Annotated in this window: 38 protein-coding genes (1 of these 38 only partly in view); 18 read left to right on the top strand and 20 right to left on the bottom strand. The window is 75.2% G+C overall.

Going from position 1 to position 43,653, the window contains the following annotated elements:
• The first annotated feature begins 177 nt into the window (after nucleotides 1–177).
• On the top strand, nucleotides 178–798 hold the full coding sequence (locus ACI769_RS16150) for a dihydrofolate reductase family protein (protein WP_409141956.1): 621 nt from the start codon (nucleotides 178–180) through the stop codon (nucleotides 796–798).
• Here ACI769_RS16150 and ACI769_RS16145 read toward each other — a convergent pair.
• From ACI769_RS16145 to pgi, 7 genes are all read right to left on the bottom strand, one after another.
• Nucleotides 756–2,366 (bottom strand): SpoIIE family protein phosphatase, encoded by a 1,611-nt coding sequence (locus ACI769_RS16145; protein WP_409141955.1) that lies wholly within the window; start codon nucleotides 2,364–2,366, stop codon nucleotides 756–758. The two genes, ACI769_RS16150 and ACI769_RS16145, sit on opposite strands and share 43 nt — an antisense overlap.
• Nucleotides 2,363–4,099, bottom strand: coding sequence for an ATP-binding protein (locus ACI769_RS16140; protein ID WP_409141954.1), 1,737 nt, complete (start codon nucleotides 4,097–4,099; stop codon nucleotides 2,363–2,365). The genes ACI769_RS16145 and ACI769_RS16140 overlap by 4 nt, the downstream gene beginning before the upstream one ends.
• Nucleotides 4,096–5,136, bottom strand: a complete 1,041-nt coding sequence (locus tag ACI769_RS16135) for an ATP-binding SpoIIE family protein phosphatase (protein WP_409141953.1) — start codon at nucleotides 5,134–5,136, stop codon at nucleotides 4,096–4,098. The genes ACI769_RS16140 and ACI769_RS16135 overlap by 4 nt, the downstream gene beginning before the upstream one ends.
• The gene (locus ACI769_RS16130; protein ID WP_076404441.1) at nucleotides 5,133–5,555 is read right to left on the bottom strand and encodes an anti-sigma regulatory factor; all 423 of its coding nucleotides are present in this window, start codon (nucleotides 5,553–5,555) and stop codon (nucleotides 5,133–5,135) included. Before ACI769_RS16130 ends, ACI769_RS16135 begins: the two co-directional genes overlap by 4 nt.
• The gene (locus tag ACI769_RS16125; protein ID WP_021483159.1) at nucleotides 5,552–5,956 is read right to left on the bottom strand and encodes an STAS domain-containing protein; all 405 of its coding nucleotides are present in this window, start codon (nucleotides 5,954–5,956) and stop codon (nucleotides 5,552–5,554) included. The genes ACI769_RS16130 and ACI769_RS16125 overlap by 4 nt, the downstream gene beginning before the upstream one ends.
• A complete protein-coding gene (locus tag ACI769_RS16120) occupies nucleotides 5,953–6,792 on the bottom strand; it encodes an STAS domain-containing protein (RefSeq protein WP_043653447.1) in 840 nt (279 codons plus the stop codon). The genes ACI769_RS16125 and ACI769_RS16120 overlap by 4 nt, the downstream gene beginning before the upstream one ends.
• A 270-nt stretch (nucleotides 6,793–7,062) precedes the next feature.
• Nucleotides 7,063–8,790: a glucose-6-phosphate isomerase gene (gene pgi / locus ACI769_RS16115; RefSeq protein WP_171468428.1), complete on the bottom strand. Its 1,728-nt coding sequence runs from the start codon at nucleotides 8,788–8,790 to the stop codon at nucleotides 7,063–7,065.
• Nucleotides 8,791–9,000: 210 nt separating this feature from the next.
• Between pgi and ACI769_RS16110 the strand changes: the two genes are divergently transcribed.
• Nucleotides 9,001–9,579, top strand: coding sequence for a dienelactone hydrolase family protein (locus ACI769_RS16110; RefSeq protein WP_021483513.1), 579 nt, complete (start codon nucleotides 9,001–9,003; stop codon nucleotides 9,577–9,579).
• Between the two features lie 27 nt (nucleotides 9,580–9,606).
• Here ACI769_RS16110 and ACI769_RS16105 read toward each other — a convergent pair whose 3' ends face one another.
• The 3 genes from ACI769_RS16105 to ACI769_RS16095 form a co-directional block, all read right to left on the bottom strand.
• On the bottom strand, nucleotides 9,607–10,770 hold the full coding sequence (locus ACI769_RS16105) for a GNAT family N-acetyltransferase (RefSeq protein ID WP_409141952.1): 1,164 nt from the start codon (nucleotides 10,768–10,770) through the stop codon (nucleotides 9,607–9,609).
• Nucleotides 10,767–11,951: a GNAT family N-acetyltransferase gene (locus ACI769_RS16100; protein WP_171468426.1), complete on the bottom strand. Its 1,185-nt coding sequence runs from the start codon at nucleotides 11,949–11,951 to the stop codon at nucleotides 10,767–10,769. The genes ACI769_RS16105 and ACI769_RS16100 overlap by 4 nt, the downstream gene beginning before the upstream one ends.
• Before the next feature lie 126 nt (nucleotides 11,952–12,077).
• Nucleotides 12,078–12,344, bottom strand: a complete 267-nt coding sequence (locus ACI769_RS16095) for a GlsB/YeaQ/YmgE family stress response membrane protein (RefSeq protein ID WP_009865881.1) — start codon at nucleotides 12,342–12,344, stop codon at nucleotides 12,078–12,080.
• A gap of 172 nt (nucleotides 12,345–12,516) precedes the next feature.
• Between ACI769_RS16095 and ACI769_RS16090 the strand changes: the two genes are divergently transcribed.
• Entirely contained in the window at nucleotides 12,517–12,894 is a 378-nt protein-coding gene (locus tag ACI769_RS16090) for an RNA-binding S4 domain-containing protein (RefSeq protein ID WP_074804223.1), read from the top strand.
• A 130-nt stretch (nucleotides 12,895–13,024) separates the two neighbouring features.
• On the opposite strand, the gene ACI769_RS16085 is transcribed toward ACI769_RS16090, so the two are convergent.
• The 3 genes from ACI769_RS16085 to ACI769_RS16075 form a co-directional block, all read right to left on the bottom strand.
• Entirely contained in the window at nucleotides 13,025–13,762 is a 738-nt protein-coding gene (locus ACI769_RS16085) for a lytic polysaccharide monooxygenase (protein ID WP_171468425.1), read from the bottom strand.
• 241 nt (nucleotides 13,763–14,003) lie between these two features.
• Nucleotides 14,004–14,753, bottom strand: a complete 750-nt coding sequence (locus ACI769_RS16080; protein WP_171468424.1) for a lytic polysaccharide monooxygenase — start codon at nucleotides 14,751–14,753, stop codon at nucleotides 14,004–14,006.
• A gap of 378 nt (nucleotides 14,754–15,131) precedes the next feature.
• Nucleotides 15,132–15,713: a 1-acyl-sn-glycerol-3-phosphate acyltransferase gene (locus ACI769_RS16075; RefSeq protein WP_081895778.1), complete on the bottom strand. Its 582-nt coding sequence runs from the start codon at nucleotides 15,711–15,713 to the stop codon at nucleotides 15,132–15,134.
• 142 nt (nucleotides 15,714–15,855) lie between these two features.
• Here ACI769_RS16075 and ACI769_RS16070 point away from each other — a divergent pair, with 142 nt between their 5' ends.
• The 3 genes from ACI769_RS16070 to ACI769_RS16060 are packed head-to-tail and all read left to right on the top strand — an operon-like array spanning nucleotide 15,856 to nucleotide 19,444.
• Nucleotides 15,856–17,070 carry an ROK family transcriptional regulator gene (locus tag ACI769_RS16070; RefSeq protein WP_085387251.1) on the top strand — a complete coding sequence of 405 codons (1,215 nt, stop codon included), beginning with the start codon at nucleotides 15,856–15,858 and terminating at the stop codon, nucleotides 17,068–17,070.
• The gene (locus ACI769_RS16065; RefSeq protein WP_232322697.1) at nucleotides 17,067–18,005 is read left to right on the top strand and encodes a polysaccharide deacetylase family protein; all 939 of its coding nucleotides are present in this window, start codon (nucleotides 17,067–17,069) and stop codon (nucleotides 18,003–18,005) included. The genes ACI769_RS16070 and ACI769_RS16065 overlap by 4 nt, the downstream gene beginning before the upstream one ends.
• Nucleotides 18,002–19,444, top strand: a complete 1,443-nt coding sequence (locus ACI769_RS16060) for an MFS transporter (RefSeq protein WP_085387252.1) — start codon at nucleotides 18,002–18,004, stop codon at nucleotides 19,442–19,444. The genes ACI769_RS16065 and ACI769_RS16060 overlap by 4 nt, the downstream gene beginning before the upstream one ends.
• A 156-nt stretch (nucleotides 19,445–19,600) precedes the next feature.
• Here the strand turns inward: ACI769_RS16060 and ACI769_RS16055 are convergent, their stop codons facing one another.
• Complete coding sequence (locus tag ACI769_RS16055) at nucleotides 19,601–20,140, bottom strand: MarR family winged helix-turn-helix transcriptional regulator (protein WP_081895781.1); 540 nt, start codon at nucleotides 20,138–20,140, stop codon at nucleotides 19,601–19,603.
• A gap of 90 nt (nucleotides 20,141–20,230) precedes the next feature.
• Between ACI769_RS16055 and ACI769_RS16050 the strand changes: the two genes are divergently transcribed.
• The gene (locus tag ACI769_RS16050) at nucleotides 20,231–21,178 is read left to right on the top strand and encodes an LLM class flavin-dependent oxidoreductase (RefSeq protein WP_137280802.1); all 948 of its coding nucleotides are present in this window, start codon (nucleotides 20,231–20,233) and stop codon (nucleotides 21,176–21,178) included.
• Nucleotides 21,175–23,514 (top strand): LLM class flavin-dependent oxidoreductase, encoded by a 2,340-nt coding sequence (locus tag ACI769_RS16045; RefSeq protein WP_409141951.1) that lies wholly within the window; start codon nucleotides 21,175–21,177, stop codon nucleotides 23,512–23,514. Before ACI769_RS16050 ends, ACI769_RS16045 begins: the two co-directional genes overlap by 4 nt.
• A 127-nt stretch (nucleotides 23,515–23,641) precedes the next feature.
• Here ACI769_RS16045 and ACI769_RS16040 read toward each other — a convergent pair whose 3' ends face one another.
• Nucleotides 23,642–24,847, bottom strand: coding sequence for a benzoate/H(+) symporter BenE family transporter (locus tag ACI769_RS16040; protein ID WP_396050270.1), 1,206 nt, complete (start codon nucleotides 24,845–24,847; stop codon nucleotides 23,642–23,644).
• A gap of 83 nt (nucleotides 24,848–24,930) precedes the next feature.
• On the opposite strand from ACI769_RS16040, the gene ACI769_RS16035 reads away from it, so the two are divergent.
• A complete protein-coding gene (locus ACI769_RS16035; protein ID WP_396050272.1) occupies nucleotides 24,931–25,641 on the top strand; it encodes a helix-turn-helix domain-containing protein in 711 nt (236 codons plus the stop codon).
• Here the strand turns inward: ACI769_RS16035 and ACI769_RS16030 are convergent.
• The 3 genes from ACI769_RS16030 to ACI769_RS16020 all read right to left on the bottom strand — a co-directional run bounded on the left by ACI769_RS16030 (nucleotide 25,601) and on the right by ACI769_RS16020 (nucleotide 29,089).
• Complete coding sequence (locus ACI769_RS16030; RefSeq protein ID WP_409141950.1) at nucleotides 25,601–26,884, bottom strand: PrsW family intramembrane metalloprotease; 1,284 nt, start codon at nucleotides 26,882–26,884, stop codon at nucleotides 25,601–25,603. The two genes, ACI769_RS16035 and ACI769_RS16030, sit on opposite strands and share 41 nt — an antisense overlap.
• A 105-nt stretch (nucleotides 26,885–26,989) precedes the next feature.
• Entirely contained in the window at nucleotides 26,990–27,409 is a 420-nt protein-coding gene (locus ACI769_RS16025) for a hypothetical protein (RefSeq protein ID WP_034652356.1), read from the bottom strand.
• Between the two features lie 678 nt (nucleotides 27,410–28,087).
• Complete coding sequence (locus ACI769_RS16020; RefSeq protein ID WP_085387257.1) at nucleotides 28,088–29,089, bottom strand: LacI family DNA-binding transcriptional regulator; 1,002 nt, start codon at nucleotides 29,087–29,089, stop codon at nucleotides 28,088–28,090.
• A gap of 191 nt (nucleotides 29,090–29,280) precedes the next feature.
• On the opposite strand from ACI769_RS16020, the gene ACI769_RS16015 reads away from it, so the two are divergent.
• The 6 genes from ACI769_RS16015 to aspA all read left to right on the top strand — a co-directional run bounded on the left by ACI769_RS16015 (nucleotide 29,281) and on the right by aspA (nucleotide 38,275).
• Nucleotides 29,281–30,570, top strand: coding sequence for an ABC transporter substrate-binding protein (locus tag ACI769_RS16015; RefSeq protein WP_409141949.1), 1,290 nt, complete (start codon nucleotides 29,281–29,283; stop codon nucleotides 30,568–30,570).
• An 8-nt stretch (nucleotides 30,571–30,578) separates the two neighbouring features.
• Nucleotides 30,579–31,607 carry a carbohydrate ABC transporter permease gene (locus ACI769_RS16010; protein WP_108050371.1) on the top strand — a complete coding sequence of 343 codons (1,029 nt, stop codon included), beginning with the start codon at nucleotides 30,579–30,581 and terminating at the stop codon, nucleotides 31,605–31,607.
• The gene (locus tag ACI769_RS16005) at nucleotides 31,607–32,500 is read left to right on the top strand and encodes a carbohydrate ABC transporter permease (protein WP_043657187.1); all 894 of its coding nucleotides are present in this window, start codon (nucleotides 31,607–31,609) and stop codon (nucleotides 32,498–32,500) included. Before ACI769_RS16010 ends, ACI769_RS16005 begins: the two co-directional genes overlap by 1 nt.
• 169 nt (nucleotides 32,501–32,669) lie before the next feature.
• Nucleotides 32,670–35,120: a glycoside hydrolase family 3 N-terminal domain-containing protein gene (locus ACI769_RS16000; RefSeq protein WP_409141959.1), complete on the top strand. Its 2,451-nt coding sequence runs from the start codon at nucleotides 32,670–32,672 to the stop codon at nucleotides 35,118–35,120.
• Nucleotides 35,117–36,697: a glycoside hydrolase family 43 protein gene (locus ACI769_RS15995; protein WP_251176728.1), complete on the top strand. Its 1,581-nt coding sequence runs from the start codon at nucleotides 35,117–35,119 to the stop codon at nucleotides 36,695–36,697. The genes ACI769_RS16000 and ACI769_RS15995 overlap by 4 nt, the downstream gene beginning before the upstream one ends.
• Before the next feature lie 48 nt (nucleotides 36,698–36,745).
• On the top strand, nucleotides 36,746–38,275 hold the full coding sequence (gene aspA, locus ACI769_RS15990) for an aspartate ammonia-lyase (protein WP_409141948.1): 1,530 nt from the start codon (nucleotides 36,746–36,748) through the stop codon (nucleotides 38,273–38,275).
• 80 nt (nucleotides 38,276–38,355) lie between these two features.
• Here aspA and ACI769_RS15985 read toward each other — a convergent pair whose 3' ends face one another.
• Together ACI769_RS15985 and ACI769_RS15980 are read right to left on the bottom strand one after the other, a co-directional pair.
• Nucleotides 38,356–39,213 (bottom strand): META domain-containing protein, encoded by an 858-nt coding sequence (locus ACI769_RS15985; RefSeq protein WP_409141947.1) that lies wholly within the window; start codon nucleotides 39,211–39,213, stop codon nucleotides 38,356–38,358.
• Between the two features lie 60 nt (nucleotides 39,214–39,273).
• Nucleotides 39,274–40,452 carry an APC family permease gene (locus ACI769_RS15980; RefSeq protein WP_409141958.1) on the bottom strand — a complete coding sequence of 393 codons (1,179 nt, stop codon included), beginning with the start codon at nucleotides 40,450–40,452 and terminating at the stop codon, nucleotides 39,274–39,276.
• Between the two features lie 258 nt (nucleotides 40,453–40,710).
• Here ACI769_RS15980 and ACI769_RS15975 point away from each other — a divergent pair, with 258 nt between their 5' ends.
• The 3 genes from ACI769_RS15975 to ACI769_RS15965 all read left to right on the top strand — a co-directional run.
• Nucleotides 40,711–42,801 carry a hypothetical protein gene (locus ACI769_RS15975; RefSeq protein ID WP_409141946.1) on the top strand — a complete coding sequence of 697 codons (2,091 nt, stop codon included), beginning with the start codon at nucleotides 40,711–40,713 and terminating at the stop codon, nucleotides 42,799–42,801.
• A 98-nt stretch (nucleotides 42,802–42,899) separates the two neighbouring features.
• Nucleotides 42,900–43,154: a hypothetical protein gene (locus ACI769_RS15970; RefSeq protein ID WP_043657787.1), complete on the top strand. Its 255-nt coding sequence runs from the start codon at nucleotides 42,900–42,902 to the stop codon at nucleotides 43,152–43,154.
• 87 nt (nucleotides 43,155–43,241) lie between these two features.
• Nucleotides 43,242–43,653: the 5' end (the start) of a cold-shock protein gene (locus ACI769_RS15965; protein ID WP_409141945.1), read on the top strand. The gene runs 521 nt beyond the window's last position; 412 of the gene's 933 nt are visible here — the first part of the coding sequence; its start codon is at nucleotides 43,242–43,244; its stop codon lies beyond the right edge, outside the window.

Raw genomic sequence — 43,653 nt, 5'->3', positions numbered from 1 at the left:
CCCGCCCCCCGCCCCGCCCCACCCGTCGAACACGGGGTCGGCGACCGTTATCCGCCGGATCTGGTCGCTGACCCCGTGTTCGACGGGGGATTGGGGGCGTGTTCGGCCGGGGACGATGAGATTCCGCTGCGGCTACGGTCTGTTTCTCGTCGATCCCTCCCGACCGGAAGGCCCACCATGACCGCGACGCTCGTGTCCACCCTGTTCCTCTCGCTCGACGGCGTCGCCGAGATCGACCCGGCGTGGCACTTCCCCTACTTCGACGACCACATGGCCGCGGCGGTGGACGAGGACTACCGGGACGTCGACGCGCTCCTCCTCGGGCGCGTCACGTACGACAGCTTCGCCGGCGCGTGGCCCGAGCGGGAGACCGCCGGGGACGAGGACGCGGAGTTCGCCGCGCGCCTCGGGGACCTGCGCAAGATCGTCGCGACGCGCGGCGACCAGGACCTCGGGTGGCGGCACGTCGAGCGGGTCGACGGCGACCTCGTCGACGCGGTCCGCGCCCTCAAGGAGGAGCCGGGCGTCGGCAAGGTGCTCGTCGCCGGGTCGATCTCGGTGGTCCGCCAGCTCCTCGCGGCCGGGCTGCTCGACGAGCTGCGCCTGCTCGTCCACCCCGTCGCGGCGCGCACCGGCGAGCGGCTGTTCGACGAGGGCGAGCCCGTCTACCCGCTGACGCTCCTGCGCTCGGAGACGTTCCCCACGGGCGTCGTGCGGCTCGTCTACGCCCCGGGCGAGATCCCCGGGGACGTCGGCTACGACGACGTCAAGGACAAGGTGCCGTCCGGCGACGCGTGACGCGCGACGGCGACCACCGCGACGTCGTCCTCGCGGCCCGGGTCGTCGAACGCCGCGACGACGCGCTCGCACAGGAGCGCCGGGCTCGCGCCGGCGCTCCGCCCGGCGACCTCGGCCAGCCGCTCCAGCGCGTCCACGAGGGACGACCCGCGGCGCTCGACGAGACCGTCGGTCACGAGCACGAGGAGGTCGCCGGGGGCGAGCACGTCGTGGTGCGCGGGGCGGGACCGCGGGCTGGGTACGCCCAGCAGGCGCGAGCCCGCCTTGGCCCGGTCGACCGTGCCGTCGGCGCGCACGAGGAGCGCGGGCAGGTGGCCGGCGTCCGTCAGCTCGAGGGCACCGGTCCGGGGGTCGAGCACGCACACGCACACGGTCGCGAACTCGGGGTGGTCCTCGCGCAGCGCCGCGTTGAGCAGGTCCAGGGCGGACGCCGCGTCGTGGCCCTCGCGCAGGTAGGCGCGCAGCGTGACCCGCACCTCCGCCATCACGGTCGCCGCGCGCAGCGAGTGCCCCTGGACGTCGCCGATGACGACGGCCACGCGCCCGTCCGGCAGGTCGAACGCGTCGTAGAAGTCGCCGCCGACGTCCAGCCGGTCGTCCGACGCCTCGTAGCGCGCGACGACCTCGACGCCGCCGCTCACCTGCAGCCCCGACGGCAGGAGCGCGCGCTGGAGCGCGAGGGCGATCCGGTGCTCCTCGGTGAACGTGCGCAGGTTCGACAGCGCGACCGTCGCGGCCTCCGTGAAGCGCGCGGCGGCCTCCTGCTCCTCGTCGGACAGCGGCTCGTCGCCGACCTCGATGCCCAGGCCGCCGACGAGCGCCCCCGACGCGTCGACGAGCCAGTGCGTGAACCATGCCGACGGCCCGACGCCCGCCTCGTCGAAGAGCGGCCGCCAGGGGAGGGGGACCTCGTCCGGGCCGAACACGGCGGTCGACACCCCGGTCGGCGGGAGGACCGCCGTCGGGCCGCGACCGCGCACGAGCGCGGCGCCCTCCGCGACGCAGACGGAGCGCAGCACGACCCCGGCGTCCGCGACGACCATCGAGATCACGGCGCGACCGAGGACGGCGCACGCGCCCCGGGCGGCGTGGTCGGCGACGGCCTCGGGGGAGCGCGCCTCGTGCAGGGGGACGAGCGCGTCGGTGAGCGCCTCCAGGCGGCGGGCGGTGCGCCCGGCACCACGCTGGGCGTCGACGCGCCGGCACAGCGCGCTGATCGTCGCGAGGAACTCGTCGCGGTCGAGCGGCTCGGGCAGGTAGGCGTCCGCGCCGCCCTCCAGCCCGGCGGTGCGGGCGGCGGCGTCGACGTCGGTCGCGGAGACGTGCAGCACGGGGAGGTGCGCGGTCGCGGGGTCGCTCTTGAGGATCCGGCACACCTCGCGGCCCGAGAGATCCGGCAGGTTCACGTCGAGCACGACGGCGTCGACCGGGGTCGTGGCGTGCGCGAGCGCGTCGCGGCCGGTCCCGGCCTCGACGACGCCGAACCCCGCCCGGCGCAGCCAGCTCGCCATGACGTACCGGTGCGCGGGCGTGTCGTCGACGACGAGCACGGTGCGGTCGGCGTTCATCGGCTCCGCACCTCGCGCCCCAGGGCCGCCACCAGGCGGTCGCGGTCGATCTCGGACTTGGCGAGGAACGGCACGTCACCGATGCCGGGCGGCGGCGGCGCGCTCGACATGAGCACGGCCGCCGTGCCCGGGTGCACGTCGCGGATCCTCGATCGCAGCGCGAGGCCGTCCGTGCCGGGCAGGCACACGTCGAGGAGCGCGACGTCGGCCGGGCCGTCGTGCAGGAGGGCGAGCGCGTGCGTGGCGTCGTGCGCGACGCTGACGCGCGCCGCGGCGTCGCGCAGCATCGAGGCGACGACCGACGCGTAGGCACGGTCGTCGTCGACGACGAGCACGTGCCCGATCGGGGTCTCGCGCACGGCGGCCTCCTCGGGCTCTGGGTGCGGGGCGGGGGCGTCCTCGGACGCCGCCGGGAGGGACGGGAGGCGCAGCGTGAACACGCTCCCGGCGCCCGGGCGGGACGTCGCGACGAGCGTGCCGCCCAGCGCCTCCGACGTGCGGCGCGCGTACGGCAGGCCGAGGCCCGTGCCGCGGACGGTCGGCTGGAGGCGGTTGGGCACCTGGACGAACTCCTCGAAAACGGCCTCCAGCTGGTCGGCCGGGATCCCGAGACCCGTGTCGCGCACGTCGAACCGCACGACGTCGCCGTCGGCCGCGGCCCGCAGCACGACCTCGCCCTCGTCCGTGAACTTCACCGCGTTCGTCAGCAGGTTCCGCAGCACGCGGGACAGCAGACGGCGGTCGGTGACGAGCGTGAGGCCGGGCTCGGCCGCGACGCGCAGGGAGACACCCGACCGCACGAGCGGCAGGGTCGTGCCGCGCAGCTCGTCGAGGAGCGCCCCGAGGTCGACGGGCGTGGGCTCGACGTCGTCGTGGCCCGCCTCGGCGCGCGCCAGGTCGAGCAGCTCGTCGACGAGCGTGAGCAGCGTCGTCGCGCTCTCGCGCAGGAACCCGACCTGCTGCGTCTGGTCGGCGTCGAGGTGGGAGTCCGCCAGGAGCGAGGTGAGGCCGATGATCGAGTTCACGGGCGAGCGCAGCTCGTGGCTGACGTTCCGCAGGAAGCGGGTCTTCGCCTCGTTCGCGGCGGCGAGCTCGCGCCCGCGCTCGTCGAGCTCGGCGTACAGCGCGACGACGCCGGTGTTGGTCTCCTCGAGCTCCGCCGACAGCTGGTCGTACATCGCGAGGACGCCGCGGTTCGTCTCTTCCAGCTCCTCGTTGAAGCGCCGGAGCTCGTCCTGCTGGCGCGTCAGCTCGTCGAGCGTCCGCACGAGCTCGGCGTTCTGCACGCGCACCTCGTCGCTCGCGTCGGCGACGTGCGCGGCGGCGGTGGAGCGGCGCACGCCCGCGAGCGTCGCCTCGTCCGTGCGCGCGGTGGCGGGCAGCGCCTTGGTGAGCAGCACGCGCGTGCCCGTCGGGTCGACCTGGAGGCCGGGGACGAGCCGTCGGGCGGCCGGGACGCCGCCGTCGCTCGAGTCGCCCTCGACGAGGAACGGCGTCCCCGCGACGATCTCGGCGCGCAGCGTGGCCTGCGGCAGCCCGGGCAGGACGCCCACGACGACGTCGGCCGTGCCGGAACCGACCGCGGACCGCCCGATCTCGGACAGCGCCGTCGCGACGCGCACCTGGTCCTGCGTGTCGAGGCCGAGCAGGCGGCAGATCTCCCGCCCGGCCCGGCGCAGCGCGAGCACGTCGGAGTCCGAGCGCAGCTGGGTGATGAGGAGGGTGGTGCTCACGCGGCCTCCCGGGCGATCGGCAGCACCGCCACGCACGAGTCGTCGCGGCGCACGGCGTGGTCGCGCAGCAGGACGCCCGCGACGACGAGGGGGGAGCGGGCCGCGAGGCCCGGGTAGTCGGCGAGCGACCACCGGGCCGTCAGGCCGTCGCTGTGCAGCACGACGACGTCGCCCGGCTCGACGGGGTACGTCGTCTCGCGCAGCGGCCGGCCGCGCGTCCCGGCGATGCCGGGGTGGCTCACGAGCCCGCGCGAGCGCGCCCCGTGGACGGTCCCGGCGATGTTGCCGAGGCCTGCGTGCCGTAGCACGCCGCCCGACGCCTGGACCACCGAGACGGCTGCGCCGCGCGTGCCGCCGAGGGCGCCGTGCACGCGCTCGAGGAGCGCGACCGCGCTCCCGGGCGGCGCGTCGAGGAAGGCCCGCACGGCAGCGCCGGAGGCCACCGCGGCGAGCGGGCCGTGGCCGAGCCCGTCGGCGACGAGGAGGCTGGGCACGCCGTCGTCGTGGCGCACCGCGAGGGCGTCGCCGCACACGTCCTGCCCGGTCATGGGGCGGGTCACACCCGTGGGCGCCGCGAGGTCGGTGGTCGCGCCGTGGGCGACGAACGTCGCCGCGATGACCGTCCCCTGGCCGGGCGACGTCCACGCGTCCCACGCCGACGCGAGGCGGGGGAGGGTGCCGAGGCCGATGCCGAGCGTGCCGCGGCTCGAGACGCCGTCGCGCATCGCCGCGGTGATGTCCCGCATGCCGGGCCCGGCGTCGACGGCGAGCACGTCGAGCGCGGCCTCGGCGCCGGTGCGCCGCACGCGGACGAGCACCGCGCCGCCCCCGGCGTGGCGGCACTGGTTGGTCGCGAGCTCGGAGACGACGAGCCCGACCTCCGCCGCGCGCTCGTCGTCGAGGCCGAGGTTCCGCGCGGCGGTGCTCGCGCCGCGACGCACGCTGCCGACCGCGGACGGGTGGTCCACGGTGTACCAGGTCCCGTCCTCGACGAGCGTGCGGCGGTCGTCCGGGCGGTCCGGCTCCGCCGAGGTCATCGGGACCAGGTCGCGATCTCGACGCGCGTGCCCGCTCCCGGCGCGGTGTCGATCGCGAAGTGCTGGACGAGGCGTCGTGACCCCGAGAGCCCGAGCCCGAGCCCGCCGCCGCTGGTCCAGCCGTCGGTGAGCGCGAGGTCGAGGTCGGGGATGCCCGGCCCCTCGTCCGAGAAGACGGCGCGGACGCCCGTCCGCGCCCCCTCCGTGACGAGCTGCACCTCGGCCTCGCCACCGCCCCCGTACACGAGGGTGTTGCGCGCGAGCTCGCTCGCCGCCGTCACGAGCTTCGTCTGGTCGACGAGCGAGAGGCGTGCCTGCTGCGCGAGCGACCGCACGAGCTGGCGCACCTTGACGACGTCGGAGTCCGTGCGGACCGGCACGCGCTCCGCGGTCGTCGGCGGCGGGGTGGTCGTGGTCACCTCTCCTCGCGCTCGGCGGCGGCGAGGAGCACGTCCTCGGCGGACCGCTCCTCGGGGGCGAGGAGCGCGAGGCCGCGCTCGACGTCCAGCGCGGTGCGGACGTCGCCGAGCGACAGGCCGAGCTCGACCATGGTGATGGCGACGGCCGGGCGCATGCCCACGACGACCGTCGTCGCGTCGAGCACGTGCGAGATCCCCGCGACGGACGCGAGCATGCGGCCGATGAACGAGTCGACGATCTCCAGCCCGGAGATGTCGATGATCACGCCGCGCGCACCGGTGTCGGTGATCCGCTGGGCGAGGTCCTCCTGGAGCTGCAGCGCCGTGTCGTCCTGGAGGTCGATCTGGATCGAGACGAGGAGCGTCGAGCCGATCTTGAGGATGGGGACGCCGTCGGTCATGCGGGGAGCCCGGCCTGCCGGGTGTCGCGGCTCGCGCGCAGCGCGTCGACGAGGGCGTCGGCGAGGGTCGCACGCGTGCGGATGTCGCCGAACTCGATGCCGAGCGCGACGATCGTCTGCGCGATCTGCGGGCGGATGCCGCTGATCGTGCACTCGGCCCCCATGAGGCGCGCCGCGACGACCGTCTTGAGCAGGTGCTGCGCGACCTGGGTGTCCACCGCGGGCACGCCCGTGATGTCGATGATCGCGTGCTCGCTGCCCGTGTCGACGAGCGTGTTGAGCAGCTTCTCCATGACGACCTGGGTGCGCGCGGAGTCGAGCGTCCCCACGAGCGGCACCGCGACGATGCCCTCCCAGAGCTTGACCACGGGCGTGGAGAGCTCGAGCAGCTGCTCGGCCTGCTCGGCGATGATCGCCTCGCGCGCGGCAGCGAACGTCTCGAACGTGAAGAGCCCGAGCTGGTCGACGAGGCGCAGCAGCGGGGTGACGTCCGTGTCGGCACCGGTCGCGGAGTCGAGCCGGTACAGGCCCTCCTTGAGAGCGAAGACGCCGATCGCGGTCTCGCGCGGCGTGAAGCCGAGGCGGGCGCGTGCGGACGACACGTCCGCGAGGATGCCGCGGAGCTGGTCGAACGCCGGCTCGGCGAGCGAGACGCCGCCGGCGCGCAGGCCCTCGAGGAGCGCGTCGAGGATCTCGCCCTGCTCGCGCTCGAGCTCGCCCCGCGAGGTGCGGCCGTGGAGCTCGTTCGCTGCAGCCTCCAGCCACGCGCTGCGCACGGCGTCCGCGTGCTCGATCAGGGTCCGAGCAAGAGTCTCGGGGGTGGCGGCGTCGGCCATCGGGGTTCCTTCCACGGTGAGAGCGACGCCGAACGGGCTCGCGGCGGTCGCGCGCCCGCCAGTGTACGCAGGGCGCGGGCGCTCGCAGCGCGGCTGTGGGCGGGCGGTCGCGCGCACGGCGCCGCGACCTCGTGACTCGTCCTCGCCGTGAGGCGGACGACACACCACGGGACGCGGTCCGTGGGGGTGCTCGGCCCGCGTCCGTGCGCACGACCGGCCCCCTGCGAGCCGCCCGAGCACGGTCGTCCCCGTGCCCGGGCGGGGCGCGGGCTAGTTGCGCAGGTCGAGGTAGCGGTCGATGAGGCCCGCGGTGCTCGGGTCCTGCGCCGCGAGGGCGTCCTCGTCGCCCGCGACGGCCGGCGCGATCTCGAGCGCGAGCTTCTTGCCGAGCTCGACGCCCCACTGGTCGAAGCTGTCGATGCCCCACACGACGCCCTGCACGAACGTGATGTGCTCGTAGAGCGCGATGAGCTGGCCCAGCACCGACGGCGTCAGCGCGGGGGCGAGGATCGACGTCGTCGGGCGGTTGCCCGGGAAGGTGCGGGCGCTCACGAGGTGCTCCGCGGTGCCCTCGGCGCGGACCTCGTCCGCCGTCTTGCCGAACGCGAGCGCCTTGGTCTGGGCGAAGAAGTTCGCGAGGAACAGGCCGTGCACGTCCGCGCCGGGCTGGACCGCGCCGCCGTCGCCCACCGCGTCGACGAGGGGGTGGGCGGGGTTCGCGACCGCGATGAAGTCGGCCGGGATGAGGCGGGTGCCCTGGTGGATGAGCTGGTAGAACGCGTGCTGGCCGTTCGTGCCCGGCTCGCCCCAGAAGATCTCGCCGGTCTCCGTCGTCACGGGGGAGCCGTCCCAGCGCACGCGCTTGCCGTTGGACTCCATGGTGAGCTGCTGGAGGTAGGCCGGGAAGCGGTGCAGGTACTGCGCGTACGGGAGGACGGCGTGCGTGTGCGCGTCGAGGAAGTTCACGTACCAGACGTTGAGCAGCCCCATGAGGACCGGGACGTTGCGCTCGAACGGCGTGCGGCGCACGTGCTCGTCGATCGCGTGGAAGCCCGCGAGCAGCTCGGCGAACCGGTCCGGGCCGATCGCGATCGCGAGCGACGTGCCGATCGCGGAGTCGACGGAGTAGCGCCCGCCGACCCAGTCCCAGAACCCGAACGCGTTCGCCGGGTCGATCCCGAACGCCGCGACCTTGTCGAGCGCCGTCGAGACGGCGACGAAGTGCTGCGCGACGGCGGCCTGCCGGGACTCGTCCGTGTCCTCGATCGCGCCGACCGCCGCGAGCTCCGTCCACAGCCAGTCGCGCGCGAGGCGCGCGTTGGTCAGGGTCTCGAGCGTGCCGAACGTCTTCGACGCGACGATGAACAGCGTGGTGCGCGGGTCGAGGCCCGCCGTCTTCTCCGCGACGTCCGTCGGGTCGATGTTCGAGACGAACCGGACCTCGATGTCCTGGTGCTTGTACGGCAGCAGCGCCTCGTAGGCCATGACCGGCCCGAGGTCGGAGCCGCCGATGCCGATGTTCACGACCGTGCGCACGCGCTCGCCGGTGACGCCCGTCCACTCGCCCGAGCGGACCTTGTCCGCGAACGCGTAGACCTTCGCGAGCTCGGCGTGCACGTCCGCGTCGACGTCCTGCCCGTCGACGACGAGGTGCTCGTCGTCGCCCAGCGGGGTCGGCCGGCGCAGGGCGGTGTGCAGGACGGCACGGTCCTCCGTGACGTTGATGTGCTCGCCCGTGAACATCGCCTCGAGGCGGTCGTCGAGGTGGACCTCCTCGGCGAGGCGCACGAGCAGCTCGAGCGTCTCGTCGGTGACGAGGTTCTTCGACAGGTCGACCGTGAGGTCGGCCGCCTGGTGCGTGAGGCGGCGCGCGCGGTCCGGGTCGGCCGCGAACCAGGTGCGCAGGTCCGGCTCCACGGTGTCGCGGTGCACGGTCAGCGCGGTCCAGGACGGCGTGGAGGTGGGGTCGATCGGGGGCGGCACGGGCTGCGAGGTCATGACCACCAAACTACTGACCGACGTCGGCCCTCGCCCACCCCGACCGTCCCGCGGTCCATGGTCCGGCGGCCTGACGAACGGCCGTCGCAGGTCCCTGGACCCCGGGCGCGCGGGGGCGGGCCGCGCGACGATGGGGGTCGTGCGCCGTCGGGCGCGCACCGGGCGGCGACGCCGTCGCACGGCCCACGAGCGACGATCGGAGGAGGGACCATGGCGGAGGTCGTGCTGTTCCACCACGTGCAGGGACTGACGGAGGGCGTGCGGACGCTCGCGGAGACGCTGCGCGGCGCGGGGAACGTCGTGCACACGCCGGACCTCTTCGAGGGGCGCACGTTCGCGACCCTCGACGAGGGCATGGCCCACGTGCAGGAGCTCGGCTTCGGAACCGTGCTGGAGCGCGCCCGGGGGGCCGTGGACGGCTACGACCTCGGTGTCGTGTACGCGGGGGTCTCCCTCGGCGTCCTCCCGGCCCAGATGCTCGCCCAGACGCAGCCGGGCGCCAAGGGCGCGGTGCTGCTCGAGGCGTGCGTGCCCGTCTCCGAGTTCGGCGACGCCTGGCCCGACGCCGTGCCCGTCCAGGTGCACGGCATGGACGCGGACCCGTCGTTCGCGGGCGAGGGCGACCTCGACGCCGCGCGCGAGCTCGTGGAGTCCACGCCCGACGCCGAACTGTTCGTCTACCCCGGCGACCGCCACCTCTTCACGGACCCGAGCCTGCCGTCGTACGAGCCGGAGGCCGCCGCGCTCGTCACCGAGCGGGTGATCCGCTTCCTCGACGGCATCCGCTGAGCGGTCCGGCCGCGACGGCCCCCGGGGTCAGGGCGCGCTGCCGGGCTCCGGTGCGTCGAGCACGAGCTGCCACTCCGCCTCGACGCCCGTGGGCGCGAAGCCCAGCGCGACGTTGATCGCAAGCATGTGCCGGTTCTCCTCGGCGTTCCACGTGTGCACGCGGCGCGACGACGGCCGGGCGCGCGCCAGCTCGTCGAGCACGGCGACCTTGACGAGCAGGCCCAGGCTGCGCCCGCGGTGCTCGCGCAGCACGAGCGTGTCCTCCTGGAACACGACCTCGGGCCGGTCGCGGGGGTACGCGACCATGGAGAACGCGGCGAGCGTGCCCGTCGCCGTGTCCTCCGCCGCGGCGACGACGTAGCCGCGGCCCCGGTCGTGGATCTCCCGGGAGAAGGCCCGGACGCGCTCCGCGTCCCACGGGTCCTCCGCGAGGTCGAGGCCCCCGCTCGGGGCGTCGGTGCTCATGCGCGTCTCGAGCACCGCGAGCTGCGCGAGCCACTCCTCGGGGACGTCGTCCGTCCACACGTGCACGCGGTACCCGGCCGCCCGCGCCGTCGCCGCGTCTCGCAGCGGGTCGAGCACGGCGGGCGGCACCGGGAGCGCGAGCACGGAGTGCCGCATCACCTGCTCGAGCGTGAAGCCGCGGTGCAGCGCGAAGGTCGTCGCGTCGTCGTGCGCCGGGACGCGCCCGCTGCCCGTGGGCGCCTCGATCGCACCCGGGCCGGGCGGCGGCTCCGGCGCGAACGACGAGTCGGACTGGACCACGCGTCGCCCCTCGGCCCGCACGACGTCGAGCGCCGCCTCCCACAGCGCCGTGCCGACGCCGCGGCGCCGGTGCGCCGGGTCCACGCCGACGTAGACGAGCGCCGTGTGCGTGTTGCCCTGCTGCGGGAGCGCCACCATCGACCGGCCGACGACGTCCTCGGGCCGGGGCGTCGTGCCGTGCGGGGCGTCGTCGAGCACCGCGACCCACCGCAGCACGCGGCGGTAGCCGGCGCTGGCGACGGTGGACGCGACCGTCGCGGCGTCGAGGGCGAGATCGGTGTGGCCGTGGATCGCGCGGTCGATCGCGTCGCCCACCCGGACCGTGCCGTGGACGGCCCACGCGTCGGGCGCGTCGAGGCGCCCGGGGACGGGCTCGATGCGCACGCGCCCGTCGCGGGTCGTGGGGGTGGTCGGTCCTGCGCTCACTCGGCGCCCCCCGGCGTCGTCCGGCGCTGCCACGCGGCCCACACGCCCGCGGGGCGGAAGCCGAGGGCGACGTTGATCGCGAGCATGTGGTCGTTCTCCTGCGCGTTCCACGTGTGGACGCGTCGGGCGCCCGGGCGCTGTGCCGCGAGCGCGTCGAGGTTGGCGACCTTGACGAGCATCCCGAGGCGGCGCCCGCGGTGCTCGCGCAGCACGAGCGTGTCCTCCTGGATCGCGAAGTCCTCGCGGCCGCGCGGGTGGACGAGCACGGTGAACGCCGCGAGCGTGCCCGACGGCACGTGCTCGGCGGCGCACACGAGGAACGCGTCGTCGTTTTCCGCCTGCTGCTGCACCCACGTCCGCACGCGCCGCGCGTCCCACGGGTCCTCGCCGTAGTCGACGCCGCCCGTGGGCGCGTCTGTGCTCATGCGCGTGAAGAGGACCGCCACCTGGTCGGCCCAGGCCTCCGGGACCTCGTCGGTCCAGGTGTGCAGGCGGTAGTCGCTGCCCGCCGCGGCCCGGGCGTCCTCGCGGTGCGCGTCGAGGACCGCGGGCACGACCGGGAGGTCGAGCACCGAGTGCCGCTCGACCTGCTCGAGCACGTACCCGTGCGCGCGCAGGAAGCGCGGTCCGGGCGCGTCCGCGGGGACCCGGCCCGCGCCCGTCGTGGCTTCGAGCGCGCCGGGCCCGGGCGGCGGCTCCTCGCCGTGGTTCGTGTCCGAGAAGAGCACGGTGCGCCCCGCGTCGAGGTTCAGCCGCTCGCCGAGCGCGAGCAGCGCGCCCCCGATGCCGCGGCCCCGCTCGGCGGGACGCACGACGGCGTAGGACTCGCCCAGGTGCTCGTTGCTCGTGACCGGGCGGGTCACGAAGAGGTGCGCGACGACGTCCGCCACCGCGGGCGGGACGCCCTGCTCGTGCCACGCGGACGCCGCGGCGGAGCGCACGACGACGAACCGGCGCTTCGTGGAGTACTCCTGGTGGGCCATGCCCGTGAAGATCTCGCGGGGCGGCAGCGCGAGGTCGTCGTAGCCGTGCACCTCGAGCTCGTGCTCGCGTCCGACGTCCGCGACGGCGAGGTAGGCCCACGCCTCGGGCGCGTCGAGCGACGCGGGGTGCGGGGCCTCGACGAGCGTGTACCCGCGCGGGAGGGAGACGTCCGGGACGGGAGGGGCGACGGCGCTCATGGGTCCAGCGTGTCCGGCGCACGGGCGGCGCGTCCACGGCAATACGCCCGGGACGCACGGACGGCCCGGTCCCCCTGAGGGGACCGGGCCGTCCGGGGAAGCGGGCCGCCGGTGCGGCCGACGCCGTCAGGCGCGCTTGCGGTTGGTGAACCAGGACCAGATGAACACCACGATGATGGAGCCGATGAGCGCGAAGCCCCACGTGCCGAGGTCGAAGAACTCCTCGTTGACGTCGGTGCCGAACACTGCCGAGGCGATGAAGCCGCCGAGCAGGGCGCCCACGATGCCCAGCAGGAGGGTGACGATCCAGCCGCCCTTCTGCTTGCCCGGCACGATCGCGCGGGCGATGGCACCCATGATGAGGCCGATGAGGATCCAGCCGATGATGCCCATGTCACGTCTCCGTTTCCGGTAGGGACAGATCCGGCCAAAAGGACTCTTGCCCCGAATGACCTGGCACCACCGTGGCACGGGTGCCCGGATCTCGCACGCCGACGACGGTCTTCCGGGGCGGGGCGACCTCGCCGGCACCGGGCTCCGCGCGGTCTCGTAGGCTCGGAGCGTGGTGACGACCGAGGCGACGAGCGCGCGCGTCGACAGCTGGCTGTGGGCCGTCCGCGTGTTCAAGAGCCGCTCGCAGGCGACGGCCGCCGTGAAGGCGGGGCACGTGCGCGTCAACGGCGAGCGCGCGAAGCCCGCGACGAGCGTGAAGGTGAAGGACCGCGTCGTCGTGCGGGGCGGTCCGGTCGAGCGGATCCTCGTCGTCGAGAAGGTGCTCGTGAAGCGGGTGTCCGCGACCCTCGCCGCGCAGGCCGTCGACGACCAGAGTCCGCCCCCGCCGCCGCGCGAGCTCACCGTGCGCGTCGCGGTCCGCGACCGCGGTGCCGGGCGCCCCACGAAGCGCGAGCGCCGCGACCTCGACCGGCTGCGGGGCCGGGGCTGACCTCGGGCTGCCGCCGACCGGAGAGACCGCGCCCCGTGCGCCCGACGCGCAGGACGGCCGACGGTCGCGTGCGAGCACGCGTCCGCCGGCCGTCGGCAGTGCTGTCGGGATCGCTCCCGGGATCAGCGGGTCAGCAGGCTCCGAGGTCCTTCCAGACGCCCCACTGGCCGCTCTGCGACGGGTTCTCGCCCGTCGTCCACCACTTGGCCTGGTAGTTGCGGCCGGAGAAGGAGACGTTCGCCCCGCCGACGTAGGCGGCGCTCGCCGACCAGGCCGGAGCCGTGCACGTGCCGGGGTTGCCCGGGTTCCCGGGGTTGCCGGGGTTCCCGGGGTTGCCCGGGTCGGTCCCGCCGCTGCCGATCTTCAGGTCGACGCAGTTGTAGAACGCGTTGACCGTGTTCGACACGTTCCAGCGCGCGAGGATCGTGTGGTTGCCCTCGGGCAGGCCCGTCAGGGTGTGGGAGATGTTGCTGGGCGGCTGCGCGCCGTTCTGGTTGAACGTCTTGAACAGCACGCCGTCGACGAAGTACTCCCACGTGCTCGTGTTGTGCGCCGCGGTGAGCTTCCACTGGAACGTGACCGACGTGCCGGTCTGCGTGCGCGGCCAGGGCTTGCTCGAGTCGTCGAGGATGCTGAAGCCGCTGCCGCCCGAACACTGCATCGAGCCCTTGGGCGCCTCGACGGACTGGGGCTCGTACTTGATCGAGCCGCAGTCGAAGGACGTCGTGCCCTTCGCGCAGTGGTCCTGCCGGCTCGGCGGCGACGTGATCCAGCCGTGGGCGCTCGCGCTCGGCGCGACGGCCACGGGCGCGATGATCGCGACCGTGCCGACGACGGCTGCCAGGAGTACCGCTCTCAGTCTTCGCATGAGATGTCTCGCTCTCCATCCGGTGGTGCATGGGTCCTGCGGCGCGCTTCCTCGCGGGCCGCTTCTCGGATCGGGCACCTCGACGCTACGAAACGCGCGGAGAGCCGGACAATTGGGCAAAGCCCGTACGTGCTTCCGCGTACGCGCGCCGGGCGCGCCCTCGTCGCCGGGTCGGCGACGCACGACGGCGGGTGGTCTCGCCCGTCGGACGAGACCACCCGCCGTCGCGGGGTTCAGCAGGTCAGCAGGCGCCGATCAGCTTCCACGGACCCCATGCCTCGGAGCCCGGGACGTTGTTCTGCGTCCACCACTTCGCCTCGTACACGTTGCCCGCGTAGGAGACCTTCGCGCCGCCCGTGTAGGTCGACGTCGCGGCCCACGCCGGGTCCGCGCAGGTGCCCGGCGTGCCGCCGCCGGGGGTGCCGCCGCCCGGGGTGCCCGGATCGGGCGTGCCCCCGCCGGGGTTGGTGCCGTCGGCCGTGACGGTCAGGTCCACGCAGTTGTAGAACGCGTTGACCGTGTTCGACACGTTCCAGCGCGCGAGGATCGTGTGGTTGCCGAGCGGCAGGCCGTTGAGGGTGTGCGAGATGTTCTTGGGGGGCTGGACGCCGCCGCCGTCGAACGTCGCGAAGAGCTGGCCGTCGACGAAGTACTCCCACACGCTCGTGGCGTGGTTCGCCGTGAGGTTCCACTGGAACGTCACGTCGCGGCCCGTGGTCGTGCGGGGCCAGGGCTTGCTCGCGTCGTCGAGGATCGCGTAGCCGCTGCCGCCGGAGCACTTCATCGAGCCCTTGGGGGCCTCGACGGACTGCGGCTCGTACTTGATGGAACCGCAGTCGAAGGACGTGGTGCCCTTCGCGCAGTTGTCCTGCCGGCTGGGGGGAGAGGTGATCCAGCCGTGCGCCGAGGCGCTGGGGGCGATCGCGATCGGGGCGATGATCGCGGTCGCGCCCACGACGGCGGCGAGGAGCGCCGCGCGGAGTCGCTTCATCGGGGGACTCGCTTCCTAGGTCGGGGAGGGCCGACGTCGTGCGGAGCCCGCACCGTCGACCGTGACGAGGGGGACCGTAAGCAGGTGGAGGACGAGGCTCCAACGCCTACGCAGGGCCGCTCCGGAGTACGGGATGTCCCGTACGCGACGTCCTGCGGAGGGCGTCTTCGTGCGGCTGGACCGGGGTCCGCGACCCCCTCGCGACGTGCCTCGGGCATCCGTCCGGCGGGTGAAAAGTGTGGGGACTACGTAGGGCGCCGGGACGCCGGACGAGACGGCGGCCCGAGCTGGACGAGCGTCCGAGAACGAGGGCGTCGGACGACCCACGGACCCGGGCGTGGGGGCGCGCGCGAGAGCGCGTGCCGGGGTCGCGGCCCGTCAGGCGGGCGCGTCCTCCTCGCGCAGCCGCGGCTCGGTGCGCAGCGCGGGCCGGAGGCCGGACTTGTCGGCGTAGAACGCGCGCACGACGTCCATGTCGGCGCGGACGTCACCGGTGAGGTCGATCGACGGGCCGAGGCCCGTCGTCATCGTGGTGCGGTCCACGTAGCCGAGCGTGACCGGCAGGTGCGCCTCGCGCGCGATCCGGTAGAACCCCGACTTCCAGTACGACCCGGCGCCGCGCGTGCCCTCGGGCGTGACGACGAGCGAGAAGACCTCGCCCGCCTGGAGGCGGCCGACGACGTCCGCCACGACCCGGCTCGGGTCGCGCCGGTCGACGGGGATGCCGCCCAGCGCGCGCATGACCGGGCCCGCGGGACCGGCGAACAGCGTGTGCTTGCCCAGCCAGCGCACGTGGATGCCGGTGCTCCAGGCGATCGCGAGCATGAGCACGAAGTCCCAGTTCGACGTGTGCGGGGCGCCGACGAGGAGCGTGGGCCGGCTCGTGTCGTACGGCTGCGAGCGCAGCCGCCACCGGCTGGTCGCCCAGAAGGCGCGGGCGAGGGCTCGGCGGATCACCACGTCACGGTACAGGGTGGGAGCGCGGGGCCGCCGTCGACAACCACAGGCAGCGCGGTTAGTCTCCGGCGGGTAGGGAACTTCCCGCCCTACCTGCTCGGCCCGGACATGTCTGCTCGACCACCCACTGCTCGACGGAGACCAGATGGACACCACTCCCGCCGGAACCCCCGCCCTCCTGCGCACCCTCAACGCGCGCGCCGTGCTCGACGTCCTCGGCACCGGCGCGCAGGTCGCCCGACCCGACGTCGTCGCGGCGACCGGCCTGTCGAAGACGACCGTCGCGCAGACCCTGCGCGCGCTCGAGGCGACGGGCGTCGTCACGGAGGCAGGGCTCGACCGGGACCGTCGCGGCCCGGCCGCGACGCTGTACCGGGTCGACCCGGACTACGCGTTCGGGCTGGGGATCGACGTCGCGCGCGACCGCGTGCGGGTCGCGCTCGTCGACGTCACGGGAGCGATCCGTGCCCGCGCCGAGCGGCGCGACGTCAGGCCGACCCCGACGGCGCGCGCCCGCGCCGCCGCCGAGCTGGCCCGCGCGTGCGTGACCGACGTCGAGGCCCGGCTGCCCGAGGGCGCGCGCGTCGAGGTGACGCGCGCCGTCGCGGCGGTGCCGTCGATCGTCAGCCCGGACCACGCGACGATCCGCCGGGTGCCGGGCTTCGAGAAGGGCGGCACGGACCTCCACGACGCGCTCGTCGACGCGCTCGGCTGCCCGGTGACGCTCGAGAACGACCTCAACCTCGCGGCGCTCGCGGAGCAGCGCGACGGCGTCGCGGCGGGGGTCCGGACCTTCGTCGTGCTGGGGCTCGGCGACGGCTTCGGGGCCGGACTCGTCCTCGACGGTCGCCTCCACCGAGGTGCGGCGGGCGGTGCGGGCGAGGTGTCCTTCCTCCCGCACCCGGGGCGGTCGCTCGGCTCGGAGACGCTCGGGGCGTCGTCGATCGCGGCCATCGCGAAGGAGAACGGCCTCCCGGACGACATCGCCGTCAAGGACCTCGTGGACCGCGCCGAGCACGGCGACGGCGCGTCGTGCGACGTGCTCGACGAGGTCGCGGAGCGCATCGGCGTCGTCGCGGCGGCGGTCGCGCTCGTCGTCGAGCCGGAGCTCTTCGTGCTCACCAACCACGCCGCACGCCCGCCGATCGCCGAGCGCGTGCAGCGCTTCCTCGGCGAGAAGCTGGCCGTGCTGCCCGTGCGGGTCGTCCCGTCCGAGCTCACGAGCGACGCCGTCGTCGTGGGTGCGGCCCGGTCCGCGAGCGACGCGCTGCGTGACGAGGTGTTCCGCGCCGCCGCGGCCCACTCCGCGCCGGGCGAGGGCGGCGACGCCGACGACGAGCGCGCGGAGGCCGCGTCGTGACCGAGCCGGGCGGCCCGCCGTCGGACCTGGTGTCCCGGCTGGGCCTCGCGGACGACGCGCGCGCCGTGATCCTCAACGCCGACGACTACGGCATGTGCCGGGCCGCGAACCGCGCGATCTCGGAGCTGCTCCTCGCCGGGCACCTCGACTCCGCGACCGTCATGGTGCCGTGCGGCTGGGCGCCGGACGCGCTCGCGTTCGCCGCGGCCCACCCCGTCGACGTCGGCGTCCACCTCGTGCTCACGAGCGAGTGGACGCGCTACCGGTGGCGGCCCCTCACGGGGACGGGGACGTCGCTCGTCGACGACGCGGGGTACTTCCCGCGCGACGTGCGCACCGTCGAGCAGCAGGCGCGCGCCGAGGACGTCGCGGTCGAGCTCGCGGCGCAGCTCGACGCGGCGCTCGCCGCGGGGGTCGACGTCTCGCACCTGGACAACCACATGGGCTCGGTCTACGGGCTCGAGACGGGGCGCTCGTTCCTGCCGCAGGTGTTCGAGCTCGCGGCCCGGCACGGGCTGCCGTTCCGCCTGCCGCGCACGACCGACGGGATGCTCCTGCCGCCCGGCGACTTCCAGCCGCTCCTCGACCAGGCGACCGCGGCGGCCGACGCGCTCGGCGTCGTGCTCGTCGACCGCCTGTGGACGCACCCGTTCGAGCTCGCGGGCGAGGGCACGGACGACGCGGAGGGCTACGAGGACGTCCGCGACGGCTTCCTCGACCTGCTGCGCCGCGTGCCGGCCGGCGTCACCGAGATCTACCTGCACCCCATGCTCGACGACGACGAGCTCGGCGACGTCGCCGACTACGCCGCGCCGAAGCGCGGGTTCGAGCACCGCCTCCTCGCCGACCCGGCCGTCGCGGCCGTGGTCGCCGAGGAGGGCCTCGTCCGCGTCGGCTGGCGCGACCTGCGCGCGGTCCAGCGGGGCGAGCGATGAGCGCGCCGTCCGGGACGCCATCGGGCACGGTGCCGAGCGGGGGGCTGCTCGCCCGCGTGCGCGACCGCCGCCTCGTCGGCGCGGCCACGCGCGCGCAGACCGTCGCCTACGGCGCGTCTGCGTTCCCCGCGAACCTGCTGCTCCAGACGTTCTCCGCGTTCGTCGTCTACTTCTACGTCGACCACCTCGGCGTGCCCGCCGGCTGGGTCGCGGGCGCCATGGTCGCGCACGGCGTCCTCAACGCGGTGCTCAACCCGCTCGTCGGCGCGGCCTCCGACCGGCGGCGCACCCGCTGGGGCCGTCGCGTGCCGTGGATCGGGCTCGGCGTCGTGCCGCTCGTCGTCGCGTTCGCGCTCGTGTGGATGCCGCCCGCGCTGAGCCCCACCGGGCTCGTGGTGTGGTTCCTCGTCGTCGTCGCCGTGTACGACGTCGCGTACGTCGTCGTCGTGCTCAACGTCTCGGCGCTGTTCCCCGAGATCTTCCGCACGACGGCGGAGCGCGCCCGCGGGAACGCGCCGCGCCAGATGTTCGGCCTCGTCGGCATGATCCTCGGCACCGCCGGCGCCCCGCTGTTGTACGGGACGCTCGGGTGGACGTGGATGGCGCTGCTCCTCGCCGTCGTGAGCCTCGGGTTCTTCGCGTGGTCCCTCGCCGGCATGGTCGAGCGCCCCGTCGACGTCGCGGCGGTGCGCGAGCGCGAGGCCGCCGTCGGGCTCGGCGCCCAGCTGCGCTACACGTTCGCGAACCGGGCGTTCGTCACCTACGTGCTCGGCTCGCTGCTGCTGCAGAGCACCACCGCGATCGTGCTCGCCGCCGTGCCGTTCTACGTGCGCTACGTGCTCGGCGGGGCGGAGGCCGACGCGACGTTCCTCCTCGCGCCGATCTTCGTCGCGGCCATCCCGGCGATCGTCGGATGGTCGTGGGTCGTGCGCCGCATCGGCCCGCGCTCCACGATGCTGTGGGTCGTCGCCGTGTACGGGCTCGCGACGTGCCTCTACCTCGTGCCGACCACCGTGCTCGGCGCCGCGCTCGCGGGCCTCGCCGTCGGCGTCGGCGTGGCCGGGCTCATGCAGGTGCTCGAGGTCGCGCTCGCGCAGGTCATCGACGACGACGAGCGCCGCACCGGCCTGCGCCGCGAGGGCATGTACTTCGGGGCGAACGGGTTCGTCGTGCGCGGGTCCGTGATCGTGCAGGCCGTCCTCGTCGCGGCCGTGCTCTCCGCGAGCGGGTATGTCGAGGGCGCGGGCGACGTCGTGCAGCCCGATGGCGTCGCGACGGGCGTGCGCCTCCTGCTCGGCGGCGTCCCCGTCCTCATCGCCGCCCTGGCCTTCGTGTGCTTCTGGCTCTACCCGCTGCGCGGCCGTGACCCCGAGGGCACCGACGCCGCCCTCGCCGACGCCGACGCGTCACCGACCGCCGCGGACCCCCTCCCGAGGTAGCCCCCCGCCCCGCGAGGTAGAGCCGGAGTCGCGCGAGGTAGAGGCCCGGTTGCGCGAGGTAGAGCCGTGGTCGCGCGCGAGGCGCACACGGCTCTACCTCGGCTGACCCTGGCTCTACCTCGGCTGACCCTGGCTCTACCTCGGCGGACCCTGCCTCTACCTGGGCGGGGTGGTGGTGCCGCGGAGGGTGTGCTCGGCGACGGCGCACGGGTCGGTGCTGGCGTCGATGTCGCGGAGGTCGCACGCGACGCGGCGCATGAGGGTGCGGAAGGTGCCGCGCTCGTCGGGCGAGAGCATGTCGAGGAGCTCCTCCTCGGCGTCGTGCACGGCGGCGGCCCACCCGGCAAGACGACGGCGGCCCTCGGGCGTCGCGACGACGCGGCGTGCGCGCCGGTCGGCGGGGTTCTGCTGCCGCTCGACGAGGCCGGACGCGACGAGGTCGTCGACGAGGTACGTCATGACGGTGCGGTCGATGCCGTGGTGCTCGGCGAGCGCGAGCTGCGTGGGGTGGTCGCCCTGCGCCACGGTCACGAGGACCTGGTAGCCGCGCGTGCCGTGCGGGACGTCGTCGAGCGCCTGCTCGACGGTCGCGCGGTAGGCGCGCAGCAGGACGCCGAGGTGCCAGCCGAGGTCCTCGAGGCGGCCGGGGAGCTCGGCCGGGCCGGTGGGTGCGGCGGTCGTCGCGCTCGTGCTCATCCGCTCAGGGTACCGCGGGAATGCGGTTGCACCACCTATCTGTTCTCGATATGTTCTGTACAACAACGTATCTTGAGATCGCGAGGAGCCATGCCCGACTACGGCCACGACCTGCGCTTCGGGTCCTTCGTCACGCCCACCGCCGCGGCGCCCCAGCAGGCGGTCGCGCTCGCGCGGCTGTCCGAGGAGGTCGGCCTGGACCTCGTGACCTTCCAGGACCACCCGTACCAGGCGGCGTTCCTCGACACCTGGACCCTGCTGTCGTGGGTCGCGGCGCGCACCGAGCGCATCCGCCTCGCGGGCAACGTGCTCAACCTGCCGCTGCGCCCGCCGGCCGTGCTGGCGCGCGCCGTCGCGAGCCTCGACCGGCTCTCGGGCGGGCGCGTCGAGCTCGGCCTCGGCGCGGGCGGGTTCTGGGACCCGATCGTCGCGATGGGCGGCGAGCGCCTCACGCCGGGGCAGTCCGTCGACGCGCTCTCCGAGGGCATCGACGTCATCCGCGGGCTGTGGGACACGACGACGCGCGAGCGCCTGGAGGTGGGCGGCACGTACCACCACGTCGACGGCGCCAAGCGGGGCCCCGCCCCCGCGCACGACGTCGAGATCTGGGTCGGGGCGCTCAAGCCCCGCATGCTGCGCCTCGTCGGCGCGCAGGCCGACGGCTGGCTCCCGTCGCTCGCGTACCTGCAGAGCTTCGAGGCGCTCGCGCAGGGCAACGCGACGATCGACGCCGCCGCCCAGGAGGCGGGCCGCGACCCGAGTGCGGTGCGCCGTCTGCTCAACGTCGGCGGCCGGTTCACCGCCGACGGCGGTGCCGGGTTCCTCCAGGGGTCGCCCCGGCAGTGGGCCGAGCAGGTCGCCGAGGTGACGCTCGAGCACGGCGTGTCCACGTGGATCGTCGGCGGCGACGACCCGACGACGCTCGCCGTCGTGGGCCAGGAGGTCGCGCCCGCCGCGCGCGAGCTCGTCGCGGCGGCGCGCGGCACGGCCGACGGCCCGGCACCGGTCGCACCGACCGACGGCGGGGCCCGCGCATGACCGACTACGGCCACCCGCTCCGGTTCGGCACGTTCGTCACGCCGTCGGCGCAGGACCCGGAGGCGACGGTCGGGCTCGCGCGCGTCGCGGAGGACGCCGGCTACGACCTCGTGACGTTCCAGGACCACCCGTACCAGCCGCGCTTCCTCGACACGTGGACGCTGCTGTCGTACGTCGCGTCCGCGACGGAGCGCATCCACGTCGCGCCCGACGTCGTCAACGTCCCGATGCGCCCGCCCGCCGTCCTGGCGCGCGCGGCGGCGAGCCTCGACCTGCTCTCCGACGGGCGCGTCGAGCTCGCCCTCGGGGCGGGGGCCTTCTGGGACGCGATGGAGGCGATGGGCACGCGTCGGCTCACGCCGGGGGAGTCCGTCGACGCGCTCGCCGAGGCGATCGAGGTGATCCGTGCGATCTGGGGCGAGGACGGCGACGGCGAGCTGTTCGTCCCCGGCCGGCACCACCGGCTCGACGGCGCGACGCCCGGCCCGGGCACCACACGCCGCATCCCGCTGTGGCTGGGCGCGCTCGGCCCCCGGATGCTGCGTCTCGTGGGGGAGAAGGCCGACGGCTGGCTCCCGTCGCTGGGCCGCGTGGGCCTCGACGGGCTGCGCGCGGGCAACGCGCGCATCGACGAGGCGGCGGCCGCCGTCGGGCGCGACCCGCGCGAGGTGACGCGGCTGCTCAACGTGTCGGGCACGTTCGAGTCGGACCCGGGAGCGTCCGGCCTCGGGGGCGCCCCCGACCTCTCCGGGCCGCCCGAGGCCTGGGTCGAGCGGCTCCTGCCGCTCGTCCTCGACGAGGGCGTCTCCACGCTGGTCCTCGCGACCGACGACGAGCGCACCACCCGCCGGTTCGCGGACGATGTCGCGCCCGCGCTGCGCGACGCCGTCGACGCCGCGCGCGCGGAGCGGGGCACGGACACGTCGCGCGTCGTGCCGCTCGCCGTGCGGGCCGCGCGTCGCGACGGCATCGCCTACGACGACGTCCCCGCCTCGCTCGCGGAACGCGCCGTCGAGCCGGGCGACGCCGCGTACGCGGGCGTGCGCTCCAACTACCTGCGCGGCGGCTCGCCGGGCCTCGTGCTGCGCCCGCGCGACACCGCGGAGGTCGTCGAGGCGCTCGCCTTCGCGCGCGCCCAGCCGGTGACGCGCCGGGTGCCGCTGTCCGTCCGCTCGGGCGGGCACGGGATCAGCGGGCGCTCGACGAACGACGGCGGCATCGTCCTCGACCTCGCCGCGCTCGACCAGGTGGAGGTGCTCGACGACGCCACGCGCCTCGTGCGCGTGGGCCCCGGCGCGCGGTGGGGCGGGGTCGCGGCGGCGCTCGCGCCGCGCGGTTGGGCGATCACGTCGGGCGACTCCGGCGGCGTCGGGGTGGGCGGTCTCGCGACCGCAGGCGGCATCGGCTTCCTCGGCCGGGCGCACGGCCTGACGATCGACCACGTGCGCGCGGTCGAGGTCGTGCTCGCGGACGGCTCGGTCGTGCGCGCGAGCGACGACGAGAACACCGACCTGTTCTGGGCCGTGCGCGGCGCCGGGGCGCAGGTCGGGATCGTCACGTCGTTCGAGCTCGTCGCGGACGAGGTGTCCGCGGTGGGGTTCGCGCAGATGGTGCACGACGCGTCGGACCTCGCCGGGTTCCTCGAGCGCTGGGGCGCCACGGTGGAGGCCTCGCCGCGGGACACGACGAGCTTCCTGATCGTGGGGCGGCCGCGGCCCGGGCAGCCCCTCGTCGCGCAGTCCATGACGATGGTCGACTCCGACGACCCGGACACCGTCCTCGCGCGGCTGCAGCCGTTCGCGGCGATCTCCCCGCTGCTCGCCCGGGCGACGGCGCAGATCGTCCCGTACGACGCCGTCGTCTCGGCGCCCCCGCCCGGCCCGCACGGGGGGCAGGGCGAGCCCGTGTCGCGGTCCGGGCTGCTGGAGCACCTCACGCCGGAGGCCTCGGCGCGTCTCGCGGGCCTCGTCGCGAGCGGGGACACGTACTTCTTCCAGATCCGCTCGACGGGCGGTGCGGCGTCGGACGTCCCCGCCGACGCGACGGCGTACGCGCACCGGTCCGCGAACTTCTCGGTCGTCGCGATGGGGGCGAGCCGGTCCCGTCTCGACGCGCGGTGGGACGCGCTCGCCGACGTGTTCGACGGGATGTACCTCAGCTTCGACACCGACCTGCGCACCGAGCGCGTGACGGACGCGTTCCCGCCCGCGACCCTGGAGCGGCTGCGGGAGGTCAAGCGCCGCGTGGACCCGACGAACGTCTTCCGCGACAACCTGCCCGTCCTCGGGCCGCACCCGACGGACGAGCCCGCGCCCGCCGTCGTCCCGCCGAGGTAGAGCCCCGGTCCGCCGGGGTAGAGCCCCGGTCCGCCGGGGTAGAGCCCCGGTCCGCCGAGGTAGAGGCGTGGTCACGACCACGCCTCTACCTCGCGCTACCAGGGCTCTACCTCGCGCTACCGGGGCTCTACCTCGCGCTACCGGGGCTCTGCCCCGGGGTGGGTGCCCGACGGCGCAGCGTGAGGACCGCGTGGACGGCGAGGCCCGCGAGCACGGCCCAGAACGCGGCGCCGACGCCCGCGACGACCGTCCCGCTCGCGGCGACGAGGAACGTCACGACGGCTGCCTCGCGGCCCCGCGGCTCGGCGACCGCCCCCGCGACGGCGGCCCCGAGCGTCCCGACGAGCGCGAGCCCGGCGGCCGCCTCGACGAGCCCGGCCGGCGCGGCCGCGACCAGCGCGGCGAGGCCGGCCGAGCCGACGGCGAGCACCAGGTAGGCCCAGCCCGCGGTGTGGGCGGCGACCCAGCGCCGTCGGGGGTCGGGGTGCGCCTCGGGTCCCGCGGCGAGCGCGGCGGAGATCGCCGCGAGGTTGATCGCGTGCCCGCCGGCGGTGGCGCCCGCGAGCGTCGCGAGGCCGGTGACGGTCATGGTCTCGCGCCACGGTACGCGGTAGCCGAACGAGGCCATGACCGCGACGCCGGGGACGTTCTGCGACGCCATCGTCACCACGTAGAGCGGCACGGCGAGCCCGACGACCGCCTGCCACGACAGCGTCGGGACGGTGAGGTCGAGGCGGGGGACGGCGTCGGCCCAGGCGAGGGTGCCGCTCCCCACGGCCTCGTACCCGACGATCGCGAGCGTGACCGCGAGCGCCGCCGGCGCGGCCCAGCGCGGCGCGAGCCGCAGCAGCACGAGCCACGTGAGCACGACGGGCGCGACGAGCAGCGGCGTCGTGACGAACGCGCGGACGGGCGCGAGGCACAGCGTGAGCAGCACGCCCGCGAGCATCGCCTGGGCGATCGGGGTGGGGATCGCGGCGACGAGGTCGCCGAGGCGCGGCCAGAGCGCGGTGAGCAGCACGAGCCCGCCGACGACGCAGAACGCGCCGACCGCGGCGGGCCAGCCGCCCGCGACCGCGCCCGTGCTGACGAGCAGCGCGGCCCCGGGCGTGGACCAGGCGAGCGTGAGCGGGGTGCGGTGGCGCGTCGTCAGCCAGAGGATGCCGACGGCCTGCGTCACGCACAGGGCGAGGAGCCCGGACGCGGTCTGGTCGGGCGTGGCGCCGACGGCGCGCAGGCCGGCGAGCACGACGGCGAACGAGCTCGTGAAGCCGACGAGGGCCGTGACGAGCCCGGCGAGGACGGGGCGCAGGCGCTCCGGGTCGGGTTCCATGCTGCTCCAGCGGACGTGCCGAGCCGTTCTGTTTGCGGAACGCTACCAGAGTGGCCTGGGTCACGGCCGGTAGGCTGCCGCGCGTGAGCGACGGGGGAGCGCAGGCGAGCGCAGGAGCGGGCACAGGAGCGGGCACAGGGGCGAGCGCGGGGGCGAGCGCAGGGCCGGACGACGCCCCGGGTGGTGGTGCCCCCGCGCCGTCGGACCGCCGTGGGGACGAGACGCTCGCCGCGGTCGCCGCCCAGATCCGGGCGCTGCGGGCCGAGCGCGGGCTGTCGCTGTCGGCGCTCGCGGCGGCGGCGGGCGTCGGGAAGGGCTCGCTCTCCGAGATCGAGCACGGCGCGCGCAACCCCACGCTCGCGACGCTCTACGCGCTCGCCGGGGCGCTCGGCGTCCCGCTCGCGACGCTCCTCGCCGAGCGGCCGGGGTCGGAGGTGTCGTCCGAGGGCGTCCGGGCCCGCCTCCTCGACGCCCACCACCTGCCCGACGGCACCGCCGTCGAGGTCTACCACCTGCACCTCGAGCCCTCCGCGGACCGCACGTCGCCGCCGCACGGGCCGGGCGTCGTCGAGCACCTGCTCGTGACGTCCGGTCGTGTGCGCGCGGGGCGTCGTGGCGCGGAGGCCGTGGTGACCGTGGGCGACGAGCTGCGCTGGGTGTCGGACGCCGAGCACTCCTACCGGGCGCTCGACGGGGCACCCGTCGACGCGGTGCTCGTCATCCGCACGCCCCCGCGACGCGGCGAGCGGCCCGCTACCGCAGGCCCGGTCCCGGCGCCCACGCGCCGGACGTGAACCCCGACGGCGCACCCGGCGACCACGGGGCCGGCGGCGGCTGCGGGGCCCGGACGAGGAACGCCTGGCGCGCCGTGAGCATGAGCTGCAGCAGCGCGCGCCGCTGCCCCTCGACGCGCCACGCCTCGACCGCGCCGCGCTCGACCCGGTCGTGGAGCAGCGCGAGCTCGGTCGCCGCCTGCTGGTAGTCGCGCATGGCGTGCGCGGCCCTCGCGCCGCCGGTGCGGCGGGCCCAGTCGCGCGCCTGGCGGCGCGCGGCGAGCGTCGACAGCATCGCGAGGTCGGCGGGCGTGACGAGGCCCGTCGGCACGTAGGGCACGAGCTGGCGCTGGATCGTCGCGACCGTGCGGCGTCGGTCCCGGACGAGCAGGACGACCAGCGTGACCAGCACCCCGAGCCCGGCGAGGTACGCGACCCCGAGCGCGAGCGGGCCGAAGCCGGTCGAGGCGTTCCACAGCATGTGCAGGGCGATGGCCGCGGCGAGACCGCCGAGCGGCGCGAGCACGCGGCGCGGCCCGGGCGGGCTCGTGGCCGCGCTCGCGACCCCGAGGCCCGTGAGCGCCGTGCACAGCGGGTGCAGCAGGGGGGTGACGATGGCTCGCAGCACGAACGTCGGGCCGAGCGTGCCGTCCTGCGCGGCCATGATGAAGTACGTGACGTTCTCGACCGCCGCGAAGCCGAGCGCGACCATCGCGGCGTAGATCACGCCGTCGGTCCAGCCGTCGATCTCGTGGCGCCGGAACCAGAGCATCCCGAACAGCACCGCGCCCTTGAGGATCTCCTCCACGAACGGTGCCCCGAACGACGCGACGACGTACCAGCCGACCTCCTCGCCGAACAGCGGCGCGGTGAGCAGCTCCAGGCCGAGCGTGTTGAGGATCCCCGCGACGAGCGTCGCGATCCCCGCGCCCCACAGGAACGCGACGACGAGCGCGCTCGGCGGCTCGGGCTCGAGGCGGTCGAGCGCGAGCACGACCGGCACCCAGATGCCCAGCGGCACGAGCGCGAGCAGCAGCCCGACCGTGAACGTGCCCACCCCGGACAGTGCCGCGAGCACGAGGCCCACGAGGAGGCACAGGCTCGCGACGGCGATCGTCACGATGACGCCGACGCGCGCGCGGCCCGGCGGCCGGCCCTCGAGCACCGCGCGCGGGTCGAGCGGGACGGCGGCACCCGCCGGGCCGAGCGGGTGCGGCGGCTGCTGGGGCGGGGGGACGGCCGGGCCGTGCGGCGGGAAGGTCACGGGCGGTAAGGCTACGCACCCGGTGGGCGACGCGGGAAGGCGTCCGCCCGGCGCGCCGCGCGGGGGCCGGGGGAGGTCGCGCCGCGCGGTGGCCGGGGGGTGGGGCTACGCCGCGACGTCGTACCCGGAGCGCAGGCCGCCCCGGCGGCGGACGGTCGCGTCGTCGGGCACGATCTCGTCCGGCGGGACGACGGCGCCGGCCTCCACGAGCACCCGGCGCCCGACGCGCGCGCCGCTGCCCACGCGGGCGCGGTCGCCGACGCGCGCCTCGGGGGCGATGCGGACGTTGTCGCCGACGCGGACGTCGCGGCCGAGGACGACGTCCCGGTCGATCCAGGTGCCGTCGCCGAGCCGGCAGCCGTGGCCCACCACGGCGCCCTTCTCGACGTAGGTGCCCCACCCGACGGGCACGGACTCGGGGACGCGGGCGTGGGGCGACACGAAGCCGCCGCCGGTGTGACGGTCGTAGTGCATGATCTCGCCGAAGTCGTTCTCGACCTGGACGCGGCGTGCGAGGCGGGCCACCTGACCTCCTCAAGGTCTGTCGACAGTGGTACTGGTGACATAACGACGACGAGGCGCCCAGGATTCCGACGCCGTCACCCCTCCGAGGTAGAGCCCTGGTCCCGCGGGGTAGAGCCGCGGTCCCGCGAGGTAGAGCCCTGGTCGCCGGGCCGACGGCGGAGGTCGCCCCGCCTTTCGTGCCCCGCAGGCGAGAACCGCCCGGGCGACCTCCCGCGGCGGCGCCACGGTCGCCGGGCGCGGACCGACCGCCGTCGTGTCGAGCAGGTGGTTCCGGCACGTCCGGGCCGACGGACGCGCCGGAATCGCCTGCTCGCGCTGCCCGGATGGCCTGGTCGGCCCGCCCCCGGTCCCGACGGGCGACCTGGCCGCCCCGGGTGCCTGGCCGACGTCGGGCACGGTCAGCCTGGACGCCGCGGCGAGGCCGCGGCGTCGGGTGTGACCTCGGCTCTACCTCGGCCGACTACGGCTCTACCTCGGCCGACCAGGGCTCTACCCCGCGGAGCCAGGGCTCTACCTCGGCCGACCAGGGCTCCACCCCGTGGGACCACGGATCTACCTCGGTGGGACCTCGCCTCTACCTCGGCGGGACCTCGCCTCTACCTCGGCCGACCAGGGCTCTACCTCGCGGGACCACGGCTCTACCTCGCGACGGCGGCACCTCCTCGCGGCGGGGGGCGGTCAGACGGTGCGGGTGGTGCCGCGGACGACGAGGGTCGTGGGGAGGCGGACGTGGGGGTCGCGCGTCCGGCCCTCGACGAGGTCGACGATGAGGCGCAGGGCCTCGGTGCCCATGCGGTGGATGGGCTGGTCGACGGTCGTCAGGGGCGGGGTGGTGAGCGCGGACTCGGGCACGTTGTCGAAGCCGATGACGGAGACGTCGTCGGGCACGCGGAGGCCGAGCTCGGCGGCGACCTCCATGGTGCGGATCGCGGAGAGGTCGTTGGCGGCGAAGATCGCGGTGGGGCGCTCGGGGAGCGAGAGGAGCTCGTGCGCGGGGGAGTCCGCGAGGTCGGGGCGGTAGCCGCCGACGCGCACGAGGTCGGGGTCGAAGGCGATGCCCGCGTCGGCGAGCGCCTCGCGGTACCCCTGCTCGCGCAGGCGCGCGGACTCGAGGTCGGGGCGGCCGGCGAGGAAGCCGATGCGGCGGTGGCCGAGGTCGAGGAGGTGCTGCGTCGCGGTGCGGCCGCCGGCGAGGTTGTCGGAGTCGACGGTCGGGGGGTCGGACGGGCCGCGGTGCGGGTCGACGGCGACGACCGGGATCGAGCTGCCGCGCGCGACGACGGTGGGCGTGACGAGGATGGCGCCGTCGATGAGGGTGCCGCCGAGGCGGGACAGGGAGCGCTGCTCCCAGCCGACGCGGTCGTCGCGGCGCAGGCCGCCGGAGTAGGCGAGGAGCTCGTACCCGGTCCCGTCGACGGCCTCGGAGATGCCCTTGAGCAGCTCGGTCGAGAACGGCTCGAACTCGGCGACGAGGATCCCGATGACGTTGGTCTTGCTGCTCCGCAGGCTCCTCGCGACGATCGACGACTCGTACCCGAGGTCGTCGATGACCTGCTGGACGTGGCGGGAGGTCTCGGGCGCGACGCCGTAGCGACCGTTGATCACCTTGGAGACGGTCGCGACGGAGACGCCGGCGGTGCGCGCGACGTCGCCGATCGTGACTCTTCCCGTGGAGCGCATGGGGATGACAGTAGCCCCTGGCGGGGGCGTCCGGAGGCCCGCGCCACGTCGTGTGTAAAACGTTATCGATATCGATTGACACGACCCGGTCGCGCCTGCCAGAGTCGCTACCGGCGGCCCCACAGCGGTGGCGGCCCGGCGCGCTCGAGGCAGCGTGCGCCCCGGTGCGACTCGACGAAGAGGACGGAACGATGAAGTCTCGGAAGCTCCTGACGGCGACCGCCGTCGCCCTGGCGGGCACGCTCGTGCTCACGGCCTGCGGAGGCGGAGGCGACTCCGGCTCGGACGACGGCTCGGTCTCGATGACCTTCTGGCACAACTCCACGACCGGTGAGGGCAAGGCCTACTGGGAGGAGACGGTCGCGGCGTTCGAGGAGGCGAACCCCGGCGTCACGATCGAGATCCAGGCCATCCAGAACGAGGACATGGACGGCAAGCTCCAGACGGCCCTCAACTCGGGCGACGCGCCCGACATCTTCATGGCGCGCGGCGGCGGCAAGCTGGCCGACGTCGTGGAGGCCGGCCAGGCGATGGACCTCACCGACGCGATCGACGACTCCACGCGCGAGGCCGTGGGCGACGCGGCGCTCAGCGCCTTCACGGTCGACGGCAAGGTCTACGGGATGCCGGTCTCGATCCTCCCGGGCGGCGTCTACTACAGCGAGGACCTGTTCTCGCAGGCCGGCGTGACGGCGAACCCGACGACGATCGGCGAGCTCGAGGGCGTCGTCGACCAGCTCAAGACCGCGGGCGTCGCGCCGATCGCGCTGGGCGCGAAGGACGCGTGGCCCGCCGCGCACTGGTACTACTTCTTCGCCCTGCGCGAGTGCTCGCAGGACACCATCAACACGGCGGCGAGCGAGCGCAGCTTCGACGACCCGTGCTGGCTCAAGGCCGGCGAGGACCTCCAGGCCTTCGCCGAGACCGAGCCCTTCAACCAGGGCTTCCTCACGACCTCCGCGCAGCAGGGCGCGGGATCGTCCGCGGGCCTCATCGCCAACCACCAGGCCGCGATGGAGCTCATGGGCGCGTGGAACCCGGGCGTCATCGCGTCGCTCACGCCGGACGAGAAGCCGCTCGCGGACCTGCAGTGGTTCCCGTTCCCGGCCGTCGAGGGCGGTGAGGGCGAGCCCGGCGCCATGATGGGCGGCGTCGACGGGTTCTCCTGCTCGGCCCAGGCCCCCGCCGAGTGCGCGGAGTTCCTCAACTTCATCATGTCGAAGGAGTCGCAGGAGGCGTACGCCACCGCGTTCCACACCCTGCCCGCGAGCAAGGAGGCGCAGGGCGTCGTGACGGAGCCCGCGCTCGTCTCGATCCTCGAGGCCTACAACGAGGCGCCGTACGTCACCGTCTGGCTGGACACGCTGTTCGGGCAGAACGTCGGCAACGCGCTCAACACCTCCGTGGTCAACCTGCTCGCCGGCAAGGGCACGCCGCAGGACATCGTCGACACGACGAACGCCGCAGCGGCCAAGGAGTAACCGGAGCCATGACCGTGTCCCAGGGCGAGACCTCGCCGAGCACGACGACGCCCGAGGACCGGGCCGGGGGCGGCGCCGGCGCCGTGGCGGGGCCACCCCCGGCCGCCGCGGCGCGGGCCCGCCGCCCGCGCCGCGGCCGCTGGGGCCAGCGAGCCGAGATCGCGGTGCTCGCCGGGCCGGCGCTCGTCGTCTTCCTCACGTTCGTCATCGTGCCCGTGCTGATGGCGGCGTACTACGGCTTCTTCAAGTGGAAGGGCTTCGGCCCGCCGACGGACTTCGTGGGGTTCGAGAACTACCTCACGATCTTCCGGGACCCCGAGTTCCTCGCGGCGCTGCGGCACAACGGGTTCATCGTGCTCATGTCGCTCGTGCTCCAGGGCCCGGTCGCGGTGGTCGTCGCGCTCATGCTCAACCGGCGCATGCGCGGCCGCTCGGTGGTCCGCGTGCTGGTGTTCGTGCCGTACGTGGTGTCCGAGGTGATCGTCGGCACGGGGTTCAGCCTCATGCTCTCGACGACCGGCGCCGTGAACGACCTGCTGGAGAAGATCGGCCTCGGGTTCCTCTCGGTCGACTGGCTCGCCGACCCGGACGTCGCGATCTGGACCCTGCTGCTCATCATCACGTGGAAGTACATCGGCTTCGCCGTGATCCTCTTCCTCGCGGGCCTCCAGGGCATCCCCGACGAGCTGGGCGAGGCCGCCGCGATCGACGGCGCGTCCTACTGGAAGGCGCAGCGTTACGTCACGCTCCCGCTGCTGGGCCCGACGGTTCGCATCTGGGCGTTCCTGTCGATCATCGGCTCGCTCCAGCTGTTCGACCTCGTCTACATCATCTGGGGCCAGTACGTGGCCTCGACGGCGGGCACGTCGACCATGGCGACCTACATGGTCGCGAACGGCCGCAACGCGGGGAACTACGGGTACGGCAGCGCGGTCGCGGTCGTGCTGTTCCTCATCTCCCTCGCGGTGGCGCTCGTGTACCAGCGGTACGTCCTGCGCCGTGACACCGAGGGCGCGATCACGGAAGGGAAGAAGTGATGGCCACCGTCACCGCCGTACCCGCGCCCGAGCGTCCCGCCGGCGTCAAGACCCCGAAGGAGCCCCGCGGCTCCGGCATCGGCCGGGGCGGCCCGCTGACCTACGTGGTCGCGTGGCTGCTCGTGGGCGTGTGCCTCGCGCCGATCGCGTACATCGTCGTCGGCGGGTTCCGCACCAACGCGCAGATCACGGCCGACCCGTCGGGCCTGCCCGACCCGTGGCAGGTCGTCAACTACGTCGAGGTCCTGTCGAGCTCGCTGTTCTGGCAGCAGCTCGGGAACTCGCTCGTCGCGGCGCTCCTCACGACGCTCGGCGTCGTGGTGCTCGGCCTCATGGCGAGCTACGTCATCGCCCGCTACTCGTTCGTGGGGCGCGGGGCGCTCTACGCGCTGTTCGCGGCGGGCCTGATGTTCCCCATGACGGTCGCGATCACGCCGCTGTACATCATGATCCGCTCGCTCGGGCTGATGAACTCCGTGGGCGGCCTCGTGCTCCCGCAGATCGCGTTCGCCCTCCCGACGACCGTCATCATCCTCGTGCCGTTCCTGCGCGCCATCCCGCGCGAGATCGAGGAGGCCGCGTCGATCGACGGCGCGAGCCGCCTCGGCTTCTTCTTCCGGATGGTCGTGCCGCTGTCCCTGCCGGGCGTCATCACCGTGGGGATCCTCGCGTTCGTCGCGAGCTGGAACAGCTACATGCTCCCGCTCTTCATCCTCAACGACGAGACGTCGTACACGCTCCCGCTGGGCGTGCAGGCGTTCGCGTCGCAGTACTCCGTGGACACCGCCCGCGTGCTCGCCTTCACCTCCCTGTCGATGATCCCCGCGCTCGTCTTCTTCTCGCTGTTCGAGCGGCGCATCGTCGGGGGCCTCACCGGCGCCGTGAAGGGCTGACCACGCCCGTCCGCACCCCGCCCCGTCCCGCGCTGCGCGCGGGACGGGGCCACCACCGAAGGAGAACGGTCCCGTGACCGACGTCGTCCCTGCCGTCCCGACGGCACCCCTCGGCAGCCCGACCCCGGGCGCCGACCCCGCGCCGACCCCGCGCCCCGCACCCCCGCAGATGCCCACGGTCTCCGAGCGCGTGCGCACGCTGCACGCGCGCATGACCCTCGATGAGAAGCTCGCGCAGCTCGTCGGCTACTGGCTCGACCAGAACGGCACCGTCGCCCCGATGCAGTCGGAGATGACGGCCGGCCAGGCCGACGGCGGCCGGCTCGCGGAGATCACGCAGCACGGGATCGGGCACTACACGCGCGTGTACGGCACGCGCCCCGTCGACCCGACGGAGCGGGCGGCGTGGCTCTGGGCGGAGCAGCGGCGGCTGCGGACCGGGACGCGGCTGGGGATCCCGGCGATCGTGCACGAGGAGTGCCTCACGGGTCTCGCCGCGTGGCAGGCCGCGACGTACCCGACGCCGCTCGCGTGGGGCGCGTCGTTCGACCCGGACCTCGTCGAGGAGATGGCGCGCGAGGTGGGGGAGTCGATGCGCACGCTCGGCGTCCACCAGGGCCTCGCGCCCGTGCTCGACGTCGTGCGCGACCCCCGCTGGGGCCGCGTCGACGAGTGCGTCGGCGAGGACCCGTACCTCGTGGGCACGGTCGGCACGGCGTACGTGCGCGGCCTCCAGGACGCGGGCGTGCACGCGACGCTCAAGCACTTCGTCGGGTACTCGGGCTCCCGCGCGGGGCGCAACCACGCGCCCGTGAGCGCGGGGCCGCGCGAGCTCGCCGACGTCTACCTCCCGCCGTTCGAGATGGCGGTGCGCGACGGCGGCGCCCGGTCCGTCATGGCGTCGTACGTCGACGTCGACGGCGTGCCGCTGCACGCGAGCACCGAGCACCTCACCGAGGTGCTGCGCGAGCGCTGGGGGTTCGACGGCGTCGTCGTCGCCGACTACTTCGGCGTCGCGTTCCTCGAGGTGATGCACCGCGTCGCGGCCGACCGGGGGGAGGCGGCGGCGCAGGCGCTCCGGGCGGGCCTGGACGTCGAGCTGCCGACGGGCGACGCCTACCTCGCGCCGCTCGCCGAGCGCGTGCGGTCGGGAGCGCTCGACGAGGCCTGGGTCGACCGCGCCGTGCTGCGCCTGCTCACCCAGAAGGAGGAGCTCGGGCTGCTCGACCCCGGCGCCTACGCCGACGAGCCGCCGACCGCCGTCGACCTCGACACCCCGCGCCAGCGCGCCACCGCGCGCCGCCTCGCGCAGGAGTCGCTCGTGCTGCTCGCGAACGACGGCGTGCTCCCGCTCGTGCGACCCGGGGCCGACGGCGCGCCGGCCGCCCCGCGGCGCGTCGCCGTCGTCGGGCCGGACGCCGACTCGGCCGAGGCGCTCATGGGCTGCTACTCGTTCGTCAACCACGTGCTCGCGCACCACCCGGGCACCCCGGCGGGCATCGAGCTGCCGACGGTGCTCGAGTCGCTGCGCGACGCGCTCGCCGGGGCGGGCACCGACGTCACGTACGTGCGCGGGTGCGCGGTCGAGGGCGACGACGTCACGGAGATCCCGGCCGCGGTCGACGCCGCGCGGGACGCGGACGTCGCGGTCGTCGTCGTGGGCGACGAGGCCGGGCTGTTCGGGCGCGGCACCGTCGGCGAGGGCAACGACGTCGAGTCGCTCGAGCTGCCCGGCGTGCAGCGACGGCTCGTCGAGGAGGTCGTCGCGACGGGCACGCCGGTCGTGCTCGTCCTGCTCACCGGCCGCCCCTACGCGATCGGCTGGGCCCTCGACGCGGGGTCGTCGCGCGGCGGCGTCCCGGCCGCCGTCGTGCAGGGCTTCTTCCCCGGCGAGGAGGGCGGGCGCGCCGTCGCGGACGTGCTCGTCGGCGCGGTGAACCCCTCGGGCCGCCTGCCCGTGTCGCTGCCCCGCGCGGGCGGCGCGCAGCCCTACTCCTACCTCCACCCGGTGCTCGGCGGGCCGTCCGACGTGACGTCCACCGACCCGACGCCGGTGCGGCCGTTCGGGTTCGGGCTGTCGTACACGCAGTTCGCGTACGCGGACCTCGAGGTCGACGCGGCCGTGGCGGCGGGCGGGACGTTCCGCGCCGCGGTCACCGTGACCAACACGGGCGCGGTGGTCGGGGCGGACGTCGTGCAGCTGTACGCGCGCGACGTCGTGGGCTCCGTGCCGCGGCCCGTCGCGCAGCTCCTCGGGTACGCGCGCGTCGACCTCGCTCCGGGTGAGTCGCGCCGCGTGACGTTCCGCGTCCCGACGACGCGCCTCGCGTTCTCCGACCGCCGCCTCGTGCGCGTGGTCGAGCCGGGCGACGTCGAGGTGTGGGTCGGCGCGCACGCGGCGGCCGTCGACTCCGCCCCCGGAGCGGGCGACCTCGGGTCCACGACCGGCGGCGCGATCGTCAACGAGTCCGCGCCGGCCGCGCGGCACGTGGTGCCGGGCGCGGCGACCGCGCGCGCGACCCTGGCCGTCACCGGCCCCCTGCACGAGGTCACGGCCGCGGACGAGCGGCTCGTCGCCGTCGAGGTGTCCGCGCGCGTCGAGGCGGGGGAGCGCGCATGACGCGCGTCCAGAACCCGGTGCTGCCCGGGTGCAACCCCGACCCGTCGGTGTGCCGCGTCGGTGACGACTTCTACCTCGTCACCTCGACGTTCGAGTACCTGCCCGGCCTGCCGGTGCTGCGCAGCCGCGACCTCGCGACGTGGGAGCACGTGGGGGACGTCGTCGACCGGTCGGGGCAGCTCGACTACGACGGCATCCGGTCGTCGGGCGGCCTGTTCGCCCCGACGCTGCGCCACCACGACGGCACGTTCTGGCTCGTGTGCACGCTCGTGGACCCGGACGACGACACCCGCGGCGGGAACTTCGTCATGACGGCGACCGACCCGGCCGGGCCGTGGTCCGACCCGGTGTGGCTGCGCGACGAGGACGGCGAGCGGGTCGCGGGGATCGACCCGTCGATCTTCTTCGACGACGACGGCCGCGTCTGGCTGCACGGCACGCGTCTCGCGCCCGAGCCGGAGTGGTTCCACCAGACCGAGGTGTGGGTGCGCGAGCTCGACCCCGCGACGTGCACGCTCGTGGGCCCCGAGCACGTCGTGTGGACGGGGGCCGTGCGCGGCGCCGTCTGGGCCGAGGGGCCGCACCTGTACAAGGTCGACGGCACCTACTACCTGCTCGCTGCCGAGGGCGGGACGGACTTCCACCACGCGGTGTCCGTCGCGCGCGCGTCGTCGGTCACGGGGCCGTACGAGGGCAACAAGGCCAACCCCGTGCTCACGCACCGGCACCTCGGCCGCGGGGTGGACGTCGTCGGCGTGGGCCACGCCGACCTCGTCGAGGCGCCCGACGGCTCGTGGTGGGCCGTGCTGCTCGCGATGCGCGTCTACGGCGGCTACCACTACCCGCTCGGCCGCGAGACGTTCCTCGTCCCCGTCGTGTGGGAGGACGGCTGGCCCGTCCTCGCGCCCGGCGAGGGCCGCGTGCCCGACGCCGTCGAGGTCCCCTTCGCGAGCCCGGCGCCCCGGACGGCGGTCCAGGGCGGGGCGAGCGGCGTCGTCCGCCCCGACGACCCGCGCTGGACGGCGGTGCGCGCCCTGCCGCGCGACGTCGCCACCCCGGCGGGCGAGGGCTGGGACCTCCCGGTGCGCCCGACGACGCTCGCCGAGCCGGGCGCGCCCGCGTTCCTCGGCGTGCGCCAGCAGCACCGCGACGTCGACGTGACGGTCACCGTGCAGGTCCCGGCCGCGGCGGGGGAGCGCGCGGGCGTCGTCGTGCGCCAGTCCGAGGACGACCACGTGCGGCTCCTCGTCGACGGCGGCCCGGGGGACGAGCGGCGCGTCGTCGCCGTGCACCGGCGCGGCGGCACGGACGCGGTGGCCGGAGAGACGACGGTGACCGCCGCCCCCGGGGAGCCGGTCGTCGTCGGGCTGCGCGTGCGCGGGCAGGACTACGGGCTCGTCGCCGGGCCCGCCGACGGGCCGGTCGTGGACGTCGCGACGGTCGACGGGCGCACGCTCGACAGCGCCGCCGCGGGCGGGTTCCTCGGGCTCTGGCTCGGCGTGCACGCGACGAGCGAGGGCCGCCCGAGCGCGTCCGTCGTGCGCGTCGAGCGGTTCGTGTACGAGCCGGTGGCCTGACGCGTCGCCCGGGCGTGCGGGAGCGTGCGGCCGGGCTACGGTCGGGGCATGTCGAGCGAACGGACACGCACCGAGGTGGACCTGCTGGGACCGAAGGAGGTCCCGGCGGACGCCTACTACGGCGTCCACACGGTCCGCGCCATGGAGAACTTCCGCATCTCGGGGACGACGGTGAGCGACGTCCCCGAGATGGTGCGCGGCATGGTGATGGTCAAGAAGGCCTCGGCGCTCGCGAACCGTGAGCTGCGCACCATCCAGCGCGACGTCGCCGACGCGATCGTCGCCGCGTGCGACGCGATCCTGCGCGACGGGCGGTGCCTCGACCAGTTCCCGGTCGACGTGTTCCAGGGCGGCGCCGGGACGAGCGTCAACATGAACACCAACGAGGTCGTCGCGAACCTCGCGCTCGAGCTCGCCGGGTTCGAGAAGGGCCGCTACGACGTCATCAACCCCAACGACCACGTCAACCGCTCGCAGTCCACGAACGACGCCTACCCCACGGGTTTCCGCCTCGCGGTCCACGAGCTCGTCGCGCGGCTCCAGGACGAGGTGCGGCGGCTTGAGCGCGCGTTCGACGAGAAGGCGTCCGAGTTCGCGGACGTCCTGAAGATGGGGCGCACGCAGCTCCAGGACGCGGTCCCCATGAGCCTCGGCCAGGAGTTCGCCGGGTTCGCCGTGAACGTCGGCGAGGAGATCCGCCGCCTCGAGGTCGCGGGCGAGCTGCTGCTCGAGGTCAACCTCGGCGCGACCGCGATCGGCACCGGGCTGAACACCCCGCCCGGTTACCCGAAGGTCGCGACGCGCCGGCTCGCCGAGGTGAGCGGTCTGCACACCGTCCCGGCCGAGAACCTCGTCGAGGCGACCTACGACAACGGCGCCTACCTCGCCGTCCACTCCGCGCTCAAGCGGCTCGCGGCCAAGCTGTCGAAGATCTGCAACGACCTGCGCCTGCTGTCGTCAGGGCCGCGCGCGGGCCTCGGCGAGATCAACCTGCCCGAGCTCCAGGCCGGGTCGTCGATCATGCCCGCCAAGGTGAACCCCGTCATCCCCGAGGTCGTCAACCAGGTCTGCTTCAAGGTCATGGGCAACGACGTGACGATCACGCACGCCGCCGAGGCCGGGCAGCTCCAGCTCAACGTCATGGAGCCCGGGCTCGCGCAGTCGATGTTCGAGTCGCTGCACCTGCTGACGAACGCGTGCGTCGCGCTGCGCACCAAGTGCGTCACGGGCATCACCGCGAACGTCGAGGTCTGCCGCCGCCACGTGCTCGACTCCATCGGCATCGTCACGTACCTCAACGAGATCATCGGCCACCGCAACGGCGACCTCGTGGGCGCGGAGGCCGCCCGGACCGGGGCCTCCGTGCGCGACGTCGTGGTCGCGCGCGGCCTGCTCACGGCCGAGGAGGTCGACGCCGTGCTCACGACCGAGAACTTCCTGCGCCCTCGCTACACCGGCCGCTACTACGAGGCCGACGAGCGCGGCCTGCCGCCCGCGGGCGAGGAGGGCGAGTCGTCACGCGTCGTCGAGTCCGACGACGCCACGGGCGCGCCCCCGGAGCCCGAGCCCGAGTCCTGAGGCCGAGGGCGACCTGCCCGCCGTCGGGTCGGCCCGAGGGCCGATCCCGCCGCTCGGGTCGATCGCGCGGCGGAGCGGCGTCATCCCCGGACGAGGCGAGCGATCTCCGTGCCGTCCGGGCCGACGAGCACCAGCCGACCGCCGTCCAGGCCGGCACGGGCTGCCGAGGCGACATAGCCGGGGACGCTCTCTCCCTCGCACCACATCAGGGTCTGGAGGCCCGTGGTCGCGAGCAGGCGACCGCCGTCGTCCAGTGCCCACGCGCCCCCGCCGCCGTTGCACCCGTCGGATCCGGACCACGTCCCGTCCTCGTGGAAGACGACGTGCGGGTCGGTGGAGGAGCGTGCGGCCGGCTCCCACCGCCCGACGAGGTCCCGCACCTCGGCGGGCGCGAGGCCGCCCGGCAGCGGCGCGGGCGGGTCGAACGCCGCCCGCACGTCGTCGGTCACCTCGGGGGCCCGCGCGAAGTGCTCCGCGGCGTCGGGGATCGGGGCCGGGGCGCCGTCGACCTGGAGCCCGGCGACGACCTCGCCCTCCGCGTCGAGCAGGCGCCAGCCCTCGCCGTCGGGCTCGTAGGCGACCACCGTGCGCAGCCACGGGACCTCGGGGATCCCCGCCGCGCCGCACGCCGCCGCGGCGGCGTACGGGTCCGAGGCGACGAAGGCTCGGCTCGCCGCCTCCCAGCCGCCCTCGACGTACGCGCCGCAGTCGCTCCACAGCATGTACTGCCCGGCGTCGAGCCGCAGCCACGTGTCGGGGCCCTCGCCGTCGGCCCCCGAGACCCGCCACATCCCGACCAGCCCGACGGGGTCCGACCCGGACGCGCCCGGCGCCCCGGGGGGCGTGCCGTCGGGCCTACCGCAGCCCGCGGCGAGACCGACCGCCAGGAGGGCGGCGATCGTCGTCGCGGACGTGCGCCCGGGCCGGTGTCCGCTCATACCTCGCTCGTGTCCCGGGGCCCGCGGGTCTTGCAGCCGGACGGTGAGCAGCGCGGAAGGCTACGACCGGACGCGCACGGCCCGGAGCACGACGCCGACCGCGAGCACGGCGACCCCCGCGACCACGCTCGGGACGGGCAGCGTGACGACCAGCGCGACGCACCCGAGCGCGCCGAGCACCGGGAGGACGCGCGGGTAGAGGCGGTGCGGCGCGGTCTGGCGCAGCGCCGAGAGGTTCGCGACGAGGTAGTAGACGAGCACCCCGAACGACGAGAAGCCGATCGCGCCGCGCAGGTCCGTCGTGAGCACGAGCAGCACGACCGCCGCCCCGACAGCGAGCTCCGCGCGGTGCGGCACCCGGTGCACGGGGTGCACCGCGGCGAACCAGCCCGGCAGGTCGCCGGTGCGGGCCATCGCGAGCCCCGTGCGGCTCACCCCGGCCAGGAGGGCGAGGAGCGCGCCGGCGCTCGCGGCGACCGCGCCGACGCTCACGACCGGTCCCGCCCACGACCACGACCCGGCGGCGACGGCGTCGGCGAGCGGCGCGGCGGACGTCGCGAGCCGGGCGGGCCCGAGCACGGCGAGGAGCGTGACCGCCACGACGGCGTAGAGCACGACGACGGTCCCGAGCGACACGAGGACGGCGCGCGGGATGGTGCGGCGCGGGTCGCGCACCTCCTCGCCGAGCGTCGCGACGCGCGCGTACCCGGCGAACGCGAAGAACAGCAGCCCCGCGGCCTGGAGGACGCCGTACCAGCCGCCGTGCGCGCCGTCGGCGTCGAGGACGGTGGACCATCGCGGCGTCGTCCCCGCGAGGCTCGCGACGACCGCCGTCGCGATCGCGAGCAGCGCGACCGCGACGATCCCGCGCGCGAGGCGGGCCGTGCGCGTCACGCCGCGGTAGCCGACCGCGGTGAGAAGGACGACCGCCGCGGCGGCGACGGGACGCTCCCACCCGGGCGGTGCGGCGTACGCGGCGAGGACGAGCGCCATGGCGGCGCAGCTCGCCGTCTTCCCGACGACGAAGCCCCACCCCGCGACGTAGCCCCACCAGGGGCCGAGGTGCTCGCGCCCGTACACGTACGTGCCGCCGGACGTCGGGTGCTGCGCGGCGAGCTGGGCCGACGACGTCGCGTTCGCGTACGCCACGACGGCGGCCAGCGCGAGGCCGACGAGCAGGCCCGTCCCCGCCGCGGCCGCCGCCGGGGCGAACGCCGAGAACACCCCCGCGCCGACCATGGACGCGAGCCCGACGACGACGGCGTCCGTCGTGCCGAGGCGGCGGGCGAGCGACGGCTGGCCGGGTGCGGTGGTCACCCGCACAGCGTGCCAGGACCAGGTGTCCACGAGGTGTCCGACGGCGGCCCCGGGGCGTGGTCCGGAGCGTCCCCGGGAGCCGGTACAGTTCCCGCCGGTGTCCCGTTCCGGTCGTCGTCGACCGGTCCCGACGAGCGGGGGCGACGGGCTGTGCGCTTCGGCGAGGACGGCGGTGCAGGGGTGGTCTCAGGAGGGTCCGGCGACGGGCGGCGCACGGGGCGGACGGCGTCGCGCGCGGTGCTCGCGGGGGTGCTGGCGGGCGCGGTCGTGGTGGGGGCGCCGGGCGTCGCGAGCGCGGACCCGGGCGACGGGCTGTCGGAGACGTCGCACGTCCGCTACGAGGTGGACGGCACCGGCCCGGTCCGGGTTCGCGTGACGACGACGCTGCGCAACGAGCAGCCCGACAGCGGCCAGTACTTCTACTACTGGGACGCCTACGGCATCCCCGTGCCGACGGGGGCGACGGACGTCACCGCGACGAGCGGCGGCGCCACCCTCCCCGTCACGCTGGAGCCGACGGAGGACCCGGCCACGAGCGCCGCACGGGTCTCGTTCTCGCCCCTCAACTACGGGCGCGAGCGGACCGTGGAGTGGGCCTACACGATCCCGGGCGAGCCGATCCGCTCGGAGGGGTACACGCGCGTCGGGCCCGGGTACGCGACGTTCGCCGTCAGCGCGGCCGGCGACCCGGGGCAGGTCACCGTCGAGATCGTCACCCCGACGTCGATGGACTTCGACAGCACGTGGGACGGGTTCACCCCGGTCCTCGAGGGCACGATCCGGACGCACCGCGCGACGGAGAGCACCGACGACCTCGGCACGTGGTCGTTCGTCTCGCTCCGGGACCCGGCGCAGGTCGACACGACGACGGTCGACGCGGTGGGGACGGAGCTCGTGCTCGAGAGCTTCCCGGGCGACGCCGAGTGGAGCGCCTTCGTCGCGGAGCAGGTCGCCGCCGGGCTGCCCACGCTCGAGCGCGTCGTCGGGATGCCGTGGCCGGGGAACCTCGAGCGCATCCGCGAGGACGTGTCGCCCGAGGTGCTGGGGTACGCGTGGTTCGACCGCGGCTCCGGCGAGATCGTCATCCCCGAGGACCTCGACGCCGGGCTGCTCTTCCACGAGCTCTCGCACGCGTGGCTCGCCGGGGACCGGTTCGCGGACCGGTGGGTGTCCGAGGGCCTGGCCGAGGTCGTGGGGGAGCGCGTCGCGGCGCAGACGGGCGGCCCGACCGAGACGTTCCCGGCCCCCGCGCGCGACGCGGCCGAGGCGCTCCCGCTCGTCGCCTGGGCGGACGTCGACGTGCAGGACGGCGCCGACGCCACCGAGGAGTACGCGTACGCCGCCGCGTGGACGGCCGTCTCCGCGCTCGTGGGCGGGCTCGACGACGAGACGCTCGGGACGCTCGTCGCCGCCGCGTACGCGGGGGAGAGCGCCTACGACGCCCCCGGCGAGCCGGGCCGTCCGGGCCTGACCGACGGGCGTCGCTTCCTCGACCTCGTCGAGGTGCGCGGCGAGGTCGCCGACGCCCAGGCGGCCTACCGCACGTGGGTCGCCGACGCCGACGAGACCGCCCTGCTCGACGCGCGGGGCCCGGCCCGCGAGGCCTACGTCGCCCTCGACGCGGCCGACGGCGCGTGGCTGCCGCCCGCGGGGCTGCGCACCGCGATGACGGACTGGGCGTTCGCGGACGCCGACGCGGCCCGGGAGGCGATCGGGCCCGACGCCGCCGCGGCCGCCGGCCAGGTCCAGCAGGCCGCCGAGGACGCGGGCCTGCCCGACCCGGCCGCCGTGCGCACGCAGTACGAGAGCGCCCGCACCGCCGAGGAGTACGCGGCGCTCGCGACCGTGCTGCCGCGCACGGTCGAGGTCGTCGGGACGGTCGGCGACGCCGTCGCCGCGAGCGCCGGCGGCGGGCCGTTCGCCGACCTCGGCCGCCTCCTGCTGGACGTCGGCGGCTCGACCGCCGACGCCCGCGCCGCGCTCGACGCCGGGCGCCTCGACGAGGCCGCCGCCGCGGCCGACGACGCGTCGTCGCGCGCCGCCGTCGCGCCGTGGGTCGGGATCGGCGCGGTGCTGCTCGTCGTGGCGGCGCTCGCCGGTGCGGTCGTGCTCGTGGTGCGCCGCCGTCGTGCGGCGGCCTCCGCCGCACCTGCCGCCGCCGCGCCCGTCGCGCCGGACGCGGACCCGGCGGTCGAGCGGGACTCGGCGGTCGACGAGACGGACGACCCCGCGGACGAGGGGAAGCCCGCCGTCCCCGCCGCGGCGCCGTAGCCCGCGGCCCGGGTGGTGAGCCCGGCGGGGCGACGTACGGTCGAGGGAGTGCGCCCGGTCGACCAGGCGGCCGGGCCGGAGACCAGGAGGGCCCGCTCATGACCGCGTCGCAGCCGCAGGACCGCCGGGGCACCGGCGACGAGCAGGACTGGCGGGACGAGCAGGAACCGGCCCGCGGCGAGCCGGACATCGGCACCGCGGGCGCGTTCCCCGCGCTCGCCAACGACTCGCTGCCGAAGGACCCCGAGGTCCCCACCGACGTCGACCCGGGCGACGAGCGGAGCTGGAGCGGCGACGACGTCGACGACCCGGGCGCGGAGCCGGGCGCCGGCGCGTCGGGCACCGGCCGCTGAGGCCAGCCGAGCGGTCCCGCGGCGCCGGGGCGCGGCGGCGTCGGGGACACTAGGAGCAGCACTGTCTGTCGATGCAAGGAGTCCTAGGTGCCCCAGGGAACAGTCCGATGGTTCGACGCCGACCGAGGGTTCGGCTTCATCGACCTCGGGAACGAGGCCGAGGACCTGTTCGTGCACGCGTCCGAGATCGTCGGTGACGACGGCCCGAAGCAGCTCCGCGAGGGGCAGGTCGTCGAGTTCGAGATGGGCACCGGCGACCGGGGCCCGCAGGCACGGCGCGTCCGCGTGACGGGCGACCGCGCCGCCGACGCGCCCCTGGGCGTGCTCGGCACCGTCGTCTGGTACGAGCCGGCCAAGGGCTACGGCTTCGTCACGCCCGACGGGCGCAGCGACGAGATCTTCCTGCACAGCTCGGCCATCGTCGGGGGCGGCGTCGTCACGGAGGGGCAGCGCGTGGCGTTCCTCGTCGTCGAGGGCGAGAAGGGCCCGCAGGCGGACC

This window comes from Cellulosimicrobium sp. RS (assembly GCF_046159675.1).
Classification (GTDB): Bacteria; Actinomycetota; Actinomycetes; order Actinomycetales; family Cellulomonadaceae; genus Cellulosimicrobium; species Cellulosimicrobium funkei.
This window is presented reverse-complemented; position numbering and strand designations above follow the sequence as displayed.

Bases quoted from the DNA above. Each gene is read 5' to 3' on its own strand.
- ACI769_RS16005 (WP_043657187.1), top strand. From the start codon at position 31,607: ATGGCCACCGTCACCGCCGTACCCGCGCCCGAGCGTCCCGCCGGCGTC.
- ACI769_RS16095 (WP_009865881.1), bottom strand. From the start codon at position 12,344: ATGGGCATCATCGGCTGGATCCTCATCGGCCTCATCATGGGTGCCATC.
- ACI769_RS16050 (WP_137280802.1), top strand. From the start codon at position 20,231: ATGCCCGACTACGGCCACGACCTGCGCTTCGGGTCCTTCGTCACGCCC.
- ACI769_RS15980 (WP_409141958.1), bottom strand. From the start codon at position 40,452: ATGGTCGGCGCGGGGGTGTTCTCGGCGTTCGCCCCGGCGGCGGCCGCG.
- ACI769_RS16135 (WP_409141953.1), bottom strand. From the start codon at position 5,136: ATGACCTCGGCGGAGCCGGACCGCCCGGACGACCGCCGCACGCTCGTC.
- ACI769_RS16125 (WP_021483159.1), bottom strand. From the start codon at position 5,956: ATGACCGACGGCGTCCCCATCCTCAAGATCGGCTCGACGCTCCTCGTC.
- ACI769_RS16045 (WP_409141951.1), top strand. From the start codon at position 21,175: ATGACCGACTACGGCCACCCGCTCCGGTTCGGCACGTTCGTCACGCCG.
- ACI769_RS16110 (WP_021483513.1), top strand. From the start codon at position 9,001: ATGGCGGAGGTCGTGCTGTTCCACCACGTGCAGGGACTGACGGAGGGC.
- ACI769_RS16150 (WP_409141956.1), top strand. From the start codon at position 178: ATGACCGCGACGCTCGTGTCCACCCTGTTCCTCTCGCTCGACGGCGTC.
- ACI769_RS16000 (WP_409141959.1), top strand. From the start codon at position 32,670: ATGCCCACGGTCTCCGAGCGCGTGCGCACGCTGCACGCGCGCATGACC.
- ACI769_RS16015 (WP_409141949.1), top strand. From the start codon at position 29,281: ATGAAGTCTCGGAAGCTCCTGACGGCGACCGCCGTCGCCCTGGCGGGC.
- ACI769_RS16040 (WP_396050270.1), bottom strand. From the start codon at position 24,847: ATGGAACCCGACCCGGAGCGCCTGCGCCCCGTCCTCGCCGGGCTCGTC.
- ACI769_RS16010 (WP_108050371.1), top strand. From the start codon at position 30,579: ATGACCGTGTCCCAGGGCGAGACCTCGCCGAGCACGACGACGCCCGAG.
- ACI769_RS16080 (WP_171468424.1), bottom strand. From the start codon at position 14,753: ATGAAGCGACTCCGCGCGGCGCTCCTCGCCGCCGTCGTGGGCGCGACC.
- ACI769_RS15995 (WP_251176728.1), top strand. From the start codon at position 35,117: ATGACGCGCGTCCAGAACCCGGTGCTGCCCGGGTGCAACCCCGACCCG.
- aspA (WP_409141948.1), top strand. From the start codon at position 36,746: ATGTCGAGCGAACGGACACGCACCGAGGTGGACCTGCTGGGACCGAAG.
- ACI769_RS16120 (WP_043653447.1), bottom strand. From the start codon at position 6,792: ATGGCCGACGCCGCCACCCCCGAGACTCTTGCTCGGACCCTGATCGAG.
- ACI769_RS15985 (WP_409141947.1), bottom strand. From the start codon at position 39,213: ATGAGCGGACACCGGCCCGGGCGCACGTCCGCGACGACGATCGCCGCC.
- ACI769_RS16100 (WP_171468426.1), bottom strand. From the start codon at position 11,951: ATGAGCGCCGTCGCCCCTCCCGTCCCGGACGTCTCCCTCCCGCGCGGG.
- ACI769_RS16055 (WP_081895781.1), bottom strand. From the start codon at position 20,140: ATGAGCACGAGCGCGACGACCGCCGCACCCACCGGCCCGGCCGAGCTC.
- pgi (WP_171468428.1), bottom strand. From the start codon at position 8,790: ATGACCTCGCAGCCCGTGCCGCCCCCGATCGACCCCACCTCCACGCCG.
- ACI769_RS15970 (WP_043657787.1), top strand. From the start codon at position 42,900: ATGACCGCGTCGCAGCCGCAGGACCGCCGGGGCACCGGCGACGAGCAG.
- ACI769_RS16145 (WP_409141955.1), bottom strand. From the start codon at position 2,366: ATGAACGCCGACCGCACCGTGCTCGTCGTCGACGACACGCCCGCGCAC.
- ACI769_RS16085 (WP_171468425.1), bottom strand. From the start codon at position 13,762: ATGCGAAGACTGAGAGCGGTACTCCTGGCAGCCGTCGTCGGCACGGTC.
- ACI769_RS16070 (WP_085387251.1), top strand. From the start codon at position 15,856: ATGGACACCACTCCCGCCGGAACCCCCGCCCTCCTGCGCACCCTCAAC.
- ACI769_RS16060 (WP_085387252.1), top strand. From the start codon at position 18,002: ATGAGCGCGCCGTCCGGGACGCCATCGGGCACGGTGCCGAGCGGGGGG.
- ACI769_RS16020 (WP_085387257.1), bottom strand. From the start codon at position 29,089: ATGCGCTCCACGGGAAGAGTCACGATCGGCGACGTCGCGCGCACCGCC.